The organism is Pseudarthrobacter sp. AG30 (assembly GCF_003116525.1).
Classification (GTDB): Bacteria; Actinomycetota; Actinomycetes; order Actinomycetales; family Micrococcaceae; genus Arthrobacter.
Window position 1 is genome coordinate 1 of sequence record NZ_QEHL01000024.1, and the last position, 42,877, is coordinate 42,877.

General features: G+C 66.3%; 44 protein-coding genes and 1 pseudogene. 28 read left to right on the forward strand and 17 right to left on the reverse strand.

Features of this window, described 5'->3' with window-relative positions:
- Positions 1-106 precede the first annotated feature (106 nt).
- Together DC347_RS18270 and DC347_RS18275 are read right to left on the reverse strand one after the other, a co-directional pair.
- The gene (locus DC347_RS18270; protein WP_109863968.1) at positions 107-862 is read right to left on the reverse strand and encodes a metalloregulator ArsR/SmtB family transcription factor; all 756 of its coding nucleotides are present in this window, start codon (positions 860-862) and stop codon (positions 107-109) included.
- Positions 863-987: 125 nt separating this feature from the next.
- Positions 988-1,395, reverse strand: a complete 408-nt coding sequence (locus tag DC347_RS18275) for a DUF1304 family protein (protein WP_026264716.1) — start codon at positions 1,393-1,395, stop codon at positions 988-990.
- Positions 1,396-1,482: 87 nt separating this feature from the next.
- Here DC347_RS18275 and DC347_RS22000 point away from each other — a divergent pair, with 87 nt between their 5' ends.
- From DC347_RS22000 to DC347_RS18285, 3 genes are read left to right on the forward strand one after another with little or no spacing between them, the layout of a single operon-like run.
- Complete coding sequence (locus DC347_RS22000) at positions 1,483-2,073, forward strand: hypothetical protein (protein WP_240617854.1); 591 nt, start codon at positions 1,483-1,485, stop codon at positions 2,071-2,073.
- Entirely contained in the window at positions 2,074-2,526 is a 453-nt protein-coding gene (locus tag DC347_RS22005) for a helix-turn-helix transcriptional regulator (RefSeq protein ID WP_240617855.1), read from the forward strand.
- 10 nt (positions 2,527-2,536) lie between these two features.
- Positions 2,537-2,872 carry a cupin domain-containing protein gene (locus DC347_RS18285; protein WP_018762258.1) on the forward strand — a complete coding sequence of 112 codons (336 nt, stop codon included), beginning with the start codon at positions 2,537-2,539 and terminating at the stop codon, positions 2,870-2,872.
- A 72-nt stretch (positions 2,873-2,944) separates the two neighbouring features.
- On the opposite strand, the gene DC347_RS18290 is transcribed toward DC347_RS18285, so the two are convergent.
- The 9 genes from DC347_RS18290 to DC347_RS18330 form a co-directional block, all read right to left on the reverse strand.
- Positions 2,945-4,186 carry an MFS transporter gene (locus DC347_RS18290; protein WP_109863969.1) on the reverse strand — a complete coding sequence of 414 codons (1,242 nt, stop codon included), beginning with the start codon at positions 4,184-4,186 and terminating at the stop codon, positions 2,945-2,947.
- Positions 4,187-4,286: 100 nt separating this feature from the next.
- Complete coding sequence (locus tag DC347_RS18295; protein ID WP_018762260.1) at positions 4,287-5,534, reverse strand: AGE family epimerase/isomerase; 1,248 nt, start codon at positions 5,532-5,534, stop codon at positions 4,287-4,289.
- A gap of 50 nt (positions 5,535-5,584) precedes the next feature.
- Entirely contained in the window at positions 5,585-6,328 is a 744-nt protein-coding gene (locus DC347_RS18300) for a sulfite exporter TauE/SafE family protein (RefSeq protein ID WP_109863970.1), read from the reverse strand.
- Positions 6,329-7,768 carry an NAD-dependent succinate-semialdehyde dehydrogenase gene (locus tag DC347_RS18305; protein ID WP_109863971.1) on the reverse strand — a complete coding sequence of 480 codons (1,440 nt, stop codon included), beginning with the start codon at positions 7,766-7,768 and terminating at the stop codon, positions 6,329-6,331.
- A 59-nt stretch (positions 7,769-7,827) separates the two neighbouring features.
- Positions 7,828-8,643 carry a carbohydrate ABC transporter permease gene (locus DC347_RS18310; protein WP_018762263.1) on the reverse strand — a complete coding sequence of 272 codons (816 nt, stop codon included), beginning with the start codon at positions 8,641-8,643 and terminating at the stop codon, positions 7,828-7,830.
- 4 nt (positions 8,644-8,647) lie between these two features.
- Complete coding sequence (locus tag DC347_RS18315) at positions 8,648-9,604, reverse strand: carbohydrate ABC transporter permease (protein ID WP_109863972.1); 957 nt, start codon at positions 9,602-9,604, stop codon at positions 8,648-8,650.
- Positions 9,601-10,890, reverse strand: coding sequence for an ABC transporter substrate-binding protein (locus tag DC347_RS18320; RefSeq protein ID WP_018762265.1), 1,290 nt, complete (start codon positions 10,888-10,890; stop codon positions 9,601-9,603). The genes DC347_RS18315 and DC347_RS18320 overlap by 4 nt, the downstream gene beginning before the upstream one ends.
- A gap of 94 nt (positions 10,891-10,984) precedes the next feature.
- Positions 10,985-11,869 carry an aldolase gene (locus DC347_RS18325; RefSeq protein WP_018762266.1) on the reverse strand — a complete coding sequence of 295 codons (885 nt, stop codon included), beginning with the start codon at positions 11,867-11,869 and terminating at the stop codon, positions 10,985-10,987.
- Positions 11,870-11,900: 31 nt separating this feature from the next.
- Positions 11,901-12,806, reverse strand: a complete 906-nt coding sequence (locus DC347_RS18330; RefSeq protein ID WP_109863973.1) for a carbohydrate kinase family protein — start codon at positions 12,804-12,806, stop codon at positions 11,901-11,903.
- Between the two features lie 136 nt (positions 12,807-12,942).
- Between DC347_RS18330 and DC347_RS18335 the strand changes: the two genes are divergently transcribed.
- The 9 genes from DC347_RS18335 (at position 12,943) to DC347_RS18375 (ending at position 18,863) form a co-directional block, all read left to right on the forward strand.
- Entirely contained in the window at positions 12,943-14,085 is a 1,143-nt protein-coding gene (locus tag DC347_RS18335) for a Gfo/Idh/MocA family protein (protein ID WP_018762268.1), read from the forward strand.
- Positions 14,086-14,155: 70 nt separating this feature from the next.
- The gene (locus DC347_RS18340) at positions 14,156-14,938 is read left to right on the forward strand and encodes a DeoR/GlpR family DNA-binding transcription regulator (protein WP_109863974.1); all 783 of its coding nucleotides are present in this window, start codon (positions 14,156-14,158) and stop codon (positions 14,936-14,938) included.
- Positions 14,935-15,852: a 2-hydroxyacid dehydrogenase gene (locus DC347_RS18345; protein ID WP_109863975.1), complete on the forward strand. Its 918-nt coding sequence runs from the start codon at positions 14,935-14,937 to the stop codon at positions 15,850-15,852. The genes DC347_RS18340 and DC347_RS18345 overlap by 4 nt, the downstream gene beginning before the upstream one ends.
- 31 nt (positions 15,853-15,883) lie before the next feature.
- Positions 15,884-16,351, forward strand: coding sequence for an SRPBCC family protein (locus DC347_RS18350; protein WP_109863976.1), 468 nt, complete (start codon positions 15,884-15,886; stop codon positions 16,349-16,351).
- A 7-nt stretch (positions 16,352-16,358) separates the two neighbouring features.
- Positions 16,359-16,703 carry an iron chaperone gene (locus tag DC347_RS18355; protein ID WP_018762272.1) on the forward strand — a complete coding sequence of 115 codons (345 nt, stop codon included), beginning with the start codon at positions 16,359-16,361 and terminating at the stop codon, positions 16,701-16,703.
- A gap of 62 nt (positions 16,704-16,765) precedes the next feature.
- Positions 16,766-17,359, forward strand: a complete 594-nt coding sequence (locus DC347_RS18360) for a hypothetical protein (RefSeq protein ID WP_133247109.1) — start codon at positions 16,766-16,768, stop codon at positions 17,357-17,359.
- Positions 17,360-17,422: 63 nt separating this feature from the next.
- Complete coding sequence (locus tag DC347_RS18365) at positions 17,423-17,746, forward strand: hypothetical protein (protein ID WP_018762274.1); 324 nt, start codon at positions 17,423-17,425, stop codon at positions 17,744-17,746.
- Between the two features lie 244 nt (positions 17,747-17,990).
- Positions 17,991-18,377, forward strand: coding sequence for a VOC family protein (locus tag DC347_RS18370; protein WP_018762275.1), 387 nt, complete (start codon positions 17,991-17,993; stop codon positions 18,375-18,377).
- Positions 18,378-18,626: 249 nt separating this feature from the next.
- Positions 18,627-18,863, forward strand: coding sequence for a cupin domain-containing protein (locus tag DC347_RS18375; RefSeq protein ID WP_240617856.1), 237 nt, complete (start codon positions 18,627-18,629; stop codon positions 18,861-18,863).
- 57 nt (positions 18,864-18,920) lie between these two features.
- Here DC347_RS18375 and DC347_RS18380 read toward each other — a convergent pair whose 3' ends face one another.
- Together DC347_RS18380 and DC347_RS18385 are read right to left on the reverse strand one after the other, a co-directional pair.
- Positions 18,921-20,174, reverse strand: coding sequence for an MFS transporter (locus tag DC347_RS18380; RefSeq protein ID WP_109863977.1), 1,254 nt, complete (start codon positions 20,172-20,174; stop codon positions 18,921-18,923).
- Complete coding sequence (locus DC347_RS18385; RefSeq protein WP_018762278.1) at positions 20,171-20,632, reverse strand: MarR family winged helix-turn-helix transcriptional regulator; 462 nt, start codon at positions 20,630-20,632, stop codon at positions 20,171-20,173. The genes DC347_RS18380 and DC347_RS18385 overlap by 4 nt, the downstream gene beginning before the upstream one ends.
- A 134-nt stretch (positions 20,633-20,766) precedes the next feature.
- Between DC347_RS18385 and DC347_RS18390 the strand changes: the two genes are divergently transcribed.
- From DC347_RS18390 to DC347_RS18420, 7 genes are all read left to right on the forward strand, one after another.
- Positions 20,767-21,273, forward strand: coding sequence for a DUF3592 domain-containing protein (locus DC347_RS18390; RefSeq protein ID WP_109863992.1), 507 nt, complete (start codon positions 20,767-20,769; stop codon positions 21,271-21,273).
- 54 nt (positions 21,274-21,327) lie between these two features.
- Positions 21,328-21,909 (forward strand): heme-binding protein, encoded by a 582-nt coding sequence (locus DC347_RS18395; protein ID WP_109863978.1) that lies wholly within the window; start codon positions 21,328-21,330, stop codon positions 21,907-21,909.
- Between the two features lie 389 nt (positions 21,910-22,298).
- Positions 22,299-24,377, forward strand: a complete 2,079-nt coding sequence (locus DC347_RS18400; RefSeq protein WP_109863979.1) for a beta-galactosidase — start codon at positions 22,299-22,301, stop codon at positions 24,375-24,377.
- A gap of 8 nt (positions 24,378-24,385) precedes the next feature.
- A complete protein-coding gene (locus tag DC347_RS18405) occupies positions 24,386-25,366 on the forward strand; it encodes a sugar ABC transporter permease (RefSeq protein WP_109863980.1) in 981 nt (326 codons plus the stop codon).
- Between the two features lie 83 nt (positions 25,367-25,449).
- Complete coding sequence (locus DC347_RS18410; protein WP_026264722.1) at positions 25,450-26,319, forward strand: carbohydrate ABC transporter permease; 870 nt, start codon at positions 25,450-25,452, stop codon at positions 26,317-26,319.
- Positions 26,320-26,325: 6 nt separating this feature from the next.
- Complete coding sequence (locus DC347_RS18415) at positions 26,326-27,960, forward strand: extracellular solute-binding protein (RefSeq protein ID WP_109863981.1); 1,635 nt, start codon at positions 26,326-26,328, stop codon at positions 27,958-27,960.
- 48 nt (positions 27,961-28,008) lie between these two features.
- Positions 28,009-28,686, forward strand: coding sequence for a DUF624 domain-containing protein (locus DC347_RS18420; protein ID WP_109863982.1), 678 nt, complete (start codon positions 28,009-28,011; stop codon positions 28,684-28,686).
- A 5-nt stretch (positions 28,687-28,691) separates the two neighbouring features.
- Here the strand turns inward: DC347_RS18420 and DC347_RS18425 are convergent.
- A pseudogene (locus tag DC347_RS18425) lies at positions 28,692-29,430 on the reverse strand (alpha/beta fold hydrolase).
- 73 nt (positions 29,431-29,503) lie between these two features.
- Here DC347_RS18425 and DC347_RS18430 point away from each other — a divergent pair.
- Positions 29,504-30,199 (forward strand): YafY family protein, encoded by a 696-nt coding sequence (locus tag DC347_RS18430; RefSeq protein ID WP_109863983.1) that lies wholly within the window; start codon positions 29,504-29,506, stop codon positions 30,197-30,199.
- An 18-nt stretch (positions 30,200-30,217) separates the two neighbouring features.
- Here DC347_RS18430 and DC347_RS18435 read toward each other — a convergent pair whose 3' ends face one another.
- Positions 30,218-32,596: a glycoside hydrolase family 3 N-terminal domain-containing protein gene (locus DC347_RS18435; RefSeq protein WP_109863984.1), complete on the reverse strand. Its 2,379-nt coding sequence runs from the start codon at positions 32,594-32,596 to the stop codon at positions 30,218-30,220.
- A 297-nt stretch (positions 32,597-32,893) separates the two neighbouring features.
- Between DC347_RS18435 and DC347_RS18440 the strand changes: the two genes are divergently transcribed.
- From DC347_RS18440 to DC347_RS18460, 5 genes are read left to right on the forward strand one after another with little or no spacing between them, the layout of a single operon-like run.
- Positions 32,894-34,027, forward strand: a complete 1,134-nt coding sequence (locus DC347_RS18440) for a Gfo/Idh/MocA family protein (protein WP_109863985.1) — start codon at positions 32,894-32,896, stop codon at positions 34,025-34,027.
- Positions 34,028-34,062: 35 nt separating this feature from the next.
- Positions 34,063-35,028, forward strand: coding sequence for a PmoA family protein (locus tag DC347_RS18445; RefSeq protein ID WP_109863986.1), 966 nt, complete (start codon positions 34,063-34,065; stop codon positions 35,026-35,028).
- Between the two features lie 2 nt (positions 35,029-35,030).
- Positions 35,031-35,762 (forward strand): cupin domain-containing protein, encoded by a 732-nt coding sequence (locus tag DC347_RS18450; RefSeq protein WP_109863987.1) that lies wholly within the window; start codon positions 35,031-35,033, stop codon positions 35,760-35,762.
- A gap of 36 nt (positions 35,763-35,798) precedes the next feature.
- Positions 35,799-36,824: a LacI family DNA-binding transcriptional regulator gene (locus tag DC347_RS18455; RefSeq protein WP_109863988.1), complete on the forward strand. Its 1,026-nt coding sequence runs from the start codon at positions 35,799-35,801 to the stop codon at positions 36,822-36,824.
- Between the two features lie 29 nt (positions 36,825-36,853).
- On the forward strand, positions 36,854-37,357 hold the full coding sequence (locus DC347_RS18460; RefSeq protein ID WP_018762294.1) for a GNAT family N-acetyltransferase: 504 nt from the start codon (positions 36,854-36,856) through the stop codon (positions 37,355-37,357).
- Here DC347_RS18460 and DC347_RS18465 read toward each other — a convergent pair.
- Positions 37,354-37,749 (reverse strand): VOC family protein, encoded by a 396-nt coding sequence (locus tag DC347_RS18465; protein ID WP_109863989.1) that lies wholly within the window; start codon positions 37,747-37,749, stop codon positions 37,354-37,356. The two genes, DC347_RS18460 and DC347_RS18465, sit on opposite strands and share 4 nt — an antisense overlap.
- A 269-nt stretch (positions 37,750-38,018) precedes the next feature.
- Between DC347_RS18465 and DC347_RS18470 the strand changes: the two genes are divergently transcribed.
- Both DC347_RS18470 and DC347_RS18475 read left to right on the forward strand, forming a co-directional pair.
- On the forward strand, positions 38,019-39,401 hold the full coding sequence (locus tag DC347_RS18470) for a DUF1524 domain-containing protein (RefSeq protein ID WP_206073964.1): 1,383 nt from the start codon (positions 38,019-38,021) through the stop codon (positions 39,399-39,401).
- Positions 39,402-39,467: 66 nt separating this feature from the next.
- Complete coding sequence (locus tag DC347_RS18475; RefSeq protein WP_109863990.1) at positions 39,468-40,202, forward strand: excalibur calcium-binding domain-containing protein; 735 nt, start codon at positions 39,468-39,470, stop codon at positions 40,200-40,202.
- 158 nt (positions 40,203-40,360) lie between these two features.
- Here the strand turns inward: DC347_RS18475 and DC347_RS18480 are convergent, their stop codons facing one another.
- The gene (locus DC347_RS18480) at positions 40,361-41,233 is read right to left on the reverse strand and encodes a universal stress protein (RefSeq protein ID WP_368665764.1); all 873 of its coding nucleotides are present in this window, start codon (positions 41,231-41,233) and stop codon (positions 40,361-40,363) included.
- Between the two features lie 347 nt (positions 41,234-41,580).
- On the opposite strand from DC347_RS18480, the gene DC347_RS18485 reads away from it, so the two are divergent.
- A complete protein-coding gene (locus tag DC347_RS18485) occupies positions 41,581-42,669 on the forward strand; it encodes a TerC family protein (RefSeq protein WP_109863991.1) in 1,089 nt (362 codons plus the stop codon).
- Positions 42,670-42,877 lie beyond the last annotated feature (208 nt).

Below are 42,877 nucleotides of genomic sequence, written 5' to 3' on the forward strand. Positions count from 1 at the left end.
GCTGGCCACACCCAACACCTCTTCCCAGGGCACAAAAAGGAAGCGGTCCCAGGCAATCCAGCCCGAGGACCGCTTCCTCACGCTCTTGACAAACGAGACCTACATATCAGGTGTACATCAGCGAACCGGGGGTGGTGAGCTTCTCACCGGTTTCCAGCCAGGTCTTCAGGCCGGAGAGGATCATCGGCCAGCCGCCGTAGAGCTGTTCGTTGGCCCCTTTGCGCAGGTCGCTGTGCGTAACGGTGAGGTGGCAGGAGTCGTCGCCTACCGGTTCGATCTCCCAGGTGATTTTAGACGTGCCCTCGGCCTTGACGTCCTCGCCCCAGAGCGCCCGCATGGTCTGGACCAGGCGGCGCGGCGGATCCACCTCCAGGTTCTCGCCCTCGCCCAGGGCCTCCCCGGCCTTGGGGTTGCCCATCACGAACTTGCCACCGGGTGTCCAGTCGGACTCCATGGTGTTTCCGAATTGGTACTTGCTGCGGATGTCACTGTCGGTGATGGCTTCCCAGAGCCGTTCCGGCGTGGTCTTGATGTAAATCTCGAAGATCTTTTCCATGGGAGTTTCCAATCTGGATTTGAGGTCGCTGAGGGCAGCGGCCCATGGTTCTGCGTATTTGCTGACCCAGCGGTCGTGGACCAGGCGGATGGGCACCGGGTTGAGGAAGTGCAGCTTTTCCCGGCCCCGACGGCGGGTGGCCACCAGGCCTGCATCCTCCAGGATGCGCAGGTGCTTGGCGATGCCGAAGCGGGTCATGCTGAACCGCACCTCAAGCGCACTCAGGGTCTGGCCGTCCTCGCGGAACAGCTCATCAAGCAGGTCCCGGCGGGTGGGGTCGGAGAGTGCTTTGAACACGTCGTCCATACCGCCAATGATAGGTGACTAAATGGTCACCTATCAAGGGTTTTACGCAGTTGGCTCAAGCCGGGAGCCGCGTGGGCGGTTCCTCGCCGTCAGCCGCGCGTGCGGAACCCCGGCGGCCGGGTGGCCTAGGGCCCCAGGGGGAGGAAGAGCAAGGTGAGCAGGGCGGGAAGGGTGGCGGCAAGGGTCCCCGGGACGCTCTCCCACCGCTTCGGGTAGTGGCCCTGCAGGTCGGCCAGCAGCATGGTGGGGGCGGTGAGGACCATGTTCAGGCAGCAATACACAACCAACGTGTACCCCACCACGGTTTCGCCGATGTTGACCGCCACCAGCCCGGCCGCCAGGCCCAGCGCGACCACCAGGTTCTTGTACCCGGTGGGGATGGCCCACATCATCACCGCGGGCACGTTCTCCGGCGGCGTGCTGAGGAACTTCTGCGCCCACCTGCTGCGCAAGAGCAGGAAACTCTCCACCGGGAAGACGCCCACGTAGATGGCCACGGCCATCACCGCAAAGACCTGGGACATGATGTTCATGCCGGAAGGGTAGGGCCGCGGCACTGTAGAGCACCATCCCCGGATTGGGGGATTCCACGGGAACCCGGGGAGCCGGATACTGAACCTATGTGGGAGGAACGCGCTGAGCGCGCCCGGCGGGAGATCGCCGCGCTGGCCACAGACGGACTGGACTTGTCCGCCCTCTATGCCGCCGCCCTGGCACTGGTGCGGCAGTCGGTACCGTTCGACCAAGCCTGCTGGGCCGGCGTCGACCCCGACACGATGGTGATGAATTCGGTCACCAACTGGCGGCCCTGGCCCGTCACCGACGAGTACGCCGTCCGGTTCGCCCAATCCGAGTATGAAGGGAACGAGCCGAATACCTTTGCCCAGTTGATGGGGCGTCCGCGCCCGGTGGCTCGGATTTCGGATGCGCCTGGCCCCGCGGTGGCCGGCAGCATCCGGGTCAATGACCTCTTGCGCCCGCTGGGACTGGTGCATGAACTGCGCGGCGCGTTCCGCGTGGACCAGTCGTGCTGGGGAGTGGGCAGCCTGTTCCGTAATGGGGCGGTCGACTTCAGCGACCGGGAGGTGGAGTTCCTGGCAGCGGTTACTGGCGCACTCGCCGCCGCAACCCGCATCGCCACCCGCGCCCACCACGCGGTCTGGCACCAGCATGGGGGCCCGATCATCGTCCTCGCCGGCGATCGTGGTTAGTTGCGGGCCGCCACCCCGGCCGCCACCACGTGGCTCCAGGCACTCGAAGACGCGGCTCCGGGCCGGTTCAGCATGGTGCTGTACGCCGTGGTGGAACAGGCAAAGGCGTCACGCACCGGGACGGCGCGGACCCGGATGCGGGACCTCGACGCCGGTTGGGTGGTCCTTCAGGCCAGCCGGCTCCTCACCGGGGACGATCCCGGACAGATGGTGGTCACGGTGGAGCCGGCCACCACCGGCCAGTTGCTGACCCTCCTCCTGGCTGCCTACGGCTTCACCCCGAGGGAACAGGAAGTCTGCCTGGAACTCATCGCAGGCAGCCCGGACGCTGATATCTCCCGGCATCTGTTCATCTCGCCGCACACCGTCCACGACCACCTCAAATCCATCTTCGACAAAGTGGGGGTGGGCAGCCGCGGGGAACTGGTCGCCAGGCTGACGGCAACTGGGTAGCCTTGGGCGCATGCAGAAGATATCGGTCGACGCCTTGGCGCGCCAGCAGCTCGAGGCAGCGCTCGCATCCCCCAACGGTCGTGCCGCCGATACCGTTTACGGCGGCCACGAGAAAATCCTCCGGCAATCCGTGATGGCGATGGCGGCCGGAACCCGGTTGAGCGAACACAAGAACCCCGGCGACGCCACGGTGTTCGTGATCCGCGGCTGCATCCGGCTGACCGCGGGTGGAGACTCCTGGCAGGGCAAGGCGGGGGACCTGCTGATCGTCCCGCCCGGCCTGCACAGCCTGACGGCCGAAGAGGACTCCACCTTCCTCTTCACCGTGGCCAAGCACCGCGACTGACCCATCGACTGCTCCGCAGTTGTCGTTCCGGGCGCTGAAAACGACTGGTACGGAGCACTCGAAGCAGGTTTGTCAGGAACGGTCGGTGACGCTTTCCTTCACCGGCCGTGGCTCCAGCCAGATCCGCTCCCGCGGGCCCGGCGGATAGGCGTACCTCTTCCCGGCAACGGTGATCAGCAACGCGGCAACCACCGGGATCGCCGCCGCGGCGGGGACCAGCAGCGCGCCGCCCACCACCAGGGCGGCCGAACCGTACAGGGCACCAACGGTGATGCCCAGCTGGATGGTCAGCACGGTCAGCCCGTTGGCGGCCTCGCTGTATTCACCGCCGGCCCGGAGGATCGCCGACTGGTTGTAGATGCCGATTGCCCCAAGGCCGGCCCCCCAGACCGTCATCAGCACCAGGGTGACGGGGAGGTTCCCTACCGCCAGGGGGAGTAAGAACATCGACGCGGCGATGGCCGCCGTCGTCACGATCAGGGACCGGCGCGGGCGCGAATCCACGGTCAGCCCGGCAATCCAGATGCCCAGCAGGCCAGAGCCGCCCAGCAGGGTCAGGGAGAGGCTGGTGGCGTAGTCCGGCAGGTGCGCCTCGCGGATGAAGGGTGCGATGTAGGTAAAGAGAGCGAAGTGGGCCAACACGAGCAGCGGCCAGGCGACGGCCACGGACTTTACTCCGGGCTGGCCAATAGCCTTCCGAAGCGAGGGCCGGGCTGCGTCGGTAATGCGGCGGACCCGGGGGAGCAGCCAGAACGCGAGGACGGTGAGGACCAGCCCAAAGCCGGCCAGCACCAGGAACGCTGCCCGCCATCCCAGGAACCCGCCCAGGGCGGTGCCCACCGGAGCCCCGATGGCCAACCCCAGGCTGTTGCCGCTGAACACGATGGCCAAGGCCTTGCCCACCTTGTCCGCCGGGACCACCCGGGCCACGAACGGCGCCATGGTGGTCCAGAGCAGCCCGTGCGCCAGTCCACCCACCAACCTGGCGATCATCGCCGAGGTGAAGTCCGGCGCCATCCCCACCATGGCGTTGCTCAGCGCGAACGTCAGGACCAACGCGACGAGCAGCGCATGCCGTGGAATTTTCCCCAGGAGCCGCGCCGCCGGAACCACGGTGACAACAATGACGGCGGCGTACGCGGCGGCGAGGTAGCCGGCCACGGGCTCGGACACGCCGAGGCCGGAGCTGATCTGCGGAAGAAGCCCTGACGGCAGCAGCTCCGTGGTGATGGCAGTGAAGGCTATGGTGGCCAGCACCGCCATGGCGGCATAGGGAAAACGGGCAGGGGACGGCGCGGAAATCGCGGAAGGCATGGGGGTGCGTCCATTCAAGGGGTGGGGTTGGAAAGCGGCTCGCTGGCCGGACAAATTCCTCCCTTAAATTTACAGGATCGAACCCCCTGCTCCGCGCCGGTTACGGCGTGTTCAGGCGTGCGTCCAGCAAGCCGGCCGCGACCGCTGGAGCCAGTCCGGGCGCCAGCGGGAGGCGCGGGACTACGAGGCAGTGCCACAGGTGGTAGATATCCGCCTTGCCGGACCACACCGTCGAGGTGACATTGCCGTTCTCGTCGAGTTCCTGCTTCCAGGAACCGTGCTCGTAGTCGATGAACCAGTCGCGGGCGTGGTCCCAGATCCGCTCATACCAGTCCGCGTACTGTTGCTCGCCCGTGGCAATGTACAGGGCGGCCGCACCGCCGATCGCTTCCGCTGGTACCCACCGGATGCGGGTGGTGACAACGGGTTTGCCTTCCCAGTCGACTGTGTAGACAAAGCCCGGATGGCCGTCCGGTTGCCAGGCGTCCCGGATGGCGGCATCGAACAAGCCCCGTGCATCCTCGAGGAGCCACTCCGGGACGTCCAGGCCGCGGGCCTCAAGCCCGGCACGGAGGTGGAGGAGCAGCCGCGCCCACTCCACCCAGTGGCCAGGGGTTCCACCGTAGGCGCGGAACTGGCTGGCGCGGTCATCGGTGTTGTACTCGGGCATGGGGTTCCAGTCCGGGTCGAAGTGCTCGAACACCCGGTAATTGTTGTTGCGCGCAAACCGGTGGATGAGCACCTCGGCGATGTGCAGGGCCCGTTCGAGCCACCTGTTCTCCCCGGTCACATCAGCCACGATGAGGTAGGCCTCCACCGAGTGCATGCTGGCGTTGCCGCCGCGGTATGCCTCGGTTTCCGTGAAGTCCCGGTTCCACGAGTCGAAGCACATGTTGGCCTCGTGGTCCCAGAACTTCGTGTCGGCGACCTGCAGCGCTTCATCCAGCAGCTCCCGCGCTCCGGGTCGACCGGCCGCGACGGCGCTTGCCGCGGCCAGGAGTACGAAGGAGTGCTGGTAGCCGGACTTGGTGTCGTCCACCGGACCGTCCTGGTCCACCTCCGCGTACCAACCGCCAAACTCGTCGTCGTGGAGGACGCCGTTGAGGGCGGCAATTCCGTGGTCCACGAGCGTGGCCGCTCCCGGCCGTCCCATCAGGGCGGCGACGGCGAAACTGTGCGTCATCCGCGCGGTGATCCACAGGTGGGTTGGCTTGTCGGCGAATACCTTGCCGTAGTTGTCGAGCCAGCCGAATCCGGTGGCGACCTTGGAGGCCTCGGCGAAACGGACCAACCGGTCGGTTTCCGCCTCAAGCCATCGTGCGTGGGCGGCGCTGTTCAGCCACGTCATGTCATGTCCTCTCAGTTCTCTCAGTTGCGTGGTAGGTAGAAAATATTGCGTCAGCCGGCGGCTTCAAGAACGCCGCGGACAATCGTGGCAGCCGCTCCCAGATAGGCCAGGACCACCAGGAGTTTCTGTGCTGCCCGGGCCGGAACAAATTTCGAGGCGACGTCGCCGAGCACCAGCCCGGCCAGGCAGGAGATGGCAACGGCACCCCACATGCCCAATGGCATCACGGGGAAGGTCGCGGGGGCAGTGATGGCCTTGGAGATGAGTGAGAACGTACCGATCGTGAAGAAGTACGGCTGCATGGTGGCAGCGAACGACTTATGCTGCCAATTGGTGGCGATCGAGTACATGCTGACGGCGGGCCCGCCCACCCCGGCGGCAGTGTTCATGAATCCGCTGAGGCCGCCGGCGGCCAGCAGGTAGCGCCGGCGCGACGGCAGCGTGGCGGACTTCAGTGCCAGCAGGACAGTCAGCCCGGCCGCGAGGAGCACCCCGATGGAGATCTCCAGCACCGGCGCTGGAATCAGGCGGATCAGGAAGGCCGCCGGAATGATGCCGAGCAGGGCAGAGGCAGCAAGAAACACGTAGCGCTTCCAGTCGATGTCGCGCAGCACCCGGAAGATAATGGCTCCTGCCGTCACCGCACCGCACACATTCACCAGCACCACGCCTTCCACCGGGCCCAGGAGCAGGACCAGGAACGGGGCCGCCACCAGCGCGAAGCCCATCCCGGTGATCCGCTGCATCCCGGCACCCATGATGACGGCCCCGAGGACCAGCCCGGTGGTCAGCATTTACGGTCTCCAGGCCACGTACTGGACCTCTTCGAACTCTTCGAGGCCCAAGCTCGATCCTTCCCGTCCCAGCCCTGACTGTTTGGCGCCGCCCATCGGGGCGAAGGCAACGGACGGCAGGGGGTCGTTCACGCCGACGATGCCGGCCTCAAGCTGCTCCGGGATTTCCCAGCCGCGCTTCGGGCTGCCGCTCCACACGTAAGCGGCCAGGCCCATCTCGGTGGCGTTCGCCTTCCGGACGGCGTCCTCCTCCGAGGAGAAGGTGACGACGCCGGCGGCCGGGCCGAACACCTCTTCGGTCACCAACAGTGCGTCGTCCGGAACATCGGCAAGCAGGGTGGGCGCCATGAACGCACCCCCGCCAGGGACCGCCGTGCGCTGGGTGACGCGGCGGGCGCCCCGGCCCAGGGCGTCGTCCACCAGCGCCTGTACGGCGGACACCCTGTCGGCATCGATGACCGGGCCCAGGTCCGGGACCTGCGCGCCGCCGTCGGGAACGCCATGACCGATGGTCATCGCGTCAAAGCGGGCGCCCAGCTTCTTTGCGAACTCGTCGGCGACGCTGTCCTGGACCAGGAACCTGTTGGCGGCCACGCAGGACTGGCCGGTGTTGCGGAGCCTGCCCAGGACGGCGCCGTCAACGGCCGCGTCAAGGTCCGCGTCCTCGAAGACGATGAACGGTGCGTTGCCGCCGAGTTCCAGCAGGGGCCGGACCACGCGCTCGGAGGCCGACGCCATGACCTGCCGGCCCACGCCCGTGGAACCGGTGAAACTTACGGCACGGACCGCCGGGTGGGCCATCAGCGCCGCGGTGATTTCGCGGGAAGGGCCATGGACCAGATTCACCACGCCGGCGGGAAAACCGGCGTCATTCAGGACTTCGAACAGGCCGGTCGCAGCCAACGGGGCCTTCTCGGAAACCCTGCCCACCACGGTGCACCCGGCGGCGAGCATCGCGGCGAGCTTGCGGGCCTGGATGGAGACGGGGAAGTTCCACGGGGTGAGGCTGAGGGCCACACCGACGGGCTTGCGGTTGCTGAGGTGGCGGCGCCCCCGGAGTTCAGGTGGGCTGATGGTGCCGGTGGCGCGGCGGACCTCCTCGGCGAACCAGCGGAAGTACTCCACCGAGAAGTCCACCTCGCCTTGCGCTTCGGGAAGCCTCTTGCCTGCTTCGAGTGCCAGCGTGTGCGCGATTTCGTCGCGGCGTTCCGCCAACAGCTCCGCCGCGTTGCGGAGCAGGTCTGCCCGGTGGCGGGCGGTGGTGCGGGACCAGCTGCCGAAGGCCTCGGCGGCGGCGTCGGCGGCCTTGGCGGCGTCCCCGGCCGAGCCCCAGGCGACCTCGCCCACGGTGCTGCCGTTGCCCGGATCAGTCACGTCCCTTGCGGTTCCGGCAGTGTGCCAGGTGCCGTTGACAAGGTGCCGGGCTGATGTGAGGTTCATGGAAGGAGCCTTTCGTTGGGCCGTGAGGGCACCGCCGGAGCCGCGCGTCGTCGTTGTACTCATCCCTTGCTTGCCCCTGCCGTGATGCCGGCAACGAAGTAGCGCTGCAGGAAGACGTAGGCCACCACCACCGGCAGGGAAGCCAGGATCACGCCGGCGAACAGCAGCGGGTAATTGGTCTGGAACTCACCTTGGAAGCTGAGCAATGCCAGTGGCAGGGTCCGGTTGCCGGGGGACTGGATGAACAACAGCGGGTAGAGGAGCTCGTTCCAGTGGATGACGAACAGGAAGATGGCGGCCGCGGCGATCGACGGTGCGGAGAGCGGCAGGGCGATGGATGCGTAGGTCTTCCACGGCCCGCTGCCGTCGATGGAGGAAGCTTCATAGAGTTCCTTGGGCAAGGTCCGCATAAACCCGCCCAGGATGAAGACGGCAATGGGCAACGTGGACACGACGTTGGCCAGGATCAGGCCGGCCAGGTTGTCCAGCAAGCCCAGCCTGCCAAAGAGGACGTAGAGCGGCACCATGTTGGCCTGTGCCGGGATGGCCATGCCCAGGACCAGGAATCCGAAGATGGCCCAGGACATGAACCCCTTCAACCGGGACACTGCGTAGCCGGCCAGGCTGGCCACGAACAAGGTCAACGGCACCGAAACGCCGGTAACGATCACGCTGTTCATGAAGGACGAACCCAGGTTCTGGCCGCCCACCACCTCGACGAAGTTATCCGGGGCGAGTGAATGCGGAAGGCTGAACGGGCCGGCGAACAGTTCCTGGGTGGACTTGAAACTGCCGAACGCCACCACTGTCAGCGGAATGATGATGATGACCGCGTAGATGGCCAGGATGGCGCGGCGGCTTAGTGTTGCGAGCATGCTGCTAGTCCCCCTTCGGGGTGAGCCGGAGCAACCGGCGCTGCAGCCAGGTGACCAGGGCGATCATCGCCATGAAGATAATCGACTGGGCGGCGGCGTAGCCGAACTCCGAGTTGGCAAAGGTGCTGTATATGCGGGTGGAAAGGATATCCAGGGCTGCCTTGGGCGGGTTGCCGGCGATGCCAAGAATCAGGTCGAAGGCCTTGAAGGACTGCACGGTGGTGTAAGCCACCACGATGGAGGTGGCCGGGGCCACGAACGGCCAGGTGATGGATTTGAACTGCTGCCATTTGCTGGCGCCGTCCATCTCCGCCGCTTCGTAGAGTTCCTTGGGGATGGCCTGCAGCCCGGCGATGTAGACCACCATCATCTGGCCCGAATGGAACCAGACCTGGGTGACGGCCACCCAGTACAAAGCCTGGGCGTCGTTGCCGAGGTAGGCTCCACCGTCCACCCCGACGGTTCGGAGGACCGAGTTGGCCAGGCCGAAGTTGGGGTCGTAGATGAACTTCCAGATGAAGGCCACCGAGACGGAGGACAGGATGGTGGGGAAGAAGAACAGTGCCCGCAGCAGGATACTGCCCCGCGAGTTCTTGGTCAGCAGCAGGGCCAGGACCAGCGAGAACGCTGTCTGGGCGATCACCACCAGCAGCACGAACTTCAGGTTGTTCGTCAGCGCGTTCGTAAACAGCGAGTCCTTGGTGAACGCCCGGACGAAGTTGTCCACGCCCACATAATTGAACGCCGCGGAGAATCCGTTCCAGTCCGTGATGGCGTACTGGAACGCCTGCAGCGTCGGCATCACCAGGAAGAAAGCGACGACGGCGACTGCGGGCAGCGGGAAAAGGTACAGGGCCGGATTCACCCGTGTGGGAGAGCGGCGGCGCACCTTGGCAGGGTTGTCGGGGGTGTGGTTGTCCGGGGCCTTCCGCCGGGCAGCCGTTCCCGGATGGATGCTCATAGCCGTTCGTCAACAATCTTCTGGGCGGCAGCGGCTGCCTGCTCCGGGCTGGTGCCGGAAATGACGGCCGTGGCGCTGGCCTCCACCGCGTTGCGGACATCGAGGTTATTGAACTGGAAGCGGGCGGCGAGTGCCGTCTTCTTCTGCAGCCAGGGACTGAGGCGCTTCAGGTCCGGGTTGGTGTACTCCACCTTGTCCACGGAGACGTGCTGGGCAGTCTGGTTGGCGTAGTATCCGGCGTTCTCGGGCTCGGAGAGGAAATCGATCCATGCCGCCGCGGCCGCCTGGTTCTTGCTGGCGGAGTTGACGCCCAGGATGAAGGTGGCGTTGTAGGCGCCCTCGTATTTGCCATTGCCGTCGGAGGTGGTGTTGGGGAACACCAGGTCGATCGGGAACTTGGCACCGAGTCCGCGGACCGCGGCGAGGTGGTAGGAGCCGGTGGCGAGCATGGCGGCCTTGCCCTGGGAGAACAGGTTCTGGGCCGGTTCAACGGCGGTGCCGGTGGCGTTGGGCTGCACGAAGGGCTTCAGGTCCTTGTACTGGCCCAGCATCTTGAGGAACCAGTCGTCCGTGCACTTGAGCTTGCCCTGCTCGATCTGGGCGCACATGTCGTCCACGGGGGCGTTGTTGGCGATCATGCAGTTGAACAGCTGGCCGCCGTTTCCGACGTCGCCGCCCGGCCAGGAGATGGGAATGACCCCGGAGGCGGCGAGTTTTTCGCACATGCCCAGGAAGGCGTCCCAGTTCTTGGGCGAGGTTTCTGCACCGGCCTTGTCGAAGAGGTCCAGGTTGGCCATGGGCATGGGGAAGACCACCTGGTAGGGCAGGCCGAGCTGGTTGTCGCCGCTCTGCCCGGCGGACAGGAGTCCCTTTTGGTAGTTGCCTACGGCTTTGCTGCCCTTGAGGTCGGTGTACACCCCGGCCTCGGTGAAGTTCTTAAACTGGGAGCCGCGGAAGGTGGCGAACGCGTCGCCGATGGAGCCGCCGCGAAGCTTCTGCAGTGCCTGGGCGTTGTAGTCGTTGGAGGTCGAGATGTCCTGGGCAATTTCCACGCCGTCGTGTTGTGCCACGAAGCGCTTGATGAGTTCGTCGAATACGGCCTTGTCCTCGCCGCGCCAGTGGGCGAAGGACACCTTGCCGGTGACGGCTCCGGTGGCGGGTGCCGACGGACCGGTTGCCCCTCCCGGCTTGGTGGAACCGCCGGGCCCGGCGCACGCTGCCGCAGCGGCGCCGAAGCCCAGGGCCCCGAGAAGGGCGACTGCCTGCCGGCGTGAAATCTGACTCACAATAATCTCCTCGTTGAGTGTTTGCTGTGCCTTGTTTGCTTGCTGCTGAGAGGGGCCGGGCCCCGTGACGGTGCTTGTGGTGCGGGAGAACTGCCTAGGCGTTGGTCCTCTGGGCGGACACGACGTCGTCCACCACGGCGCAAAGGCGCTGCAGCCTGCGGACGGCGTCGGTGGAGAGGGATTCGACGACGTCGGGAGCGCCGATGCAGGAAGCCCAGACTGCGCGTCCGGAGAGGAAGCCGCTGGCACCTTCGAGGCAGGCCCACCGGACGGCGTCCGGGAAGACGTCTTCGGGAACACCGGAGGAGAGGACCACCCACGGGCCGTCGATGGCTTTGGTGAGCTCGGCGCAGGCGTCGCGGACGTCAGCTTCCGAAGCCTGGCCGTGGAACGGGACCTCGGCCTTGTACAGGTCGGCACCCAGGCTGCCCAGTTCCTTGGCGGCGGCCAGGATGCCCGCGTTCCAGTCAAAGTCGCCGCCGGCCAGGGGCTTGCGGGAGACGGGTTCGATGATGCTTATCAGCCCCGCGGACCGGCAGCTGTCCACGAACTCGCGGACCATGGCCACGCGGCCCTCGGCGGGTTCGTCCGGGCGGTAGAGCACCAGCAGCTTCAGGGCCTTGACGCCGAGGGCGGCGTATTTGTGCGGATCCACCAGGCGGTCGATGGTCACTTCGCCCACCAGTTCGCCGTGGGCGGGTTCAAAGTGGTCGGCGGAGGCGATTAGCCCGCAACCGGGGTCCACCACGCCTTCCTCGATTGCGTGGTCCAGGGCGAACTGGCGGTCGATGAGGACGCCGGAGGCATAAGGGGTCAGGATCCGGGCCGCCTCGAGCTTGAAGTCCCGGAGGTCCTGGTCCGTGACGGGCTGATCGGTGTGCTCTGCGAACATGTTGCGCATGGCTTCGCGCTGGTCAACGGCGAGCATCGCAAAGGCGCCTGAGGGCCGTTGGAGCGGGGAGAGGTCTGCATGGTTCATGGGCTGGCTACTTTCAGCTGGGCGGGTTGGGTCAGGAATGGTGGTTGGAGGCGAATTCGGTGGTGATGGCCTGGCGGGGGATGGCAGAGCGGCCGTCCAGCCCGGCACAGGATGCTGCGGCGGTGCGGCCGGCGAATGCGGCGGCGTCCACCAACGGCAGGCCTGCGGCGACGGCTGCGAGGAGCGCGCCGTGGTAGACATCGCCGGCGCCGAGGGTGGAAACGATGTCCGCCGGCGTGGCCGGTACGTGGACGGGACCCCCGCCGTGTTCCAGGACCCAGGCGCCGTCTGAGCCGGCGGTGGCCACGACGGCCGCGGCGCCGTCGTCGAGCGCTTTGCGCAGGAGGGCTCCGGGGGAGTGCCCGGCGCCGTACTCTGCCTGGAGCCTTTCCACGGTAGGTACGTAGAGTGCGATGCCGCGGGGGCTGAAGGATGGGATGGGATTGCCGGCGTCCACGCTGATGTTCAGCGATCCGGAGCGGGCACCTGCGACTGCATTCCATCCCAAGTGGTCGGCATGGACCCAGGCGGCGGATGCCAGCAGGTCGAAGAAGCGGCTGCCCGCAGGGAAGCTGACCGGCGGCACGGGCCTGGTGACGATGGCCCGGCTCTCGGTTGCCTTGCTGACGATGATCACGCTGGCGCCGGTCTTGACGCCGCGATCGCGGATCACGGCGGAGGTGTCCACGCCTTCGGCTTGCAGCCCGGAAATGATGCGGTCGCCTTCTTCGTCGGTGCCGAAGACGCCGGCGAAGGCGGTATCCGCCCCCGCCCGTGCTGCTGCGACGGCTGCCGTGGCTGCAGGGCCGCCGCCCGCCGTCGCGAAATCCGTGGCCACGGTCCGGCTGTCCGCAGCGGGGTAATCCTGCACCAGGGCAATGGAGTCAAGAGTGGCGCAGCCTACGAAGAGCAGGGGTCCAGTTGACGGTTGGGGCACGTTCCACCTCGTTGTAGTTCCGGCTGGTATTGAAGAAATATACACACGCTATGTTGGAAAAACAACACTTTCTGTATAGTTGTGTTTGGGATGCAACGCCGCACCCCCCACTCAACGTAGAGAAACGGAGCAGCTCATGTCATTGCCTACTGCGGAATCTGTCCGGACCATCCGGTACGGACTCATCGGGGCAGGCCACATGGCCCGCGAACATGTCAGGAACCTCGCCTTGATCCCCGGGAGCCGGATCACCGCAGTGTCAGACCCCACGCCGTCATCCCTCGACGAGACTGCCAAGGAAATCGGCTACGACGTGCAACTCTTCACCTCCCACCAGGAACTGCTGGCCTCGGGAATGGTTGACGCGCTGGTGATTGCCAGCCCCAACGACACCCACTTGGGCATCCTGAAGGACATCTTCGCCAGCGGCACCAACCTCCCGGTCCTGGTCGAAAAGCCCGTATGCACCAGCGCAGAACAGGCGGACGAGCTCGAAGTCCTCGCCGCGGGCTACCCGGCACCGGTGTGGGTTGCCATGGAGTACCGGTACATGCCGCCGGTCCAGGAGGTTATCCAGGCGGCACACACCGGAAAGCTTGGGAACATCTACATGCTTTCCATCGTGGAACACCGCTTCCCGTTCCTGCACAAGGTGGATTCCTGGAACCGCTTCGCCGAGCGGACGGGCGGCACCCTGGTGGAGAAGTGCTGCCACTTCTTCGACCTGATGCGCCTGATCCTCCAGGACGAGCCCGTCCGGATTTACGCCAGCGGCGGCCACGACGTCAACCATATGGACGAGGTGTACGACGGCAAGGTCCCGGACATGGTGGACAACGCCTACGTCATCGTCGATTTCAAGGGAGGCCGGCGAGCCATGCTGGAGCTGTCCATGTTCGCCGAAGGGTCCAAGTTCCAGGAGCGGATCTCCATCGTGGGCGACGCCGCCAAGATCGAAACCCTCATCCCGGTGGCGGCCAACCACTGGATCCCCGGCGACGAAGCCGAGGCGACCGTGGAATTCAGCCCCCGGTCCCCGCTGGGCCCCCTGAAGCATGACGTGCCGGTGGATGAGGCGGTCCTCGCCGCCGGCGCCCACCACGGCTCCACGTACTACGAGCACCTTGGATACCGGAAGGCAATCCTGGGCGAAGGCCCCGTAGAGGTGACTGTTGCCGACGGCCTGCAGTCCGTGCGGATGGGCCTGGCAGCGGAACGTTCTATTACGGAAGGACGCCCCGTGGAGCTCGCGAATGCGGCTTCCGGGGTACGTTCATAAGAAGATTTGTGTTGGAAGTCCAACACGCCGCCAGGCTCTGCCCGGCGCATTGGGGAGGGATAAGCAGCTTATGAGCACAGCACATGGAGAGGCGCCGCTGACGCCGCGCCAGCGCACCATCCTCGATGAGTTGGGACGGAAAGGCTTCATTTCCACGAACGACCTCGCGGGGACGTTCGCAGTCTCCGACATGACCGTGCGGCGGGACACCCGGGTGCTGGCCAAGCGGGGCCTGGCCCGGGTGGTCCACGGCGGGGTCAGTGCCGTGGACGGGCACGGCCAGAACGCCGACTTCGCCGCCCGGGTCCGGGAGGACGCAGACGCCAAGCTCCGGGTCGCACGGGCCTGTGTGTCGATGATCAGCGAACGGGACGCCATCATCCTTGACGCCGGTACCACCACGTACCAGATCGCCCAGGAACTGCCCACGTCCTTCAGGGGGACCATCATCACGCACTCGGCCCCGGCCATCCAGCGCTGCCTGCAGCTGACCGAGGCGCGCACCATCTGCCTCGGCGGGGAACTGTTGCTGGACAGCCAGGCGTTCAACGGTCCCATGACCGTGAGCGCGGCTGCAGGTTTGCGCGCCAAAACGGCGTTCATCGGGGTGACCGGCATCCACGATGAGGCCTTCTACATCGAACGCGACGTGGAGCGCGCCACTAAGATCGCCCTTATGAATTCGGCGGAACAGGTAGTGGTGGTGGCAACCCACCAGAAGATGCTCAGGTACGCGCTGGCGCGGCTGGCAGCATTTGATGCGGTGGACATCCTGGTGACGGATGCCCCACCGCCGCAGGAAATCGAGGATGCCCTGGGCGCCGCCAACGTCAAGCTGATGGTCGCCGCATGAGCGCCCGGCTGCGCGTCTGCCTGCCCGCCCAAGACCTGCTGGACGCACTCGCCCCGGTGGACGGCGTCGAGTTTGTGCTCTGGGACCTCGCGGGCCCGGCCCCCGAGGGCCGGCTGGACCTCCTGGTGCCGCCCTACATGGGCAAGCCGTCCGCGCTCGCCGCGCTGGAAGGCGTGGACGTTGGCCTGGTGCAGAGCCAGTCCATCGGGTACGACGGCGTAGCGGGCATCCTGCCCGGCGGTGTCACCTTTGCCAACGCGGCCGGAGTCCATGAGACCTCGACGGCGGAGCTCGCCGTGGGCATGATGATCGCGTCCCAGCGAGGCATCCCGGACTTTGTCCGGAACCAGGACAACAGCACATGGGACAACAGCCAGCGCCCCAGCCTGGCGGACCGGCGCGTCCTGCTGGTGGGTTACGGGGGAGTCGGCAAGGCCATCGAGGCCCGGCTCCTCCCGTTCGAAGCCGAGGTCACCCGGATGGCCAGCCGTTCACGCGAGGACGGTGGCGGAACCATCCACGGGATCGACTCTCTCTACGAACAGCTGCCGTTGCACGAGATCGTAGTGGTCAGTGTTCCCCTCAACGGGCAAACAGAGCACCTTGTGGACGCCAAGTTCCTCGCCGCCATGCCGAACGGCGCCCTGCTGGTGAACGTGGCCCGCGGCCCTGTGGCCAACACCGACGCGCTGCTGGCCGAGACTGCAACCGGCAGGCTCCGCGCCGCCCTGGACGTCACGGATCCGGAACCGCTGCCCGCCGGCCACCCGCTGTGGACCACCCCCGGAGTGCTCATCACTCCGCACGTGGGCGGCGCCAGCTCGGCCATGTTCCCCCGCATGGTTCGCCTGGTCAGGAAGCAGATCGGACTGCTGCTCGAGGGCCGCGAACCCGTCAACGTGGTCCTCCCTTAACGCCGGCGGCCTGCGGCCCTATGCTTGGCCCATGTCTACTTTCGAAGTCCGCCGCAGCGCGGTCATCCCTGCCTCCGCCGAGGAGATCTTTCCGCTGGTGAACAACTTCCACGAATGGACCGCCTGGTCCCCCTGGGAGGCGGTCGATCCGGGCATGAGCCGCCGCTACTTCGGCAGCGAATCAGGGGCCGGCGCAGGCTATGAGTGGAACGGGAACCGCAAGGCCGGCAGCGGAACCATGGAGATCGTGGAGTCGGTGCCTCCGAGCCGCATAGGGATCCGGCTGCAATTCACCAAGCCGTTCAAGGCCCTGAACCCCACGACGTTCACGTTCAGCCCGGCTCCTGGCGGCACCGAGGTGACGTGGCTGATGACCGGGGAGAACAAAGGGTTCGGTAAGGTCTTTGCCCTGTTCATGAACATGGACAAGCTGGTGGGCGGCGACTTTGAGCGCGGCCTCGCGGCGCTCGCAGCCACGGTCGCCGCCCGGAAGAGCTGATCGCTCCATGGGCGTCGTGGATGATGCCCTGGCCGCGACGGATGAACCGGGCCGCGGCTGCCTCCGGCATGTGGTGGAGATTGCCCGGTCCGTGGCCCCGGACGCCACCGAGGGCATGAGCTACGGGATGCCGGCCCTCAAGGTCGACGGCAAGCCGCTGGTGGCTGCCGTGGCCGCGGCCAAGCACCTTTCGATCTTTCCATTCTCCTCGGCCGTGGTGGAGGCGGTGGCCGGACGCCTGGAGGGCTACTCGCTGTCCAAGGGAACCATCCGCTTCAGCGCAGCCAGGCCGGTGCCGGACGACGTCGTAGCGGACATCGTCAGGCTGCGGCTGGCGGAAATCCGGAAGTGAAACCCTGCAGTTGAGGACGTCGGTTGGTTCCGCAACGGGAGGGTCTCTGCGAAAATTATCCAGTGACTTTACTTAAGCGGACAACCTCTTTGCCGGCTGATGGACCTCCGCGGTTTGCTGACCCCCGCCGTACGGGAGCCCTGCTTGGCCTTGGGGGTGCATGCCTCTTCGTGTTCTCCTACACGTCAGGGTTTGCGGACCTATTGTCCGGCGCCGCGCGCGTCCTGGTCCTCGGGGCGGTGGGCGCCAGCCTGTGGTTCCTCTTCGCCAGGCCACGTTTCCTGGGACCCTTCGTGCCACCCCGCGGCAGACACATTGCGGTCTATGTCCTGTGCGTGGTGGCTGAATTCGCGCTGATAGCGGCCGGTAGTTCATTGCTTGACGCCCGAGGTGCGCTGGTGCTGCGTCCGGCGCTGATCGCACTGGTGGTCGGCCTCCATTTCGTGCCGTTCGCGTGGGCCTTCAAGGAGCCCATGTTCTACCTTCTGGGCGGACTGCTCGCAGCGATTGGCGGTATTGGGCTGCTGAGCGGGACGGAACCGGGCGCGGCGTCGGCGGCGGCGACCGCCGGAGTGGCCATGGCGCTGGTCCTGCTTGCCTACAGCCTCGGAGCCTTCTCCAAGCTTCGGCGGGCAGGAACGCCTGCGAAGCGGTGAGGAACGCTGTGGCAGGACCAAAGGACCTGCCGGCCCGTCCACGGCGGCGCCTATCCTGAACCCATGCCTGACACCTTCGCATCCCTGGTGGACACCTTCAAGAACATGGGCGTGGCCCGCGCCTACGGCACGACGGTCACTCTCGGCGGGGAGGAGATCGTGCCCGTGGCGCTGGTCTCCTTCGGCTTCGGTGGCGGCATGGAATCGGAGAAAGGTGCGTCAGGTGGAGGCGGCGGCGGGTTCGTCCTGCCCTTGGGGGTGTACCGGACAGTCAATGGCAGGGCGGCGTTCCGCCCCAACACCATCGCCGTCCTGGCATGCCTGGTTCCCCTGGTGGCCGTGGCAGGCAGGGCGGCCCGCAGGGCCATCTCGGCGGCCCGGAAATAGCTGCACTGCCGCTGCCCCACCCGCAATAAAACCCCTATTCCATGCGGGGACGAACAGTTCCATAATGGCCTCGTAGACTTCGGGAACCCCGTGCCGATGGCTTCTGCCACCGCGGATCAGGGAGCTCCAGGTGGCCGCCCCGGCATTCGGCGGGAAGGACGGCCACGAGGCCCGGCGGGGGACGGCCGGGCCGATTCGGGGGAGAGCATCGCCATCAGGAAAAGTGGCAAGGAGAGTTGTTGTCATGCTCAAAGATCTGGAAGTCATGGCTGTATTGCCGGCAAAGGACATTGACCGGGCACGGGAGTTCTACCGGGACAAGCTGGGTTTGGAGCCCGAGCGGACCATGAGTGACGGCGGGCTCGTGTACCGGTGCGGGAAGGGTACCGCGTTCCTGATTTACCAAACGGACAACGCAGGCTCGGCCAAGAACACGCAGATAGGGTGGGGAACCGATGACGTACGGCGCGACGTCGAGGAACTGCGCGGCCGGGGCGTCGTTTTCGAGGAGTACGACATGCCCGGACTGAAGACAGAGAACGGCATCGCCTCGATGGAGGGAATGGGCGACGCCGCCTGGTTCCTGGACAGTGAGGGCAACATTCTGAACATTTCATCGCTGCCCCGTTGAACGCCGCGGCCCGCTGTCGCAGGCCCGGCACATTAAGGACGACGCCGGCACCCGCCGCCGGAAGCACCTGCACCCGGGTGCCCCGGCAGGGGCAGGGCCGGCGCCGCCGCAGATTGAGGTTGTGGGAAGGGGCGCGATGAGCGTCGAGGAGGTGGCACCGAAGACCGCTGGCGTCTCGGTGGAGTTGCTGGCTGCGGTCGACCTTGCCGGCGAGATCGACGGGATGGAGGGCGCCAGTTGCGGATGCGGATGGTGACCATCGAGCCCGGTGGAGTGTTCGGCCCCCTCCATGACCATGCAGGCCGGCCTGGCACTGTCTATGTCCTCTCGGGGATCATCACCGACCACCGGGACGGGGTTGCCACGGAGTACGGGCCGGGCGTGGGCTGGCCGGAGGACCGGAACACCCTGCACTGGCTGGAGAACCGGGGAGTGGTGCCGGCGGTCGAAATCTCGGTGGATATCATCGGCGCGCCCATGCCGTAAAGCTTGTCCGGGCTTTGCCGCAGGTGCCGGGATCGGCCGTACCCGCCCACCCGACTCTCAGACGGCCGGTTCCCGCCTGCCCAGCGCCATCCGGAGCGCGCCGCGGAAAGTAATCCGGTTCCGCCTGCTCACCGCCACCACCGCCGCGATTCCGGCCAGGAGCACCACGATGCCGCCGGAGGCGACCGACCAGCGTGCACCGTACTGGCTGCCTATCCACCCCACCAGGGGCGAACCCAGCGCGGTGCCGCCTTGCAGCACTGCCAGGTACAGCGCCAGGACGCGGCCACGGAACGGGGCTTCCACGGAGAGCTGGATGCTGGTGTTGCAGCTGTTCAGGAAAGTGATGGACGCCAGGCCCACCGGAACCAGGATGGCTGCGTACGTCCAGAACGATGGCGCCAGGCTGCCGAGGATCGTGAAGAAGCCCAGCCCCAACGCGCCGCCCAGGAGGAAGCGCAGCCGGGGGCCGGACCGGCGCGCGGCCAGGAGGGCGCCGGCGAGCGTACCTACCGCCATGATCGAGCCGAGGAGCCCGAATTCACTGGGCCCCATGCTGAACTCGGTGGTGGCCATCAGCGAGTTGATGACCGGGAAGTTCATGCCGAACGCGCCCAGGATACCCACCAGGACCATGATCAACATCAGATCCGGACGGCGGCGCACATACCGGACGCCCTCCACCACCTGGTGCTTGTTGCGTTGGCCTGCCACGGGGGCCGGCTGGGTGATGCGGATCCGGAACAGCGAGACCAGGACGGCGGCGAAGCTGGCAGCGTTGAGCAGGAACACCGGGCCGGTGCCCACCCAAGCGATGAGGACGCCGGCGATTGCGGGGCCGGTAAGCCGGGCGGTATTGAAGGACGCCGAGTTCAAGGCCACTGCATTGGAGATGTTGTCCTGGCCAACCAGTTCCGACACGAAGGCCTGGCGGGCGGGGGCATCCACGGCGCTGGCAACTCCCAGGCAGAACGCAGCCACGTAGGCGTGCCACAACTGGGCGGTGCCGGTGACCACGAGCAGGCCGATGGCCAAGCCGGTGAAGCCCATGGCCAGCTGCGTCCACATCAGGATGATGCGCTTGCGGTACCGGTCCGCCAGCACTCCGCCGTACGGGCCGAACAGCAGCATGGGCAGGAACTGCAGGCCGGTGGTGAGGCCCACCGCGGCACCGGAGTGGTCCGTAAGGACGGTCAGGACCAGCCAGTCCTGTGCCACCCGCTGCATCCAGGTGCCGATGTTGGACACGATCGCGCCGCCGGCCCAGATGCGGTAGTTGGGGTTTTCGAGGGCCCGGAACATGGCACTCATTTGGCGCTCATTTCCTGCATGATGCGGGCCGCGCGGCTCAGTGTGAGCCGGTCGTCCTCGCTGAGCCCTGCCACGCGCCGGGCCAGCCAAGCGGTCCGCTGCCGGCGTGCTTCCTCGAGGACCGTCCTGCCGGCGTCGGTGATGTCCACGCGAACCTGGCGGCCGTCGTCGGGATGGGCGGACCTGGTGACGAATCCTTGGTCGGCGAGGGCGTTGACGATCCTGGTCATGGACGGGGCCTGGACGTGTTCGCTCTCTGCCAGTGCGCGCAGCGTGCTGGGACCGCTGCCGTTGAGCAGGGCCAGGACGGTGTACTGGCCAGGGGTGATGATGTCGCCGGTTGCTTCGACGCGGAGCCGGCGGGACGTGCGCATCACGGCGGTGCGCAGGTCGATGGCGAGGGTGTCCGGGGCGGTGGGGTCTGCTGTGGCCTGGGGTTTGGTGTGGGCGGGTGACATGTAAGCGGGTGCGCCTCCTGCTGCGGTTATTTAGCACTGCTAATTAGTTCTGCTAACTAGTATGCCGCTCATGGTTGCCCATGGCAACGGTCCAGTGTGTGGTTTTGCTGACAGGCTCGGGCAGAATGGGAGCCGTGACTGGGCGCAGAACCGACAAGAACCGCAAACCCGCGCGGCCGTGGAAGATAAGGCTGAACCTGGCGGTCACCGTCCTGGTCCTTTGCCTGGGGCCCATCATGATCGGTGCGGGCAGCTTCATGATCAACGCGGACGAAGAACTCGCGCGCACTGGAGCGCGGGCAACCGGAACGATCGTCCACTTTGACGATGTCACCAAGGCATCCCAGCGCAGGATCCGGGTTGACTTCACGACGCCGGACGGATCGGCCCACCGGACGTTCGCGGCCGTGGACCACGACCAGCACCCTGTGGTGGGAACCGATGTTCCTGTGATCTATGCCGAAGATGATCCTGGCCGGGCGATCATTCCGGGCTATGAAAGTGGCGGAGAGTGGTTCCGTGGTGCCGGCGTGGTCCTGACAGCGCTCTTCGGTGGAATTGGAACCCTGGCCGTCGTCCTGATGGGAGTGGGGGCCCTGCGCGGCTTCCTTCGGAGGCGCGCCACACGGCGCGTGGTGTGAGCCGGGGCGCAGGTCTGGCCGCCCAGGCGCCACGGGCGTAGGCTCTGACGCACCATGACTGAACATCAGCCCTATGAACTGATCCGCCGGTATCCACATTTCGAGCTCCGTTGGTATCCGGCTTACGTCGTGGCTGAGGTCAAGGTCAGGGCGGACTTTGACCGGGCCGGAAACGCGGCGTTCCGCTACCTGTTCAATTACATCAGCGGCAACAACTCCGCCCGCCGCAAGCTGGCCATGACTGCGCCCGTCATCCAGGAGCCTGGTTCCCCGCAGAAGCTGGCCATGACGGCTCCCGTGCTGCAGCAGGGGCCGTTGCCGGGAGCCCGTGGGCCGGCGGAGTTCGTGGTGGGATTCGTGCTCCCGGCCGGCGTCACGGCCGACACGGCCCCGGCTCCCGCCGACCCCAGGGTGACGGTGCGCGCCGTTCCGGCCTCCCTTTCCGCTGCCCTCAGCTTCACGGGCGGCGGCTCCGCTTCTTCCTTCGAGCGGCATACCGCGGGGCTCCAAGCGGCACTGAAAGTTGCCGGGCTGACGCCGGTCGGCGCTCCGCGATACGCGCGCTTCGACCCGCCCTTCAAGCCCTGGTTCCTGCGACGCAATGAAGTGCTGCAGGACATCAAAGAGCCAGGATAGCGGGCGCCGGACCACTGCCTGCCGCTGGCGGAGGAGGGCGTTCGCGCCCACCGGGGGTGGCCGGCCTGGATCGTGCGGTCCCAGGCTGGCTGTTGATACTGGCGTTGGCGCTGCGAAACCTGCCACGCCGGTCGTACAAGCAGGTCCGATAGTTTCTTCCAACCCTGGAAAATACGGAACTTGGCCTGCGCCTGGACCGACTTTTTCCGGACGGGGGCCTTCTGTATGCATCCATGTTAGCGTTCGCATCCGCGGCAATGCGGAGAATGGAGTGCGCTCCTACTTTCACTTACCTGTTGTTATTGCTGAAAGTTTACGATAGTTTCTCTGTGTGATGCAGGTCGCACTGGTGGGGAACCCGCGGCCAACATGCCAACCAAAGGACAATGATGACCAGCGAGCAACGCACCCATACACCCGAACACCGGCTTAAGCGCCTGCATGACCGTCTTGGCGGCATCGCCTACGGAGGGGATTACAACCCCGAGCAGTGGCCGCGCGAGGTGTGGGACGAGGACGTCCGCCTCATGAAGGAAGCGGGGGTCAACCTGGTTACCCTGGCCGTTTTCTCCTGGAGCAGGCTCGAAACGGCGGACGGCATCTACGACTTCAGCTGGCTGGACGAGATCATGGACCTGCTGCACGCCAACGGCATCGGCGTGGACCTGGCCACTCCGGACGCTGTCCCGCCGGCCTGGCTGATCGCCCGGCACCCAGACATCCTTCCGGTCCTGGCTGATGGCAGCACCTTCGGCTTCGGCTCCCGCCAGCACTTCGACGTCTCCCACCCCGCCTACCGGGCAAAGTCCCTGGCGATGGCGGAAAAGATGGGGGAGCGGTACGCCGCCCACCCCGCCCTGTGCATGTGGCACGTCAACAACGAGTACGGCCCCGTCTCCTACGGCCCGCACGCCGACCGCGCCTTCCGGGAATGGCTCCAAGACAAGTACGGCAGCCTGGAGGAATTGAACCGGGCCTGGAGCACCGACGTGTGGGGCCAGGTCTACTCCGACTGGGCCCAGGTCAATGCACCTGCCCAGCCCCGCACCTGGTCCAACCCGTCCCGCCGGCTCGATTACCACCGGTTCACCTCGGACAGCATGCTGGCGCACTACAAGGCCGAACGGGACATCCTGCGCCGCCATACGCCGGAACTGCCCGTTGTTACCAACTTCATGCGCTTCTACAAGAACAACGACTACTGGGCCTGGGCCGCCGAGGAAGATGCCGCCGCACTGGACATCTATCCGGACCCTCGCGAATCCGACGCGCACGTTGCCGCCGCCCTCAACTTCGACCTCATGCGCTCACTGCGGAAGGGCCAGCCCTGGCTGGTCATGGAACAAGCCACCGCAGCCGTCAGCCAATGGTCCGTCAACGTCTCCAAACTGCCCGGCAAAATGCGTTTAGGCTCCTACCAGGCGATCGCCCAGGGAGCCGATTCCATCCTCTTCTTCCAGTGGCGCCAGGCCAGGGGAGGCACCGAACGCTTCCACTCCGGCATGGTCAACCATGCCGGCCCCAACACGCGGGTGTTCCGGGAGGTCTGCGAACTGGGCCGGGAGCTCAAGCACCTCTCCGGAATCACCGGCACCCGCTCCACCGCCAAGGTGGCGCTGGTCTTTGACTGGGACTGCTGGTGGGCCCTGGAACTGGGCAACTCGCCCCGCTCGGACCTGAGCTACGCGCAGGAAGTCCTCCGCCTTTACCGGCCCTTCTTTGACGCCAACATCACCGTGGACTTCGTGGACACCACCAGCGACCTTCACCAGTACAGCCTGGTGGTCCTTCCCGCCACCTACCTGCTTACCGACGACGCCGCACAGCGCTACGAGGACTACGTCGCCGGCGGCGGCCGGCTGGTGGCCAGCTACCTCTCCGGCATTGTGGACCAGGACAACACGATCCGGCTCGGCGGCTACCCTGGCGCCCTCCGCAACGTCCTGGGCGCGTGGAGCGAGGAGATGCACCCGCTGGCCGGGGAGGGCGAGGCCGTCAAGCTTTCAACGGCCGACGGCGGCACGGCCTCAGCGGATTACTGGACCGAACACCTGCACGCCACCTCGGCGGAGGTGCTGGCCCGCTACGCCTCGGGCAGGCTGGCCGGGTCGCCGGCCGTCACCCGCAACAGTTTCGGCTGCGGCACCGCCGTCTACCTCTCGGCGAGGGTGGACGGCACCTACCTGGAGGAACTGCTCGACGCCGAACGGACCGCTGCGGGGATCCGCCCCGAACTGGACGCGCCGCTGGGAGTGCAGGTGCGCCGTCGTGCCGGCAACGGACGCAGCTACCTGCTGGTCCTCAACCACAACGACGCACCGGCCCGGGTGGATGTTGGGGCGGGCGGCACGGACGTGCTCACCGGCACCCGAATCACGGGTGCAGTGGAACTGGCCGCCAACGGGGTCCTGGTCCTGGAAGAGGCAGCTGGCGAACACGCCCGCACATACGCAGAAGCCGGCCGGTAGGAGGCAACATGGCCACGCAATTGGAAGTACCTCCCGGAGCGGTCACCACACAGCCGCCCGGCCGCAAGGACAAACCACGGAACAAGCCCGGCGGCTGGAAGCTCGCCATCAAGCGCGACTGGCGGCTCTACACGCTGGTGCTGCTGCCGCTGGCCTACTTCGCCATCTTCCGCTACCTGCCCATGGCCGGCAACGTGATCGCGTTCCGGCAGTTCCAGCCCGGCGGCAGCATCTTCGGCGAGAAATGGGTGGGACTGAAGTACGTCACCCTGTTCATCAACGATCCCAGTTTCTGGCAGGCCTTCCAGAACACCATCATCCTGGGCGTGCTGACACTCCTGTTCTGCTTCCCCATGCCCATCATCTTCGCGCTGATGCTGAACGAGCTGCGCTCGCAGAAGTTCAAGAAATTCGTCCAGACGGTGGCGTACCTGCCGCACTTCATGTCAGTGGTGATCATCGCCGGCATGATCCTGCAGAACTTCTCCATGACCGGTACGGTGAACCAGATCGCCAGTGCGGTCTTCGGAAGCACGGTGAACTTCACCCAGGACGCCGCCTGGTTCCGGCCCATGTACATCAGCTCCGAGGTGTGGCAGACCATGGGCTGGGGCGCCATCCTGTACCTGGCCGCCCTCACCAGGGTCGACGAGTCGCTGTATGAGGCCGCCCGGATCGACGGCGCCAACCGGTGGCAACAGACCTGGCATGTGACCCTCCCGGCCATCCGGCCCACCATCATTACGCTGCTGATCCTGAACATCGGCACGTTCATGGCCGTGGGCTTCGAGAAGATCCTGCTGATTTACAACCCGCTCAACTACCAGACCTCGGACGTCATCTCCACCTACCTGTACCGGGTGGGCCTGGAATCGTCCAACTTCAGCTACGCGGCCGCGATCGGCATGTTCGAATCCGTCATCGGCCTCACGCTGATCCTCTCCGCGAACGCCATCTCCAAACGGCTCGCCGGAACGAGCCTGTGGTGAAAGGGGCCATCGTGAAAGGGACAACCGTGAAGGAAACCGCAGTGCAAAAGCCCACGGCGGACACCGGTGTGCTGGTCAAGGACATGAAGGTCTCCCGCAGCATGCGGGTGTTCCGCGTGGCCAACCTGGTGTTCCTGCTGGTGGTGGTCTTCCTGACCATGTACCCGTTCCTGAACATCCTGGCGCAGAGCTTCTCCAGCGAAGGGTTCATCAACGCCGGGCAGGTCAACCTTTTCCCGCTGGGGTTCAACACCCAGACCTACCAGCTGATCCTGGCGGACTCGGTGTTCTGGCGGAATTACGGCAACACCGTCCTGTACACGGTGGTGGCCACCGCGATCTCGATGGTCCTGACCACCAGCTTCGCGTACGCGATCGCCAAGAAGGACCTCAAGGGACGCAGCGTGTTCATCGGCATCGCCGTGTTCACCATGTTCTTCAACGGCGGCCTGATCCCCAACTACGTGCTCATCACGTCGCTGGGCATGCGGGACACCCTGTGGGCCGTGGTGCTGCCCAACGCCATCAGTGTCTTCAACCTGCTGATCATGAAGTCGTTCTTCGAAAACATGCCCCGGGAACTGGAGGAGGCGGCCGCCATCGACGGCCTCACCCAGTACGGCGTCCTGTTCAAGGTGGTGCTGCCGCTGAGTAAGGCCATCGTGGCCACCATGGTGCTCTTCTACGCCGTGGCCAACTGGAACTCCTGGTTCCAGGCGTTCCTTTACCTGGACAACCCGGACCTGTTCCCGGTAACCATCTACCTCCGCAACATGATTGCCGGCGTCACCACCGCGGGTTCGGCCGGCGGCACGGCAGAGAACGTGGGCCAGATCGCCGCCAACATCCAGTCGGTGACCATCGTGCTCACCATCATCCCCATCCTGTGCGTCTACCCGTTCGTCCAGAAGTACTTCTTTTCGGGCGTCATGCTCGGCTCCGTCAAGGAATAACCCGTTATGAAAGGAAAACCCATGATCCGCAGACGAGATTTCCTCGGCCTGTCCGCGCTCGCAGCCTTCGGCCTGGTGATGGCCGGGTGCGACTCGGATTCCGGCAGCAAGGTGGACACCTCCAAGGCCCGCAACGGTGCGATGGACAGCTTCGGGGTGGGGGACACGTTCAAGGCGACGACGCCGCTGAGCTTCACGTTCCTCTTCAGCGACCAGCCCACCTACCCGTACAAGAAGGACTGGCTGCTCTTCACCAAGATGGGCAGCGACAACAACGTCACGCTGCAGCCCACCATCGTCCCCAGCAGCGACTACGAGCAAAAGCGGAGCCTCCTGATCAGCTCCGGCAGCGCACCCGAGATCATCGCCAAGACCTACCCGGGCCAGGAGAGCGCGTATGTGTCCTCCGGTGCGGTTCTCCCGGTCAGCGACTACGTGGACCTCATGCCCCACTACCAGGACAAAATCAAGAAATGGAAGCTGGAACCTGAAATCGCAGGACTCACCCAGGAGGACGGGAAGTACTACGTCCTGCCTGGCCTGCACGAGGAGCTCTGGCCGGACTACACGCTCGCGTTCCGCACCGACGTGCTGGAAAAGGAAGGCATTGCCGAGCCCAAGAGCTGGGACGAGTTCCGCGAGGTGCTCCGCAAGCTCAAGAAGTCCCATCCCGACGTCGTGCCCTTCTCCGACCGGTTCAATGGCAACAGCGTGCTGAACATTGCCGGCACCGCGTTCGGCACGGTGGCAGGCTGGGGCCTGGTGGACGGCTTGACGTTCGACGACGGCAAGAAGCAATTCGCCTTCGGCTCGGCCAGCAGCCAGTTCAAGGACCTGGTCACCTACTTCAACTCGCTGGTGTCCGAGGGCCTGATGGACCCGGAAAGCTTCACCCAGACCGACGATTCCGCCATCCAGAAGTTCACGTCCGGCAAGTCGTTCGTGATCAGCGCCAACTCGCAGAACATCATCACCTACCGCACGTCCATGGAGCAGTCACTGGGCAAGGGCAACTTCGCGGTCCGCAAGATCACCGTCCCCGGCGGCCCGGCCGGTGACCTGATCGGTGGTTCGCGGCTGGAGAACGGCATCATGCTGAACTCATCGGTGAAGGACAAAGACAGCTTCGTGGCGCTGATGCAGTACATCGACTGGCTGTTCTACAGCGACGCCGGCCAGGAATTCTCCAAGTGGGGCGTCCAGGGCACCACCTACACCAAGGAAGGCAGCAAGCGCGTCCTGGCCAAGGACATCAACTTCCAGGGCCTGAACCCGGCAGGCACCAAGGACCTGCGCGTGGACTACGGCTTCTCCGGTGGCAATTTCTCCTATGGCGGCACCACGGACTTGCTGCAGTCCACCTTCAACGACGAGGAGCTGGCGTTCCAAAAGGCCATGAAGAGCAAGACGCCCAAGCCGGTGGCGCCGCCCGTGCCGTTCAGCGACACGGACCGCGAACAGGCCACGCTGGTGCTCACGCCGCTCAAGGACCACGTCAAGCAGAACACCCTGAAGTTCATTACCGGCCAGCGGCCCCTCTCCGAGTTCGACGCCTACGTCAAGGAGCTGGACAGCAAGGGCATGGGCAAGTATGTAGATTTGGCCAACAAGGCGTACAAGGCCTACGCGGACAAGAAGTAGGCGGACGACGGCGGCAGCCTGCCTGCCGCGGCAACCGAAAGGCAGTTGGTGGTTCAGAAGAAAGCGGAGTACGGTGCCGGCCCCCTCTTCAGGGCGGCCGGCACCGTGGCGGGCGTGATGACGGGCTCGGCCCTGCTGGTGCTGGCCAACGTACTGCTGCCGGCGGCACTGGTGGCGGCCCCGTTCGCAGGGGCCTGGCTGGTCCTGCCGGCGCTCATTCCGGCCGGTCCGGCGCTGGTGGCGTGCATCTATGCGTTCAACCGGATGCTCACGGGGCATGAGGGACAGGTGTACCAGGACTTCATCCGCGGCTACCGGATGAATGCCGGCCAGGCCCTGCAGGTGTGGCTGCCGTACCTGCTGGTCCTGGCCGTCATCGCGGTGAACCTCGCCGGACTGCCGTCGCTCGGACCCGCAGCACCGGCGCTCCGGCCGGCGTTGCTGGTCCTCGCGCTGCTCGTGGCCACAGCGGGCTTGAACGCGCTGCTGCTGTTGTCCCGGTTCTCGTTCCGGACCCGGGACGTGTACCGGCTTTCCCTGTACAGCTTCAGCGCCCGGAAGCGGGTCTCCTTGGGCAACGCCGGCATCCTGTTCGTCACCGCCACCCTCCTGCTGATGACCACCACCTACCTGCTGCCGCTGCTCGCCGGGACCGTGGTGTTCCTGGTGTGCCTGAACTCCCGCCCGCTGTTGGCGCTGGTTGAGGAGAAATTCACTGTCGCCTGACCCCGTCAGTTTGTGCGGGACGCGGCTGACCCAATGGCTTTGGCGAGGTCGCGGGGACGGCTCCACATGGGCCAGTGCCCCGTTGGGAGGTCGATGACGTCGAGGTGTTCGACGTGCGCGACTTCTGCAAACATGGCATGCCCGGCGCGGGCGAGCTCCAGCACCTGCGCGCTCGGGATCGAACAGCACACCAGGGTGGTCCGGACCTTGTGGCGGGCATCGTTCCTGAGCTCGACGGCCTGACGAAGCACAGGCCCGGGTTCAGGGACGGCCCGGGCCCGAAAACGCTCGAGGACTTCCGGGCTCAGGCCCTCGAGGCTCGCCTGCTGTGCGAGGACATCGAAGGGCGGCAGCGGAAGCTCCGCCAACTCTTCCGGGATGCCCGCGCCGAAGGCGCTTCCCGGTGCCACAGGGCCGGAGTCGACCCACACCACTCGATGGACAAGTTCGGGGGTGTCGGTCAAGGACGAGGCTGACGGGGGCGTTTGCCCCGCTGTGGGCGACGAGGATGGCGGGCTGGTCCGCAGAGGCCCCGAGCCGGCTGATGACGTCCAGGACCGCTGCGGCCTGGTCGTCGAGGGTTTTTGCCGCACGCCCGGGATCGTCCACGTCGAGACCGGGCAGCGTCATCGCGACTGCGCGGGAGTGGTCGGTTGCCAGGTGTTCCAGCACTTCGTCCCACGCCCAGGCGCCCAGCCAGTGGCCGGCGATGAGAACAATGGGACGGCTTGAAGTAGTTGTCATGCCAATACCCTCGCAGGCGTATCGGACAAGGGTATGTCACTATTTATGTCATGAATTTGCCAGGGCCTGAACGGTGAAGCGGGTCGAACGGCTCCATGCCCTCTCCGAGATGTTGCGCCGCAGCGGCAGGCGGGGGATTTCCGCCGAACGGCTGGCTGCAGCGTTTGAGGTATCCGTTCGCACCATCAAGCGGGACCTCGATGCGTTGGAGAACAGCGGCGCGCCGGTATGGTCCCGGCCGGGTCCGGGCGGTGGCTACGGTTTGGCTGGAGGTGCGTCCCTGCCTCCCGTCAGCCTGTCACCGGCCCAGGCCGTGGCGCTCATGGCAGCGGTGTCCGCTGCGCCTGATGCCCCCTACGCCGATCTGGCGGCAGCAGGTGTCCGGAAGATCATGGATGTCCTCGATCCCAAAACCCGGGCACAAGCGGACGAACTGGCCCACCGCGTCTGGGTCAACGCGCTTCCCGCCTCGTCCCGCGCCATCAAATCCGCACTGGAGGAGGCGATGGCCGAGCAGCGCGTGATCCGCCTCCGCTACACGGCGGGGGACGGGACCGCCACCACCCGCGACGTCGAGCCGGTGCTGTTCGCCGCCACCAACGGCCAGTGGTACCTGGTTGGGTGGTGCCGGCTGCGCGACGCAATGCGGTGGTTCACCGTCTCGCGCATCGAGCGGGCCGTCGTCACCAAGACGGCCTGCGGCGGCCATGGCATCCATGAGGTTGGGGAACCCCCGGCTAACGCCAGGCCAGTGCACGGCCGGGGATGACATGTCCGGTCGGCACGGCTAAAGCGGGGTTACCGTTACCGGTGTCAGCATCTCCCGGTCAAAGCCCACCTCGCGGCGGTCGCCGTGCAGGATGAGTTCGTGGGTGTGGAGGTCCCGGCTGCTGGAGGTCGAAACATGCAGCTTCACCAAGCCCGGGGTCACCACCCGCTTCAGGTCCACCCCGGTAAAGGAGGTCCGGTCCGCGTGCACCGCGAACTCCACCCGGGCCGCGGCGCCGGCCGCAAGGTCAACCCGGACGTAGCCAATCAGTTCACGGACAGGCCGCACCACTTCGCCCACCGGGTCCTCGAGGTACAGCTGCACCACTTCCGCCCCGTCAACCGGGCCGGTATTGGCCACCGAGCATCCCACGGTGACGGAGCCCGCCGTCGTCATCGTGGGCCCGCTGGCCGTGTGGCAGGAAAAGTCGAAGGTCGTGTAGGACAGGCCGTGCCCGAAACCGAACAGCGGTGAGGGGTCCAGTGCGCTGACGCCGGACGGCCCGGCCAGGCGGCTGTGCAGGTAGGTGCCCGGTTGTCCGCCGGAGGTCCGCGGCACGGAAACCGGCAGCTTGCCGGACGGAGTCACGGCTCCGGTCAGGACGTCCCACAGCGCCTCGGCGCCCTCCTCGCCCGGGAAGAACCCCTGCACGATCGCTCCGGCCCTGGCCGCGAAGTCGCCCAGCGCGTAAGGCCGGCCGCTGAGGACCACCACGATGGTGCGGGTGCCGGCGGCCTCGGCAGCCGTGAGGACCTGGTCCAGCATGCGGTGCTGGTCACCGGGGAGCCGCAGGTCGGCAGCGTCGTTGCCTTCGCCGGAGGTGCCCCGGCCAAAGAGGCCCGCATTGTCACCCACTACGATCACGCAGGTGTCTACCGCTGAGGCAATCCGGCAGGCTTCCAGGACCTGCGTGTCGCTGATGGCCTCGCACGTTCCGGTGGCGGCGGTCCGGATCCGGCCAAACCGCTCGGCGGCTGCACCGGCCACAGTCGGAACCCGGATGCCCATGGGCACCTCGGGATGCGATGCGCCGACGTGGGCGTCAAAGGAATAGCAGCCCAGCATGGCGAACGGGTCCTGCGCCAGCGGCCCCACGACGCCCACCGACGCCAAAGCCGCCGCCGGCAGCGGCAGGCTTGGCCCGTCGTCGTGCGCCCTGTTGGTCAGCAGCACCAGGGACTGCGTGGCGATCTCCCGGGCCAGCGCCCGGTGGGCCGCAGGGTCAAGGTCGATGGCGCCGGCAGCCAGGGCCGGGGGAGCTGGGTCGAAGTCCGGCGAGAGCAGCCCGGCTTCCTGCTTTTGCCGGAGCACCCGCAGGAGTGCGGTGTCCACCAGGGATTCGGGGACCTCCCCGGAGCGCACGCGCTCAAGCAGGGGCAGGCCGTAGCAGTTCACCGTTGGCAGTTCCACGTCCACGCCCGCTGCCAACGCCAGGGCTGCAGCCTCTCCGGAATCGGCGGCGATGCCATGCGTGGCGTTGAGGAAGGCGATGCCGAAGTAGTCCGCCACCACGGTCCCGGCGAAGCCCCACTCGTCCCGGAGCAGGGAGGTCAGCAGGGCACGGTTTGCCGCGGCGGGAATACCGTCGGTGTCCGTGTAGGCGTGCATCACGGAACGGGCGCCGCCGTCCTTGATGGCCAGTTCGAACGGCGGCAGCATGACGTCCGCGAGTTCCCGGGGGCCCATGGAGACGGGCGCGTGGTTCCGTCCGGCGCGTGAGGCGGAGTAGCCCACGAAGTGCTTGAGGGTGGCAATGATCCCTTCGGCTTCCAGCCCTTTGACGTAGGAGCTTGCCACGGTGCCCACGAGGTAGGGGTCCTCGCCAATGGTTTCTTCCACCCTGCCCCAGCGGAGGTCCCGCACCACATCCAGTACCGGCGCGAGGCCCTGGTGGACGCCCAGTTGCCTCATCTGGCCGCCGATCAAGCCGGCCATCCGGCGCACCAGCGCCGGGTTGAAGGTGGCGCCCCAGGCCAGCGGTACAGGGAAGGCGGTCGCTTTCCAGGCGGCCAGCCCGGCCAGGCATTCCTCGTGCACCTGCGCGGGGATCCGGAACCGTGAGGCGGCCATGATCTGCTCCTGCGCAGCGGCCAGCCGGCGCGCCCCCTCAAGTGGTTCCAGCGGAACCGTGCCGTACATCCGGGTGATCTGGCCGAGGCCCGCAGAAATCACGTCGTCCCAGGAACGGGCGTCGCCTGCCATTTCGTTCTGCAACGGGGCAACAGAGTCGCCTTCAGTGGAAGCATTTACCCACACGCCCACCAGCTGGGCCAGTTTTTCCTCAAGGGTCATCTGCCGCACCAGCTCCTCGAGGGACAGGTGTCCGACGGCGGAAGGCGGCTCGACGCCCGCCGCGGGTGAGGGGAGGGCTTGCTTTTCGGCGGCACCGCTGGTCACGGACGTCTCCTAGGATCGGACGATGTTTCTAAGAAAGTATCAGAAACTTATGTTTAGTTTCTAGATCGAAACCCCTTGACTCTGGAATCAAAATCTTCCTACGGTTGAAAACAAAGCCTTGGACACGTAGCTGCAGCGAGCATCCGAAACTTCGAAGAGAGCATAGAAAGTTTCTTGAGGAGCATCGGCGATGCAGGGTCACCCGGCCGGTGCAATGCCGGGTGGTCCGGCATCATCACGGCAACCGCTTCGGGGCACGCTTCTGGGCAACGACTTCACTGCAACGACGGAGAGAACATGCGCACCTACAAAGTGGCCATTGTGGGCACCGGCGGGATCGCCGCGGTCCACGCGGACAACCTGGCACGGACAGGCGGGCGCGCCGAGCTCGTCGCAGCCTGCGACGTGGACCAGGGCCGGCTGGACTCCTTTGCGGAGAAGCACGGCATTCCCGGCACATACCTCACGGTGGCCGAACTGCTCGCGGGGGCCCAGCCGGACATCGTGCACCTGTGCACCCCGCCCATGCTGCACATCGACCAAGCCATCGAATGCCTTGAAGCCGGGGTGCATGTGCTCTCGGAGAAGCCCCCGGCACTGAGCCTGGCGGACTTCGACCGGCTGGAGAAAGCCCAGGCCAAAGGCGGCGCCCAGTTCTCCTGCGTGTTCCAGCACCGGTTTGGGGATGCCGCCGCGGCCGCCCGGGAACTGATCGGGGGCGCCGGGTTCGGCCGCCCGCTGGTGGCCCGCTGCGATACCCTCTGGTACCGGCCGGACAGCTACTGGGACCTGCCCTGGCGCGGCACGTGGAACGCCGAGGGTGGCGGCCCCACCATGGGCCACGGCATCCACCAATTCGATCTCCTCCTGCACCTGCTGGGACCGTGGGAGGAAGTCACCGCGATAGCAGGCCGGCAGGCACGTGCCACGTCCACCGAAGACCTGTCCGCCGCGCTGGTCCGGTTCCGCAACGGCGCCGTGGCCACCATCGTCAACTCGTTGCTCTCGCCCCGGGAGACCTCGGACATCCGGATCGACTGCGAGTTCGCCACCGTGGAACTGAGCCACCTTTACGGCTACGCCACGGACAACTGGACCGTTACCGGCGCACCAGGCCACGAAGACGGGGTCCGCACCGAGTGGCGCAGCCGGCCGCTGGAACGCGGCAGCGGACACTCCGCCCAGTTCCTGGCCATGTACCAAGCGCTCGACGCCGGGCTTCCGCTGCCCGCCGGCGCAGACTCCGCCCGGCAGACGCTTGAGCTCGCTGCCGCGATCTACGCCTCCGCCTTTACCGGCAGGGCCGTCCGCCGCGGCGAGATCGTCCCCGGCCACCCCTTCTACGGCGGGATGGACGGAGACGGGCTGGGCACCGCCGCCCTGGATGCCACGGCCCTCAACGAAACAGCTTTCGACGCCGCCCGCGCCTGACACCCCACACCCCACACCCCAAGGAGCCTCCCGCCATGACCACCGCCCCTGCAGCCGTCCACACAGTCCGGCTGGATGTCACCGACGACGGAGCAGCCCTCACGTTTACCGCCGACGGCAAGCCCATCGCCACCTATACCTACCGGCCCACCGACCCCCAATACGAGAGCCCCCGCCCGTTCTTCCATCCGCTGACCACCCTGGGCGGAGACGACGTGACCATTTCCCGGCCCTGGGACCACGTCTGGCACAAGGGGCTCTCCTGGGCGCTCCCGAACGTGGGCAGCCACAACTTCTGGGGCGGCGCCACCTACACACGCGCCACCGAGTACGCCAACCTGGACAACAACGGCGCCATGGCCCACACCGCCTTCACCGGGATCGAGCACTCCGGCGCAGGGATCACCGCATCGGAATCCCTCACCTGGACCTCGCAGGACGGTGACCCGGTCATTGCGGAGGACCGCCGGTTCAACGTCCAGTTGCTGGCGGACGGCGGTGCCGGCGACGAAACCGGAGGTGCCTACGCCATCCTCTTCGAAACCCGGATGGACAACATCTCCGGGGCAGAGATCCGGATCGGCAGCCCCACCACGGAAGGCCGCCACAACGCAGGCTACGGCGGTCTCTTCTGGCGCGGCCCACGGTCCTTTACCGGCGGCGAATTCCGCAACCAGGAAGGCGCCGGTACCGACGAATTCATGGGCACCCGATCGCCGTGGATCGCCTTTACCGGCAAGCACGACGTCAGTTGCCGGTCCTCCACCGTTGCCTTCGTGGAAGACGGTTCGAACCCCGGCGCACCGAACCAGTGGTTCGCGCGGTCCTCCATGTTCGCCTGCCTGGGTTCAGCACCCTTCTTCAGCGCCGAGGTCCCGCTCCGGGCAGGTGAGCCGCTGACGTACCGCTATGCGGTGGTGATCGCCGACGGCGGCGTGGACCAGGGCCGTGCCGCGGCGCTGGCGGCAGCCGCGCAAACCGCCCTTGGCAATTGGGCCTGAGTATGGGCTCAACGTTCCCGGGTGCTACCGGCCTGTCCGAGATCAGCATTTACGACTGGCCGGGGGCGGATGGCGCCGCCGGCGGATCGCCGCACGTGCACACCGCCTCCACCGAGGCGTATGTGGTGCTGGCGGGAGCGGGCCGGCTGGAGACCCTTGATTCACGAGGGTTCACCACCACTGCGCTGGAGCCCGGCGTGGTTCTCTGGTTCACCCCCGGTACAGTCCACCGCGCCATCAACGATTCGGGGGACCTGAAGATCCTGGTGGTCATGCAAAACGCAGGGCTGCCCGAACACGGGGACGCCGTGATGACCTTCCCGCCGGAGCACCTCACCGACCCGGCAGCGTACCGCCGCGCCGCGGTCCTGGAGCAGACTGATGCCGACACGGGACTGGTCGCAGCCGAGGAAGCCGCGCGCCGTCGTCGTGACCTGGCGCTGGAAGGCTACCTGGCGCTCAAGGACGCTGTCCTCGAATCCGGGCCGGCGGCGTTGGCGGGATTCCACGCCGCGGCCGCCCGGCTGGCGTCCGCCAGGGCCGGAGCCTGGGCCGGGCTTCTGGCAGCCGGCGCAGCCCGGCAGGCCGAGGTCACCCGGCGGCAACTGGTTTCTCTGGACACGGCGGAAAGTATCTATCTGGCGAACGCGCGAACTACGATGGGAAAACGGGAAAACCGCAGGATTTACGGCATGTGCGGCCGGATTCAGGCGTGGGAACTTTCCGATAACTAGCCCCGGGCGCGTGACCCGGGTGAAAGGGTGGTTTCCGTGGTGAGCAAACAGGACACCGGGCGCGCGACAATCAGCGAGATTGCCCGCGAGGCCGGCGTATCCGTTCCCACCGTGTCCAAGGTGCTGAACGGGCATGCGCACGTCGCCGCGGAGACCCGGGCGCGGGTGGAGGAAATCATCGCCCGCCGCGATTACGCGCGCCGCCCGGCCAAGCGCCGGCAGAAGGCCGGCCTTGTGGACCTCGTGTTTCCCGGCCTGGGCTCGGAATGGGCCTTGGAGATCATCGAGGGCGTGGAGCGGGTGGCGCAGGACGCCGGATACGGAACCGTGGTGAGCAGCCTGAGCCTGGACGGGTCCCGAATCCGGCCCTGGTTGGCAAACCTCGCGGAGCGTAAATCCGACGGCCTGCTGATGGCCGTGTACCAGCTGGACGCCAAACAGATCCAGCGGGTGAAATCGCTGGGGATCCCGGTGGTCCTGATCGACCCCGTGGGCCAGCCCGGACCGGACCTGATGACGGTGGGCGCGGCCAACTGGGAGGGCGGCTACTCGGCCACGGAACACCTGCTCAAGCTGGGGCACAAACGGATCGCCATGATTGGCGGACGCGAAGACCTGCAATGCAGCAGCGCCCGCGAGGACGGCTACATCTCCGCGCTGCGCCGGGCCGGCATTGCGCTGGACCCGGCCCTGATGGTGCCGGGCAACTTTTCCATCGAGGCCGGCGAGGCGGCCACGCGCAAGCTACTGGAACTGCCGGACAGGCCGACGGCGATCTTCACCGGCAACGACGACCAGGCACTGGGCGCCTACCGTGCGGCGCGCTCTGCCGGGCTGCGCATCCCGGAAGACCTGTCCATCATTGGTTTCGACGACATCCCCGCCGCCGAATGGGTTGAGCCGGGCCTCACCACCATCCGGCAGCCGGTGGTGCAGATGGCGGAAACCGCCATGCGTGCCCTGCTGCGGCACCTGGACGGCGACGAGGAACTGCCGCAACGGATCGAGCTGGGCACCGAACTGGTGGTCCGCGGATCCACGGCGGCCCCGCCAACACATTGATCCGGTGCCGCCCTTATTAGGCTGGAGCGATGGATTATGTACTTCGACGGGCCACTCCGGAGGATGCCGAGGCCATCGTGTTGATGCATACGGCCGCGCACGAAGAAAGCTACGGACACCTGCTTTCGCCCGGATTCTTTGCTGAGCGGCGGCGCTCAATCCCGGAACGCGTGGCCCGGCGTCGGCCGTATCTTGAGGCTCCCCACCCGCGGATCGTCGCCGAGGACGCCAACGGCGAGATTGTAGGCCTTGCCGACGCCGGCCCGCCGCGCCAGGAAGACAGCCCGTTCGCGCTGGAGCTGTACTCGATTTTCGTACTGAAGCGCGCACAGGGGAGCGGGCTGGGGAAGGCCCTGCTGGAGGCCGCCCTGGGCGGTTCGCCCGCCTACTTGTGGGTTCTTGAGGAGAACGTCAAGGCGCAGTCCTTCTACCGCCGCCAAGGCTTTAGGTTCGACGGCGGTCGCGGCAACCTGCCGCCGGAGTGGGAAAGCGTGCCGGAACTGCGGATGGTCCGGGACCGGCCCGCGGGCTAGCCGGCTTTGTGGGCGTCGCGGACGGCGGGCGGGGTTTGTCCCTGCATGACCCAGCGGTTGCCGTCTGGGTCGCTGAAGTAGGCGAACAGGACGCCGCCCAGGTCCTGGATTTCGCTGATCTCGGCCCCGCGCTGCACTAGTTCATCGCGGACGGCCGGGAGGTCCGGAACCACCAGTTGAAGACCTTCCAGGCTGCCCGGAGCCATGGCGGTCATGCCGGTTCCGATCACTACCGAGGCGGCAGAACCTGGCGGCGTCAGCTGGACAACGCGCATGCCGGGGATGTGCTCCACGTCATGGTCCAGCACAAAGCCCAGCTGTTCGGTGTAAAAAGCTTTTGATTTCTCGACATCGGAAACCGGGACCTGGACCACTTCGAGGCGCATCTGCATGCGGGCAACTCTACCTTTGCCCATGCCAGCGGGGGAACGGTCGTCCGGCGCAGGTCCATTCGCCCTCCGGCCGTATTGTGACGCGCGGGAAGCCCGCTTCCTCAAGGTTCCCTCAAGACTGGCTGAATGTTGGCCGAGTATCCACGGCGGCGGCAAATCCGCACGTCATGGGGCCGTAGGCTCAGCGGCATCGAGCTTTGCAGGGCTTAGCAGAAGGCCCGGCAGAAAAGGGGTGCCGACTTGCTCGGCGTCCTCATCATTGGGGAAGAATGTCCGACTACCAGACCCTCTTGGGGGCTGCTCAATCCGCGCCGGCGCCGAAGCCGCCGCGGAATCCACGCGCTTCGACGTTTGCCATCGGAGCAATTACCGCCATCTTCATGCTGTTGGGCGCACTCAGCGGCGGTGTTGGAGGCGCCCTGATTTTCCTCGGCATCTCCGGTGCGCTGACTGGTCTTTACGTCGTGCTCACTGGAAGGCGGTCCTGGGCCTGGCTGCCGGCGAAACGCAAGGCCGGCGCCGTCGCCATAGCCGCGTCCTTCGCCCTTCTCATCGGTGGTGCCGGGGCGCTGCCCCGTGTCGCAGGCGCGGACCTTGAGGCCGCCTCCGCGGAAAGCAGGGCTACGGCGAGGGCAGCGACAGCGAGCGTCACTGCGCCGGCCGTGGCGGCGCCGTCGTCCATGCCCACTCCTACGCCCACGACTGGGGACACCGGCGAGCCGCTGGACCCGGACACCCCCAACGCCGTAGCGGCGGGCGTCTCCGCGGCAGCGCCCAACCCGCAGCCCGCCTACGCCACCAAGGCGATCGACCTGCTTGCAACGCTTGCCATCAAGGGCCGCGCGCCGAAGACGGGCTATGACCGGGCGCAATTCGGGCAGGCATGGGCGGACGTGGACCGGAACGGTTGCGATACGCGCAATGACATCCTCCAGCGGGACCTCACCGGCATCACGTTCACGAACAATGTGCCCTGCAAGGTGCAGTCCGGCACCCTCGCCGATCCGTATACCGGCACCACCATCGGTTTCGTACGCGGATCCGCGACGAGCACCGCCGTGCAGATCGACCACGTGGTGGCGTTGAGCGACGCCTGGCAGAAGGGGGCCCAGCAGTTGACCGCCGGGCAGCGGACGGCATTCGCGAATGACCCGCTGAACCTGCAGGTGACTGACGGGCCTGCCAACCAGCAAAAGGGCGACGGTGACGCCGCCACCTGGCTGCCGCCCAACAAGGGGTACCGGTGCGAGTACGTCGCCCGGCAAATTTCCGTGAAGGCCACGTACGGGTTGTGGGTGACCCAGGCGGAGCACGACGCGATGGCACGGATCCTGGGCGACTGCACCGGGCAGCTGGCACCGACCAACCAGCAGGCGCCGCCGCCCGTCGCTGCCGAGCCGGCACCTTCCGCCGTTGCGCCTGCTCCTGCAGCTCCCGTGCCGGCTCCGGTTGCGCCGGCGCCTGCTCCGGTTGCCCCCGCTCCTGCTCCGGTTGCCCCTGCTCCTGCTCCTGCTGCGCCCGCCCCCGCGGCGGCTGTGTACTACGCCAACTGCACTGCGGCGAGGGCCGCAGGAGCGGCGCCGATCTACGCGGGCCAGGCCGGATACCGGCCGGCGCTGGACCGCGACTCCGACGGCGTCGCCTGCGAGTAGGGCTCTTGCCCGGGATTCGCCGGGCTCTCTTTCCACCATCACCATCACGCATTCCTAGGGGGAATCATGAAAGAAAACATCGGGCCTGCCGCCGGCAGGTTGAAGAAGACGCTGGCCTTGGCTGTGTTGACCGGACTTATGTTGACCGGCTGCGGCGGCGGCAAGCAGGCTGCGGTGGAGCCCGCCTCCGCGGCATCGGCGACTGCCACGGTGGAAGCCTCCGTCACGGTCCCGGGAGTTGTAGGGCTGACCCTGGACACGGCGACGGACCAACTGGAGAAGCTTGGCTTCAAGGTTGACGCGGCTGACTCTGTTGACGGCAAATCGATCATCGTGAAGAAGGACTGGCAGGTGCTGACCCAGGACCCTTCCAACGGAGCCCAGGCAGCAAAGGGCTCCACGGTGCACCTTGGCGTTAAGTCCCTGGAAAAGATCGCCACTGAAAAGGCTGCGGCCGAGAAGGCTGCAGCTGACAAGGCAGCTGCAGAGGCCGCCGCGAAGGCCGCCGCCGCGAAGGCCGCTGCCGACAAAGTCGCGGCGGACAAAGCGGCATCGGACAAGGCTGCGGCTGATCAAGCTGCTGCTGCCAAAGCGGCAGCAGACCAAGCTGCCGCCGCCGCGGCTCAGCAGGCGGCGCAGGCGCCTGCTCCCGCGGCCGTTCCTGCTGCGCCGGCGCCGGCGGCATACTTCGCAAACTGCACAGCCGCTAAAGCGGCCGGGGCGGCCCCGCTGTACAGGGGGCAGCCAGGTTACCGGTCGGCTCTGGACCGCGACGGTGACGGAGTTGCCTGCGAGCGTTAGAACCGCGAGCCGTGGAAGCCTTCCTTCTCGCGAAGGTTTCCACGGCATTCCTGTATTTGGTCAGAGTCGGATCACCGGCCACGCCGGATACCCCAAGCCTCGGATGCCTTGAGTCCCTGCGTTTAGGTTGCGCGACCGGGCACCCACGTCCATCCGGATTAGGACTCGTGCGCTGCCTTGGCGGCGGGCGGGCGCCGGGAAACGAGCACTGGACCCTTGGCATGGTGGAGGACGGCATGGGCCGTCGAACCGATGCTTCCCTTGATCAGTCCGTGGCCTTTCGTCCCGACGACGGTGAGGCGTGCGCCTTGGGCTGCGTGCAGGATGGCGCGGGGTACAGAGGTGTCGGTCAGGAGCTGCTGTTCGACCATAAGCCCGGGCGCCAACTCCTGCGCCTTGGCAACAGCTGAGTCCAGCAGGGCCTCGGCCGCGGCACCTGGGTCAACAGGGTCCCGGACAAGCCGGTAGCCGGCCGGAACCGTCCGGACGTGGATGATGACCAGCCGGGCTCCCGACGAGGCGGCCGCGGTGCAAGCATCCTCAAGTGCCGCGGAGGACTCCGGGTCATCAACGGCGACCACCACGGGGCCGTCAGGGTCTTCGCCGGGCTTGATCACAGCCACGGGACACGATGCGGTGGCTGCCATCTCGAGGCTGACGGAGCCGATGAGCAGGCCCATGAATCCGCCGAGTCCGCGGCTGCCGAGGACCAGCATGTCCTGGCCAGCGGAGAGCCTGGGCAGATTGACGTTGGGGCTCCCGGACAACAGACTGGTCCGGACTTCCACATCCGGGGCGGACTGGCGCGCGTGGGCGGCGCCCTCCTGCAGTGTTTTTTCCGCCGCGGGCTGGAGCCCGCTGTCCTTGATGCCGGGGACTGGCCCCAGGTTCTTCGTCAGCAGCGGCCACAAGGTGCAATGCACCAGATGGAGGGGAACCTTGCGCCGGGACGCCTCCCTCGCAGCCCACCGGACAGCCAGTGCAGCCGGCTCCGAACCGTCATAGCCCACGACAATGGTTTTGGATTCCACAATGCCCCATCCTCCGGTCCCGGCAACCACGGCGTCGTGGAATGCCCGGGTCTATTTTCTATTGCCGAGCCTGTGGCGGGCCAGGGGCCAATGTCCCTCGACGGACAGCATTGTTTGCGCTGACAGCCCTGCACCCGACCCCAAACTGCCGGCGGCGAGGTGCGGGAAAAGCTTTTGATGCGTACCGCCGGCATACGTTAGAATTGACCAATCAAGGGGAGTACTCCCGTCTGTGGTTGGCCCGTCAATACGGATGCAGCGAAGCATCCCGGGCCGTCAGCTCCGGATCAGTCCGGGCGGAGGAGACCTTGGCGTAATAGTCAACGCCGAACCCTTGGAGTACCCAAATGCAGGTAACACCACTGATCTGGATCATCACCCTTGCTGTGACAGTCCTCTTCTTCGTTTACGAGTTTTTCGCGCACGTGCGCAAACCCCATGAGCCTTCCATCGGTGAATCAGCGCGTTGGTCGGCCTTCTACATTGGGCTGGCCCTCCTGTTCGGAGTTGGCATCGGCCTGGTGTCCGGATGGTCCTACGGCGGCGAATATTTCGCCGGGTACCTCACCGAGAAGGCACTCTCGATCGATAACTTGTTCGTCTTCCTGATCGTGATGAGCGGGTTCGCTGTCCCGAAGAAGTACCAGCAGAAAGTGCTGATGATCGGCATCGTCATCGCGCTGATTCTTCGGGGCGGTTTCATCGCCATCGGCGCCGGCCTGATCGAGAACTTCTCCTGGATCTTCTACATCTTCGGTGCGCTGCTGCTCTTCCTCGCCTACAAGCAGGCTTTCGGCAGCCACGATTCCAACCCTGCTGACGGCAAGTTCATGCAACTGGTGCGCCGCGTCCTGCCGATTGCCGACGAATACCACGGCGACAAGCTCACAGTGAAGCAAGGCGGCAAACGCTTCTATACCCCCATGATGCTGACCATCATTGCGATTGGCTTTGTGGACCTGATCTTTGCCGTTGACTCCATTCCGGCCATCTATGGGCTTACCAACGAGGCGTACATCGTTTTCACCGCCAACGCCTTCGCCCTCATGGGCCTGCGCCAGCTGTTCTTCCTGATCGGGGGACTGCTGGAACGCCTCGTCTACCTGGCCCAGGGCCTCGCCGTCATCCTCGCCTTCATCGGCGTGAAGCTTGTCTTCCACGCACTGCACGTGAACGAACTGGCCTTCATCAACGGCGGCCAGCCGCTCCTGTGGGTCCCCGAGATCCCCATCTGGTTCTCGCTGCTGTTTATCGCTGCCACCATCGCCGTTGCCACGGTTGCCAGCCTCCTGAAGACCCGTGGCGACAACGGCGGGAGAGGCCGCCATTCTGTGGACGGCGGACCGGCTGCGGCATCCGCGGATGACCGGGAGGCGGATGGGCAGCCCGACGAAGCCCCACGCCACGCGGCTGGCGCACCCAAGTCATCACTGTGACTCAACGCACAAGACGGAGATCCGGCCGCTAAGACGGCCCTCAAGTGCCGGCGGCCCCCGAGATCCGCGCAGCTGCAAGGATTTTGGGGCCATCGGCCACCGGACAAGTCGGATTTGCGGTGGGGTTGGTGGGCGTGTATTGTTTTCTGAGTCGCCGCCGCTGATGCGGAAAGATAGCGGCGAAAATCCCCTTCTGAACGGCCTGGAA

Coding starts and splice junctions, on each gene's coding strand:
- DC347_RS18270 (WP_109863968.1), bottom strand. CDS start 862: ATGGACGACGTGTTCAAAGCACTCTCCGACCCCACCCGCCGGGACCTG.
- DC347_RS18275 (WP_026264716.1), bottom strand. CDS start 1,395: ATGAACATCATGTCCCAGGTCTTTGCGGTGATGGCCGTGGCCATCTAC.
- DC347_RS22000 (WP_240617854.1), top strand. CDS start 1,483: ATGTGGGAGGAACGCGCTGAGCGCGCCCGGCGGGAGATCGCCGCGCTG.
- DC347_RS18285 (WP_018762258.1), top strand. CDS start 2,537: ATGCAGAAGATATCGGTCGACGCCTTGGCGCGCCAGCAGCTCGAGGCA.
- DC347_RS18290 (WP_109863969.1), bottom strand. CDS start 4,186: ATGCCTTCCGCGATTTCCGCGCCGTCCCCTGCCCGTTTTCCCTATGCC.
- DC347_RS18295 (WP_018762260.1), bottom strand. CDS start 5,534: ATGACGTGGCTGAACAGCGCCGCCCACGCACGATGGCTTGAGGCGGAA.
- DC347_RS18300 (WP_109863970.1), bottom strand. CDS start 6,328: ATGCTGACCACCGGGCTGGTCCTCGGGGCCGTCATCATGGGTGCCGGG.
- DC347_RS18305 (WP_109863971.1), bottom strand. CDS start 7,768: ATGAACCTCACATCAGCCCGGCACCTTGTCAACGGCACCTGGCACACT.
- DC347_RS18310 (WP_018762263.1), bottom strand. CDS start 8,643: ATGCTCGCAACACTAAGCCGCCGCGCCATCCTGGCCATCTACGCGGTC.
- DC347_RS18315 (WP_109863972.1), bottom strand. CDS start 9,604: ATGAGCATCCATCCGGGAACGGCTGCCCGGCGGAAGGCCCCGGACAAC.
- DC347_RS18325 (WP_018762266.1), bottom strand. CDS start 11,869: ATGAACCATGCAGACCTCTCCCCGCTCCAACGGCCCTCAGGCGCCTTT.
- DC347_RS18335 (WP_018762268.1), top strand. CDS start 12,943: ATGTCATTGCCTACTGCGGAATCTGTCCGGACCATCCGGTACGGACTC.
- DC347_RS18340 (WP_109863974.1), top strand. CDS start 14,156: ATGAGCACAGCACATGGAGAGGCGCCGCTGACGCCGCGCCAGCGCACC.
- DC347_RS18345 (WP_109863975.1), top strand. CDS start 14,935: ATGAGCGCCCGGCTGCGCGTCTGCCTGCCCGCCCAAGACCTGCTGGAC.
- DC347_RS18350 (WP_109863976.1), top strand. CDS start 15,884: ATGTCTACTTTCGAAGTCCGCCGCAGCGCGGTCATCCCTGCCTCCGCC.
- DC347_RS18355 (WP_018762272.1), top strand. CDS start 16,359: ATGGGCGTCGTGGATGATGCCCTGGCCGCGACGGATGAACCGGGCCGC.
- DC347_RS18365 (WP_018762274.1), top strand. CDS start 17,423: ATGCCTGACACCTTCGCATCCCTGGTGGACACCTTCAAGAACATGGGC.
- DC347_RS18370 (WP_018762275.1), top strand. CDS start 17,991: ATGCTCAAAGATCTGGAAGTCATGGCTGTATTGCCGGCAAAGGACATT.
- DC347_RS18375 (WP_240617856.1), top strand. CDS start 18,627: ATGGTGACCATCGAGCCCGGTGGAGTGTTCGGCCCCCTCCATGACCAT.
- DC347_RS18380 (WP_109863977.1), bottom strand. CDS start 20,174: ATGAGTGCCATGTTCCGGGCCCTCGAAAACCCCAACTACCGCATCTGG.
- DC347_RS18385 (WP_018762278.1), bottom strand. CDS start 20,632: ATGTCACCCGCCCACACCAAACCCCAGGCCACAGCAGACCCCACCGCC.
- DC347_RS18395 (WP_109863978.1), top strand. CDS start 21,328: ATGACTGAACATCAGCCCTATGAACTGATCCGCCGGTATCCACATTTC.
- DC347_RS18400 (WP_109863979.1), top strand. CDS start 22,299: ATGACCAGCGAGCAACGCACCCATACACCCGAACACCGGCTTAAGCGC.
- DC347_RS18405 (WP_109863980.1), top strand. CDS start 24,386: ATGGCCACGCAATTGGAAGTACCTCCCGGAGCGGTCACCACACAGCCG.
- DC347_RS18410 (WP_026264722.1), top strand. CDS start 25,450: ATGAAGGTCTCCCGCAGCATGCGGGTGTTCCGCGTGGCCAACCTGGTG.
- DC347_RS18415 (WP_109863981.1), top strand. CDS start 26,326: ATGAAAGGAAAACCCATGATCCGCAGACGAGATTTCCTCGGCCTGTCC.
- DC347_RS18440 (WP_109863985.1), top strand. CDS start 32,894: ATGCGCACCTACAAAGTGGCCATTGTGGGCACCGGCGGGATCGCCGCG.
- DC347_RS18445 (WP_109863986.1), top strand. CDS start 34,063: ATGACCACCGCCCCTGCAGCCGTCCACACAGTCCGGCTGGATGTCACC.
- DC347_RS18450 (WP_109863987.1), top strand. CDS start 35,031: ATGGGCTCAACGTTCCCGGGTGCTACCGGCCTGTCCGAGATCAGCATT.
- DC347_RS18460 (WP_018762294.1), top strand. CDS start 36,854: ATGGATTATGTACTTCGACGGGCCACTCCGGAGGATGCCGAGGCCATC.
- DC347_RS18465 (WP_109863989.1), bottom strand. CDS start 37,749: ATGCAGATGCGCCTCGAAGTGGTCCAGGTCCCGGTTTCCGATGTCGAG.
- DC347_RS18470 (WP_206073964.1), top strand. CDS start 38,019: ATGTCCGACTACCAGACCCTCTTGGGGGCTGCTCAATCCGCGCCGGCG.
- DC347_RS18475 (WP_109863990.1), top strand. CDS start 39,468: ATGAAAGAAAACATCGGGCCTGCCGCCGGCAGGTTGAAGAAGACGCTG.
- DC347_RS18485 (WP_109863991.1), top strand. CDS start 41,581: ATGCAGGTAACACCACTGATCTGGATCATCACCCTTGCTGTGACAGTC.